This is a genomic window from Ideonella sp., from assembly GCF_044358605.1.
Classification (GTDB): Bacteria; Pseudomonadota; Gammaproteobacteria; order Burkholderiales; family Burkholderiaceae_C; genus Ideonella.
The window spans coordinates 1-56003 of record NZ_JBIKNQ010000004.1 but is presented as its reverse complement, the minus strand read 5'-3'; the positions used below and the strand labels follow the sequence as shown (position 1 = coordinate 56003).

Genomic DNA, 56003 nt, shown 5'->3' with positions numbered 1-56003 from the left:
GCTGGTACACTGCAGCCATCCGCGCGAGGTCCAGCCTTGACGACGCGGCCTGTCAGTCCTGACACCGGTGTCTGCCCCTAGCTTGCCTAGAGGCACACCGCCCTCCCCCTCCGGGCCTCCGGCTGGTGCTGCGCCAAGCGTGCAGGCAACGGTCCCGGCGAAGACTCCCAAATTCCTCGATGACATTCGATACCCTCGGCTTGGCTGAGCCCATCCTGCGCGCTGTGCTTGAGCAGGGCTACACCCAACCCACCCCGATCCAATCTCAGGCCATTCCAGCCGTGCTCAATGGCGGCGACCTGATGGCCGGCGCGCAAACCGGCACCGGCAAAACTGCAGGCTTCACCCTGCCCTTGCTGCACCGCCTAGCCGCCCAAGGCCAGCAGCGCGATGCCAAAGGCAAGGTCTGCATTCGGGCCCTGATCTTGACGCCGACTCGTGAACTGGCGGCCCAGGTCGAAGAGAGCGTGCGCACCTACGGCAAGTACCTGCCCCTGACCTCCATGGTCATGTTTGGCGGTGTGGGCATGCAGCCGCAGATCAACCAACTGCGCAAAGGCGTGGACATTCTGGTGGCCACCCCGGGTCGCCTCTTGGACCACCATGGCCAAGGCACGCTGGACTTGAGCCATGTGCAGATTTTTGTGCTGGACGAAGCCGACCGCATGTTGGACATGGGCTTTGTGCATGACATCAAGAAGGTACTGGCCGTCCTGCCCGCCCAAAAGCAAAGCCTGCTGTTCTCGGCCACCTTCAGCGACGACATCAAGGCCCTGGCCGACCGCCTGCTGAACCAGCCGCAGTTGATCGAAGTGGCGCGTCGCAATGCCACTGCCGACACCATTGCGCAAAAGATCCACCCGGTGGGTCGTGAGCGCAAGAAAGAGCTGCTGGCCCACCTGATCCGCTCGGGCGACTGGCACCAAGTGCTGGTCTTCACTCGCATGAAGCACGGTGCCAACCGCTTGGCCGAATTCCTGAACAAGGAAGAGCTGACGGCCATGGCCATCCATGGCAACAAGAGCCAGGGTGCCCGCACCAAGGCCTTGGCCGACTTCAAGAGCGGCGACCTGCGCGTGCTGGTAGCTACCGACATTGCAGCGCGTGGCATTGACATCGACCAGTTGCCCCACGTCGTCAACTTTGAGTTGCCCAATGTGCCGGAAGACTATGTCCACCGCATTGGCCGCACGGGCCGTGCCGGTGCTCAAGGTGAAGCCGTGTCGCTGGTCTGCGTGGACGAGAACCTCTTCCTGCGCGACATTGAAAAGCTGATCAAGCGCACCCTGCCGCGTGAACTGGTGCCAGGCTTTGAGCCGGACCCCAACGAAAAGGCCGAGCCCATTGTGCTGGGCCGCCGCATGACCATTGGCGTGGGTGCCGGTGGCGGCGGTGGTGGCGGCCAACGCCGCTCCAGCGGCGGCGGTGGCGGTGGCCGTGGTGGCTCCGGTGGTGGCCGTCCTCAAGGTGGCAGTGGCCGCACGGGCGCCCCGGCTGGGCGCGCACCGGCGGGCAGCGGCGCTCCGGCGGGTGCACGCGGCCCGGGTGGTGGTGGTGGTCAGCGCTCTGGCGCACCCCGCGGCGGCCAAGGCGGTGGCAACACGGGTGGCCGCAGCAGCAGCAACGGCGGCGGCTCGCGCCGTGGTGGTGGTGGCAGCAGCAGTGGCGGTGGCCAAAGCCGCTAAGCCTGAGCCGCCGCGAGGCGGCTGTGAACGGGCGAACGCCCATTCAATAGAAAAGGGGAGCTAAGGCTCCCCTTTGTCATTCATCTGGTGGCTTGATTCAGTCGTTAAACCTAGATTCGGCAGTTGGGCGTGGTCGAGGGGCTGCCGAAGCAGGGCTCTGGCTAGGCGTGAGCATCTGCTGGACTGTCCGTCCAGCAGATGTGAACAACGACGCCAGAGGTCTGAAGCGGCAGACCAGCGACCACGCAGCGGCATCACCCAAATGGTGAAAGGTGTCGTGAGCATAAGCTGTTGATCCATGGGCAATTTCAAGCGGAGCTCAGCGGTCAACTGCCGGATCTAGGTTAAAGCGTCAAACAAACACGCCCTCACGCAACCACTTGGTCGCTACCCATTTTTCGCCTTCCAATACCGGCGCGCCGCCATGCAAGGTGCGGGTAGCCGGGTCGGGCCGGTCATAGCTGAAGAACACCGCATTGCCGCGCACCGGTGCGACTTCTAGTCCGACATCAGGGAAGGTGGTGGCTCCGCCTTTGTCGGGCGAGTTGAGGTACATCACCAAGGTGCCCACGCGCTGGCCGCCGCGAGACAAGATGGTTTTGGCTCCCGGCTGAGCCGGGTCAAAGTAGTCGTAATGCGGCTTGTACTCGGCACCGGGCCGATAGCGCAGCACTTGCAGGCCTTCGCCATGCGAGACCGGCCAACGCAGCAAAGCCTCGATACGCTTCTCGATGCGGGCACAGACCTCGTGCTCGCCACGCTCAAAAAACATGCCTTCGCTGGTGCGGGCCTCGTTGACCTCGCTGCCGCCTGTCTCATTGACCACAGTCTCAGAGCGTGACAAGCGCAAATCGGCCAAGCGCTTCATCTCCTCGCACTCCTGCTCGGACAAGAAGTTGCCAAACACCACCACGCGCGGCAATTGCAGGGTCAGCAACACATCCACATGCCTATCGTGGGCCCAGATGCGGCTGGGCGAGCCCTCTAGCAGTGGCCCCGGCAGAGGCTTGTCCCCCACAGGCAACTGGCCTGGGGTCAAGCCCTGTACCGCCAAAGCAGCCTGCTGCTGCTTGAGATGTTCGGCCAGCGACTCTTCCATCGCCGCCACCGCCACATCCTCTTGCCAGCCCCGGTCCATCATGGCCTTGAGCACATCTTCCGGGCGGCACCCGGCCTGCGCTTGGGCAATGATCCAGGCCTTGAGTTCGGGCGAAGCCTGCTGCTTCATCACCACAGGCCGCTGCTGCTGTTGCTGCTGAGTTGCGCCCCCAAGGGCCGGGCCTTGCCCGTCCCGGCCCCCCAAGGGGGTGCCAGAAAACTTGGGGCGGCCCGGCGTTTTCTTGTGCGGAAGGTGTCGTTTGCTCATGGCGGAGATTCTCGCAGAGCCTCGATGCGGTCAAAAAGCCTCAAGCCCGTGCCGCGCGGCGGAACACCAGCCGATCCGGGCTGCTCTGTGCCGGGCTGTAGGCATAGCCTTCCACATCAAAGCCCAGCAAGTCTTCTGGGCGCTGCAAGCGGCGCTCAATCGCCCAGCGCGCCATCAGGCCCCGTGCCCGCTTGGCAAAGAAGCTAACGATCTTCCAGTCGCCTCCCTTGCCTTCCTCGAACACGCACTCCACCACGCGGGCCTTCAGGGCTTTGCGCTTCACGGCCTTGAAGTATTCCTGCGAGGCCAGGTTGATGATGACCGGCGCTTTGTCTTTGGCCTGACGTCGGTTCAGGTAGGGGCTCAGCGTGTCCGCCCAGTAGGCATACAGGTCACTGCCACGCTCGTTGGGCAGCCGCGTGCCCATCTCTAGGCGATAGGGTTGCAGCCTGTCCAGCGGCTTGAGTGCGCCGTACAAGCCCGAGAGGATGACCACATGCTGCTGCGCCCAGACCAGGTCTTGCAGCGACAAGCTCTGGGCCTGCAATCCCTCATAAACATCACCATTGAAGGCCAGGGCCGCAGGCTTGCTGTTGTGTGGCGTGAAGCGGGTGGACCAAGCGCCATAGCGGGCCACATTCAGCTGCGCCAGCGCGTCCGACAGGTCCATCAGCTTGGCAATCTGCAGCGGCGTTTGCGAGCGCAACAAATCGATGAGGGCTTTGGCTTCGGCCACAAACTCGGGGCGCGTGGCCAGGGCCTCAACCTCAGCAGACACGGGCGTTTCATAGTCCAGCGACTTGGCTGGTGAGAGCAAGAACAACATCGCAGCGTGCCTCAATCGTCAGTCTTCATCACCACCCACAACACGCGCCTGGTCTGGCGCCTGGCCCATCGCCGCCCGCCATGACCGGTGCGGAATGTGGTTGCGCAAGCGGAACACGGCCCGCAGCAGCAAGGCGCCGTTGATCTCGTGCCCGGCATCCTCGGCAATGTCGATGGTGGCGTCACCCTGTACATCGGCCAAGTGCTGCATGGCATCTCGGGCATGCTGCACGTCGATGACCGGGTCCAGCCCGCCATGGAAGAAATGCAGCGTGGTCTGCTTGGGCGCGGCCTCGGGCAAGGTGGCATAGCGCCCGGCAAAGGCCAGCACCCGGCCCACCAGGCCGTCATAGCGCTGTGCCAGCTCCAAGGCCAAGATGGCGCCTTGTGAGAAGCCCACCAAACAGGTGGCTTGCTGGCCCAAACCCACCGCCTGCTGTGCAGCCTGCACGGCCGCATGAAGCGTGGGCAGCACCGGCTCCAGGCGCGCCGCCCGCGTGGCGTCGGTTTGCCCCTGAATGGAGAACCATTGGCGGGCGCCACCCACCTGGGTCACCGGCAGGCCGTCAAAGGGCTCAAAGCCGTCAAAGGCCAGCACGGCCGCTTGAGGAAACTCGCGGCGTAAATGCTCGGCCAGCGGGCCCATATCCGCCGCATTGGCGCCTACGCCATGCAGCAGCACAAACAGTTGCTCAGGCTGGCCGCTCTCGGGCACCCAGCGCAGGGTTTGGATGGAAGTACTCATGGCGGCGCATTGTCGCCCTTGTCAGCACCGCCTGCTGCGCTCAGGGCTTGTGGGGCAGCCCAAAGAGACGCTGCGCATTGCGCCAAGCCACCTGCTCGGCCACCTCACGCGGCAAGCCCCCCAGCCAGACACGATAGGCCTGCATCAGCGCCTCGTAGTGCTGCCAGCGTTGCACCACCCAGGTGTCTGAGCCCACCAAAAAGCGGTCGGGGTATTTCAGCAGCAGCGCCGACCAAGCCGGGCAGAGCCGACCGTCATCGCACACCAAGCCGGGTCGGTAAGACAACTCGCCGCGCAGGCCGGGGTAGCGGTCCAGCAAGGCCGCCACATGTTCGGGCGGCGTGCCGCCAATGCCGGTGTGCGCCCAAATCAAGGACAGCTTTTGTCCTTTGCTGGGCGTGGCCGCCATCAGCAGGTCGATGGCCACATCGTCCACATGGGCCAGCACCGTGAGGCCTTTGTCCTCCGCCAGCGCCATCAAGGCGCGCGCGGTCGGCCCCCGAGCGTTCGCGCTGTCATAGAGATGGAACTCGCCAATGCCGCGGTACGGCCCCGCTGCGGTGCCTTGGGCCAACTCGGCCTGCACCATCTTGACGATGCTCTCGTCGTGGTGCCAGGTGTCGTAGTCCGCCCGGTTGCGGTAGAGCCGAATGAAGGGCACCACCTGAACTTGCGTCTGCTTGAGCAGCGGGCTGGCCGCCAACTCTTTGGTGCCGTCGTTGGGCCGCGAATTGGCCAGCGCTGCGCGCACCCCGCTGCGCTGCAAGCGCCCCAGCACATCGGCCGGTGGGTGAGGCCCACTGCGCCCGTCCCAGGCCTCTACGTTGTAGTGCAGGTGGGCATCAAACAAAGGGCCATCGTAGTCGGCGGCCAAGGCCGTGGCCCCGCACAGCGCCAGCAACAGCCCCAGACGCGTTGAAAGCAAGTACCTCATGCCCAAGTATGGCGCCACGGCTACTCAGGGCTCCAGCGTGGTTTTCCAGAAGCGCTTGAGCGCCTCGAAGGTCTGGACCTGGGCTTGTGCGGTGGCGGAAGGTGTGCCGCCGCTCTTCATAGGCCCATCGTTGTAATGCTGAGTCGACGAGGTGCCTGTGCCGCCCAAGAAGTGACCGGCTTGTGCAAACACCAGGCTCACGGTGGGCAGGCCCGCCTTCTGGCGCGTTTGCGCCAGCGCTTCAGTCATCGCACCCGAGGCCCAGATCTGGTCGTCCCCAGCCCCGGCCAAGAACACCGGTGCAGCGATCTTCTCGACCGGAATGCGCGCCGCCTCCACCCGCTCGGCGTGAGCCGCCCGGCCTTGGTCATGCGGGCGGCGAATGCGCACGGGTTGGCCCGTGGCAAAGCCCGCGAACTCCTGCTGAAAACCTTGGTAAGGCACAAAGGGCAAGCCCTGGCCCTGCCAAGCGAACGAGGCGCTGCGGCCCTCAGCCACACCGGGGCCCCAGCCCTCCCACACCACATCGGTGGGCACGATAGCGGCCACGGCCTTGATCCAAGGCATGCGCACCGCCGCCAGCAGCGCAAACTCCGCCCCCTTGGAGGTGCCCATCACGCCAATGCGCTGCCCGTCCACCTCGGGCTGCTGCACCAGCCAGTCGCGTGCGGCCTGCAGACGCTCCAACGGGATGTTGGCAAAGCTGGCGGGCAGGCTGGGCAGCTCCGCCGGCGTCGGGCCTTGCGGCCCCCAGCCCGCCGGTGAGTAGTAAGGCAGGCCCAACACCGCATAGCCCCGCGAGGCCCATACCGCCGCATCCCGGGTAACCAGCGAGCCGCCTTCTGAGCCCCCCAGCAAGATCAAAGCGGGCCGCCGCGTGCTGCCCGGCAATGCCGCCAGCTTGGCCCCTTCAAAGCCGGGCACTGCACGCTCCTGCACCTCAGGCAAGCTGCGCAGCAAATGCAGCACGCCGCTGGCCACCGCGCGGCCTTGGTGCAGCACGGTGTAGTCGGTCTGCGCGGGTGTGCGCCCGGCGTCCAGCGGCCCGGGCTGCAGCTTCATGGCCCACAGCAAGCCCCGGCCATCCACGCCTTCATAGCTGCCAGACAGCGGAGCCTGCTCAGCCAGCCGCACCTGCCCTTGCGGGTTGACCTTGAACACCGCCTGCGCTTGATAGGGCTTGATCTGGCCGGTGAAGTCCGGTGCCATGCGGCGCGCCTGCACCGTCACCTCGTCGCCCGGCGGCAAGCCCTCGACCACCACCGCAAACGGCTCCCCGGCCAGCACCTTGGCCGATGGCGTGAACTGAATGCTCTGAGCCCAGGCCGTTGAGGCCATTGCAGCCATCAATGCGAGTGCCATGCTCAGGGTCTTAGGCCCGTAGCCTTGTGCAGTCCGGTGGTGAGTGGTTTGCATGTGCGTCTCCGAGTCGTTGGGAAGGAATGGAGGGCATGCTAGGCAACGGTAGGCCCCACCCAAAGCCACTTGCGACCAATCGACAGCCGCACAGACGAACAGACAGCCGTGTGCAGCCAGCGGCACCAAGGCGCTAGTGCCGACTCTGTCGCGACCCCCTCAGCGCCCACCCCAACTTTTCTTGACCCACGTCCACGCCCGCATCCAAAACCTCGCTTCCATAGCGATCAGCTTTGCGGCCCAAGCGGGCATGTCTGCGCCGCCTTTGGCCGTGATTTCTTCGACAGTGTCGCCCTTGAAGGCGCTTCGGTAGATGGCGACCATGAGTTTGATCTCGATGAGCAGCAGCACGGCCAAGCCCAGATAGCGCAGGGGCGCCATGAGGCCGAGAAGATCCTGCTCAGGCTCTGGCACCAATTTCGTGGCCACCCAAATGCCCAGGCATGCCAAGGCCACCGCCTTGATGATGGCGGCACGCCCTTTGGCGCGATAGCACAGCCAGTACAGGCCGGGCACTACCAACATCAAGTCAAGGAGCAAGCCCGCTTCGAGCCAGCGGTTGAATTCGCCCTGCACGGTCAAGGCCAAATGCAGATCCGCCACCACAATGAGCGGGGCGACAAAGAAAAACCAATGGGCTCGCAAGGTCGGAGCGTTCATGGCGCTGATCTTAGCGATTCACGCGGCTGCGTTCCAGATCACTTGAAGTCTCTGCTGCGCTGCTGCAAACCTTGCAGCAAATGGCTGTGGTCCACCAAGCGACGGGCGATCAGGTGGGTGACCACGCCGTCGGTTTGCCAGATGCCGTAGACGGTGAGCAGCCGTGCGGTCAGCAAGATGCGGCGATGAGCCTCGGCCACTTGGGGCCAGACGATGACGTTGACGGTGCCGGTGTCGTCTTCCAGGGTGGCAAACACCACACCCTTGGCGGTGGCCGGGCGCTGGCGGTGGGTGACCAAGCCGCTGGCACGCACCAACTGGCCGGGGCGGCAGTCTCGCAAGGTGTCGGCGGGCAGCACCCGAAAGGCCTGCAATTGCGGGCGCAGCAGGGCCAGCGGGTGGCTGTCCAGCGACAAACCGGTGCGGCGGTAGTCGGCCAGCAGGGCTTCGCCAGCGGTCAGGGGCTGCAGCATGGCGGGGGGCTCCTCTGCGCGGCTCACTGGGGCGCTACTGCTGGCTTGCGCTTCGGCCAGCAAAGGCGGCAGCCGGGTGTCCAGCCCCGTCACGGCCCAGGCCGCTTGGCGGCGGTGGCCCGCCAAGGCTTGCAGGGCATTGGCCTCGGCCAGCATCTGCAGGCTGCGAGCGTCCAGCTCGGCCCGGTGGGCCATGTCGGCCACGTCCTTGAAGGGGCCTTGGGCTCGCCTCGCCGCCACCAGGCGCTGCACTGCTGCTTCGGGCAGGCCAGAGACCTGATGCAGGCCCAGCCGCACCGCGCGCAAGGCCTGGGATGAGCTGTCTGTCGGCCCTTCGACAGGCTCAGGGCGAACCGGGTGAGCCGCGGGCTGTTCGGGGCGCGGCTCCAGCATGGTCTCCCAGTCGCTCTGGCAGACATCCACCGGCCGCACTTCAACGCCATTGGCGCGGGCGTCTCGCACCAGTTGGGCGGGGGCATAAAAACCCATGGGCTGGCTGTTGAGTAAGGCCACCAAAAAAATGTCGGGGTGATGGTGCTTGAGCCAGGCGCTGACATAGACCAAGAGCGCAAAACTGGCCGCATGGCTCTCGGGGAAGCCGTACTCACCAAAGCCTTGGATCTGGCGGAAGATGGCCTCGGCGTACTCGCGCTCATAGCCCTTGGCCACCATGCGGCCCACCAGCTTCTCGTGAAAGGGCTCTAGCCCGCCTTTGCGCTTCCAGGCTGCCATGCCGCGCCGCAGGGCGTCGGCCTCGCCGGGGGTGAAGTCGGCCGCCAAAATGGCCAACTGCATCACCTGCTCTTGAAAGATGGGCACGCCCAGGGTGCGGTCGAGTGCCTGCTTGACCTCGTCGCTGGGGTAGCTCACCGGCTCTTCGCCACTGCGCCGCTTCAGATAGGGGTGGACCATGCCACCCTGGATGGGCCCGGGCCGCACGATGGCGACTTCAATCACCAAGTCGTAAAACTTGCGGGGCTTCAAGCGCGGCAGCATGCTCATCTGGGCTCGGCTCTCGACTTGAAACACCCCGGTGGATTCCCCCCGGCACAGCATGTCGTACACGGCCGGGTCATCCACAGGCAGTGCGCTCATGGGCAAGGCCAGCGGGATCTCCGGTGTGTCGGCCCGCTGGGGGGCGGCGCGCTGGCGCAGCGGGCCCCAACGCTCGGGCTGCTTGAGCACCAGCAGGTCCAGCCCACGGCGAATGGCGCTCAGCATGCCCAGGGCCAAGATGTCCACCTTGATCAAGCCCAGCGCATCCAGGTCGTCCTTGTCCCACTCGATCACGGTGCGCCCGGCCATGGCGGCGTTTTCCACCGGCACCAGGCGGGCAATGTCGTCCTGGGCAATCACAAAGCCGACGGGGTGCTGGCTCAAGTGGCGCGGAAAGCCTTTGAGCTGGTGCGTCAGCTCCACCCACAGATGTACCAGCGGCGCGTCCGCATCAAAGCCATGCTCGGCCAGCCGTTCGGGTGAAAACACCCCACTGACCATGCCATGCTGCTGACGCGACACCGCGTCGATACGGTCCAGGTCAAAGCCCAGCGCCCGCCCCACATCGCGCAGCGCCGAGCGGGTGCGGTAGGTGATGACCACGCCCGTCAGCGCGGCCCGATGGCGGCCGTATTTGCGATAGATGTACTGGATCACCTCTTCGCGGCGCTGGTGCTCAAAGTCCACATCAATGTCGGGCGGCTCATTGCGCTCGGCGCTGATGAAACGCTCGAACAGCAGGCTCATGCGGCCCGGGTCCACCTCGGTCACCCCTAAGCAAAAGCACACCGCTGAATTGGCCGCGCTGCCGCGCCCCTGGCACAAAATGCCCTGCGCGCGCGCCCAGTGCACGATGTCGGCCACGGTCAAAAAATAGGGCTCATAGCGCAACTGCGCAATCAGCGCCAGCTCGTGCTCGACCTGCGCCCGCACCTTGGGCGGCTCGCCCTGGCTGAAGCGGCGGCGCACGCCGTCTTCGGTCAAAGCGCGCAGCCAGGAGGTGGGTGTGTGGCCCTCGGGCACCAGCTCTTGCGGGTACTCATAGCGCAGCTCATCCTGCGAGAACGCACAGCGCCCCGCCCAGGCCACGGTGCGCGCCAAAGCATCAGGCGGCCACAGCTCGGCCAAGCGTTGGCGGCTGCGCAAATGCTGCTCGGCATTGGCCTGCAAGGCCCAGCCGGCGGCCGCCACCGTGGTGTTCAGGCGCGTGGCCGTCAGCACATCTTGAAGCGGCTTGCGGGCTCGGCTGTGCATCAGCACATCCCCACTGGGCAGCCAGGTCAGGCCGCTGTCTTGGCTCACTCTCAGCGTTAAATCCAGCAGCTCTTCATCCCACGGCCCCAAGCCCCGCGCCACCGTCAGCGCCGCCCGCTCGCCCAGCCAGGTTTTGAGCCACATCGCCCGGGCAAACACGGTCTCAAAACTGGGCAGGGCCACGGTGTCGCCCGGGTGGGGTTCGACCACCAACAAGGCCAAGCAGCCCGGCAGCCCCGCCAGTTGCGGCAAATGGGGCACCTTGCCTTCCAAGTCGCTGCCATAGGCCCAGTACTGGCCCTTGGGCGCACGGCGCCGCGCCACCGTGATCCACTGCGCCAAATTGCCATAGCCGCGCCGCTCTTGCACCAACACCACCAGCCGCGCCCAAGGCGGGTCGTCGGCCCCCTCCCCCACGGCCCCGCCTTTGGATGGCGCCGCCGCCTGCAAGCTCATGCGGGCCCCCACCACCAGGTGCAGCCCCTGCTGCTTGGCTTCTTCATGCGCCCGCACCACCCCGCCCAAACTGCCCTCATCCGTCAGCGCCAGCGCCGAGTAACCCCGCGCCTGCGCACGCGCCACCAACTCCTGCGGGTGCGAGGCACCGGTCAGGAAGCTGAAGTTGCTGCGGCAGTGAAGTTCGGCGTAGGGGGTGGGCATGAATACTGTATTTTCATACAGTATTCATGCCCGTGATTTGAACTTTGACGGGCATGGGAGATGCGCACAAAATATGCGCATTCATACACCCACATGTCTACATCATGCTGGCTACTGACCCACACCCCGCCAAGAAAACCAAAGCCCGGGCGGCCAAACCCGGCAAGCGCGCCACGAACTTGACGCTGAGCGTGGATGTTCTGGAAGCCGCCAAACAGTTGGACATCAACATCTCCCAAGCCTGTGACGCCCACTTGCGCACCCTGGTGCGTGAAACCCAAGCCCGCCGCTGGCGTGAAGAACATACCGAGTTCATCGCCGCCTACAACACCACAGTGGAGTCTGAAGGCCTGCCTTTGGATGAGTGGCGAGGCTTTTGAGCGATGGCCCGCTTTGATGTGTACGCCAACCCTGGCAGCCATGCCAAGACCACGCCCTTCTTGGTCGATGTTCAGAGCGACCTGCTCGACGGTCTGGACACCCGCATGGTGATCCCCTTGTGAAAGCAGGACCACTTCGCCACCGTCAAGCTGCCGACTCACCTCACGCCCGTGCTCCACATCCAGAGGCAGGCCTGTTTGCTGGAGACGCCCAAGATGGCGGCAGTTCCACAGCCATCCTGAAACAAGCGGTCGGCTCACTGCCGCAGCTCGCGCAAAAGTGACTGCCTGTACTCGCGATTCTTTTCGTGGATCTTCGCGAACTGGCGCTGACGGTCAAGGGTGAGGAATAGCTCAGCATAGCTATCGGTTGCGGGCTGCCCTAGAAAGAGCTTCAGGTTCAGCTGACTTTTCGTCGAACTCAGCGGGTGCCCGTTGAAGGACACCGCCTCGGCACTCACGATGGGCCTCAGCTTGCCCGCAGAATCAGCGAGCCCGAAGCGCTGCTCCAACACAGCCAGAAGAGCATCACTTTCCGGTCCGAGGCGATGAAGTTCGACCGTCCCCCAGAAGGACTCCACGGAAGGTAAGGGATCGTCAAGCTTGTCGAGTTGCCGACGCCATAGCGTTCCAAGTTGGATATCGACAGCGACTTGGAGGCCGTCCACTTCCCCTTGCAGACGCAAGAGCAACGGGGTCTTTGATTCTGCAGCGGTGGTGCTGGCAATCGGGATGATCACGGGTTCGATGAACGTCCGCTCATGCTGGGTGAATCTGTGCGCAACGAACATCCCGATCGCGGCCGCCATGAACAGAGCACCCATCAAAAGCGAAATGGTGAGTCGAGAAGTCATGGGGATGGTCTGTAACCTAGGTAGCCATCAGCCAATTGCTGCTCCAAGCACCCCCACCCAATCGACAGCAGAAAATGAAGCATCCAGCTCAACGTTGCAGGCCGATAGACGATTCAGATCACTTGAGGTAGCAGTTTGAAAAGGCTCGTTGGGGGATCTTGTCAACGCTTACTGCTTAGGCCCCAACCCCTGTGGATACTTTGATAAGCACTCGTCAATCGGTTCAACCTTTTTAATCTCAAGTGACCATGGCTCAACGGTCACCGATGACTCGTGTACCGCAACCACGTGGTATCGCATGCATCCCTTCGCGTTGAGAGGCAGCATCGCATCGGGGCTCGGTCGCCGTATTGCTCTCCTTGTCGTCTGAACAAGAAGCAAATTGCTCCCAGGATCTATCCTGACACTGGAGCTTCCAGATATGTCCAGCTTTCCGTTGACCCCAATGATTCGAACTGGCACCTCATTCGGATCAGATCCAATGAGGCGTTCCCCCGTCACTTCAGCATACGGGCCGGGTGTCGCGCAGCCACTGATCGCAAAGACCAGCGACAGTACTGAAAGATGCTTGAGGTTCATGCTCAACTCCGTGTAGTGCTGAAGTACACCGCAGGAAGCAACTCAAGGTCAAAGGTTTGGCCGGAAACCTGCAGGAGTGTGCGAAGGATATCCAGCGGACAACCAGTGCTTCAGTTTCGACTCAAGATGCAGTGAGTAGCTCCTGTGCGTGCATTTGATTATGACGAGTGTCATTCGTCGCCGGCTGAAAACTTACCCTGGATATGAGCCCAAACATCACCAGTTTTGGGGAAACGTCAGGTCGTGCGATCCCGCTCAGGTGCTGACAAGCTCATCCCCCTTGTCCTCACGTTTGCCGTCATTACCATCGTCGCCCGTCGCATCCTGCGCCAACAAAGCCTACCGCCCCGCTTCGTCCAGCACCGTCACACCCAGCTCGCGGGCTTTGTCGAGCTTGAAGCCCGCCTATTCGCCAGCCACCACATAGGTGGCTTTCTTGAAGACGGAACCGCTGACCTTGCCGTCGACGACTTGGATCAAGGCCTTGGACTTTTTGTTGCAGGGGTATTGAGCTTCGTCTACAGCTTTGGATCGACACACGACGTAGAACTGTTCAGTTCAGCTCCGACTTGTAACCATTCCTCAGTCCGTTGGTTAGCCGAACAACACGCGCTGGAGGCCCCAGAGAAAAGGGGCACAGCCAACAAGCAAAAGCCAAAGGGCTCGCGGCAGTGAAGGCTTGAATTCCGGCGTTGTCGACACACCACCGCGTATGAAGTACAAGAAGGTGATGAGGGGCCAAGCGAGACAGATCACGACGGCGCTCTCGCCCGTCTTTCCTATGATCGGGAAGGAGTTGGTGATGACAAAAGGCAGCACAGCCAAGTACACGACGCAGACGACGAGAACGGCCAAGCCCTGAGGGGTTTGGAGCAACGGCCCGCTCAGAATTGCAGTGACAGATCGATTTTCTTCGCTCATTTATGTCATTACCCCCATATAGGGCGCCGTTCCCGGTCATCTGCATTCTCGCGGCGGTCGGCGGTCACGTCCTCCCTCATTTTCACGACCCCGACACATTGCCGCACGCCCTTGTTGTCGTATTCACCGTCACACAGGCAGGACTGGCTACCCCACCGCCCATGCATACATCCGCGTATCCCGCAGCCGCCCCTGCACGTTGAAGCGCTCCTTGCGCAAGGTACCTTCCCAGGCAAAGCCCGCCCGCTCCGCCAAGCGCCAGCTTCGCTCGTTGGCGTCGTCCGCGGTCAGGAACACGCGGTTGGCTTTCAGCGTGTGTTGGGCGTATTCGGCCAAGGCGCGCACGCCTTCGGTCATCAGGCCTTGGCCGCCCCAGCCGCTGCGGCCCCAATAGCCCACTTCGAAGCAGCGGCGGTGCCAATCGGCGTTGTGCAGGCCGCTGCCGCCGACCAGGGTGCCCTTTTCTTTCAAGAAAAAGAAGGCCATCAGGTCTTCGTTCATCAGGAAGCGCGCATAGGCTTTGCGGCAGCTTTGCTCTGAAGCCTCTAGCGTAGGCGCGGGCGTGACCCAGCCCAGCCAGGGGCTGAGTTGCGGCAGCGAGTCGAGAATGGCTTGATTGAAGGCAGCACCGTCGTCCGGCTTCGCCACGCGAATGAGGAGGCGCGGGGTCTCGATTTGCTCGGGCAGGTGATCAGCCGCTGACAACAGCATCACCGCCGCTTTCACCGTCACCCTCACCACCTGCTGCGCCCTGCGCCAGCAAGACCTGCAGGCCGGCTTCGTCCAGAACGGCAATACCCAGCTCGCGGGCTTTGTCCAGCTTGGAGCCGGCTTCTTCACCGGCCACGACATAGGTGGTCTTTTTGGAGACCGAACCGCTGACTTTGCCGCCGGCCGCTTCGATCAAGGCCTTGGCCTCGTCGCGGCTCAGTGTAGGCAGTGTGCCGGTGAGCACCAGGGTCTTGCCCAGCAGGGGGCGGGGGGCATCGCTGGCTTGGGCCTCGATGGCGGGCCAGGTCACGCCGCAGGCCATGAGTTGCTCCACCACTTCACGGTGGTGCGGCTGGTCAAAAAACTGGCGCAGGCTGGCGGCCACCACGGGGCCGACGTCGGGCACTTCGAGCAGCTCTTCCACCCGGGCATCCATGATGCGGTTCATGTCGCCAAAGTGCTTGGCCGTGTCTTTGGCCGTGGTCTCGCCCACATGGCGAATGCCCAGCGAAAACAAGAAGCGCCCCAGCGTGGTGTGTTTGCTGGCCTCAATGGCGGCTACAAGATTGTTGGCGCTCTTGTCGCCCATGCGCTCCAGGGTGGCCAGGTGCACAAAGCCCAGTTTGTAGAGGTCGGGCAAGGTGCGCACCAGGCCCGCGTCTACCAACTGGTCCACCAGCTTGTCGCCCAGGCCTTCGATGTCCATGGCACGGCGGCCGGCAAAGTGCAGCAAGGCCTGCTTGCGCTGCGCCGGGCAGGTGATGCCGCCGGTGCAACGCCAATCCGCCTCGCCCTCTTCGCGGGCAATGGGGCTGGCGCAGACGGGGCATTGGCCGCTCAGGCGTTTGTAGAGGTCAAAGGCCTCGCCGACGTCGGCCGGGCGCTTCTCCAGCACCACGCCCACCACTTCGGGGATGACATCACCCGCGCGGCGCACGATCACCGTATCACCCACGCGCACATCTTTGCGGCGGGCTTCGTCTTCGTTGTGCAGGGTGGCATTGCTGACAGTGGTGCCACCCACAAACACCGGCTCCAGCTTGGCCACGGGTGTGAGCTTGCCGGTGCGGCCCACCTGGATGTCGATGTCCAGCAGGCGCGTCATTTGCTCTTGGGCTGGGTATTTGTGGGCCACGGCCCAGCGCGGCTCGCGGCTGACAAAGCCCAGGCGCTCTTGCAGCGCCCGCTCATTGACCTTGTAGACCACGCCGTCGATGTCAAAGGGCAGCGCATCGCGCTGTTGGCCCATGCGGGTGTGGAAGGCCACCAGCTCGTCGGCACTGGCCGCCACGGTGCGGTGCTCACACACGGGCAGGCCCAGCGCGGCCAGGGCGTCCAGCAGGCCGCTGTGGGTGGCAGGCACGGCCCAGCCCTGCACCTCGCCCAGCCCGTAGGCATAAAAGCTCAAGGGCCGCTTGGCGGCAATCGCGGGGTCGAGTTGGCGCACCGCGCCCGCGGCCGCATTGCGCGGGTTCACAAAGGTCTTTTCGTTTTTGGCGCCCGCGGCGATCAGGCCGCGTTGGCGCTCGTTCAGCGCGTCGAAATCGTCGCGCCGCATATAGACCTCGCCGCGCACTTCCAGCACGGGTGCCTCGCAGCCTTTGAGGCGAAGGGGGATCTGGCCAATGGTGCGAATGTTTTGGGTCACGTCCTCGCCGGTTTCGCCATCACCCCGCGTGGCGGCTTGCACCAGCACGCCGTGCTCGTAACGCAAATTAAGCGCCAGGCCGTCGAACTTCAGCTCGGCCGCATAGGCGGGGCTGGCCTCACCCTCAGCCAGCGCCAGCTCGCGGCGCACGCGGGCATCAAAGGCTTGGGCACCACCGGCGGTGGTGTCGGTCTCGGTGCGGATGCTGAGCATGGGCACGGCATGGCGCACGCTGGCAAAGCCGTCCAGCACCTTGCCGATGACGCGCTGGGTGGGCGAGTCTGGCGTCAACAGCTCGGGGTGCTGGGCTTCCAGGGCTTGCAGGGCTTGGAAGAGACGGTCGTACTCGGCGTCGGGGATGCTGGGCGCGTCCAGCACAAAGTACTGGTGGGCATGGTGCTGCAGTTGGGTGCGCAGCTCGGCAGCGCGCTGCTGGGCCTCTGGGGGCGCATGGGTGGAGAACAGGTCAGACATCCGCCCAGTGTAGAGGCGCTGAGCAGGCCCTATTCCGTTTCCAAATCATTCGTGTCTAGGCGCGAAGCCGAAGACAGTGCAATAGCACGGCGAGGCGAAGCAACAACAACACGGATGATTTGGAAACGGAATCAGAGGCTGCGGCCGCTGTAGATGCAAGCACCTTCGATGCGCTTGATGTGCTCGACCAGCGGCTGACGCGCCGGGCTCGCCCAATGCGGGTGGTCGAGGTCGGCCACCATCAGGCGCAGGGGCATGTCGATCTGCTCGTCCAGGGCTTGCCACCAGTGCTGTGGGTCGGGCTGCGGCACGCCGCGCTTGCGCTCCACCACCAAGAGGTAAAGCGACCAGCCTGCAGCTTGGCTGACCGTCCGCTTCAACAAGAACGCTCGGCCCACGGCGGGCTCGCGGCGCAGCACGTCCAAGATGGGGCGCAGCACGCGCGGGCTGAAGCTGGGCACGCTCAGCTCGACCCGGCCACCAAACTCATACAGAGCCTCCAAGGCCTGCTGATCCTGGGCTTCTAGGGCTTTGCGCACCGGGCGCAGGTCGGCCAGCGCGGCAAAGTCTTCGCCCGCTTCGTAGGCGTCTTCCAGACGGCGGGCGGCCGCCACAGCCCACTCCGACTGGCCTTGTTGCGCCAGGGCCTCAAGCCGGGCCAAGCCAGACTCGCGCATTGCGGTGCGGCTTTGGAGACTGGTGGGGTCGCTGGCTTCGTCCAGCTCCAGGCAGGCCATGAGGTAGAGGGGCTCGCCCGCGTGCGGGTGTTGGTCCAAGAGCAGTTGCAACTGCTGGCGCGCGGCCAAGCGGCCTTCCAGGCGCCAAGCGGTGCGCGCCCACAGCAGGCGGTCGGGCAGTGGCAAGCCTGGGCCTTGGGCCTCTTCTTGGGCCAGGTCCTGCAGCAAAGCCGCATCGCGGCGGGCCAGGCGGTAGCGCGTGGCCCAGGTGATCTCCACGTCCTTGCGCCATTGCTCATCGGCCCAGTGCAACCATTTGGGCAGGGACTTGGCGCACAGAGCGTCTGCGGCGCAGTGCAAGGGCCGCGCGGGCAATAAGGGCGCGGTTTCGGTGGCTTGGATACGCTCTCGCAAAGAGGGGTGGGTATCGTCGGCGGCAGGCACCCGGCGCAATGACTCGCGCAGCCAGTGCTCGGCCTTGGGGTGCACAAAGGCCTCGCGCATCTGCAGGCGCATGTCCCTGAAGGGGCGGCCGGTGGGCACGGGCTCGGTGTGCGCCGGGCGCAGCATGCGCGGCCAGAACACCTCGTCCAGATAGCGCTGCTGTACCGCCATGATCATCAGGCCCTCGGCCACCGGCTTGGCGCCCATGGCCAGGCGGGCCAGCACGTCCGCTTCGACCTCTTGCTGCCGCGAGAGCACAAAAGCGCGGGCGTTGAAGCGGGGGAAGAAATAGTCAAAGAAGAGTTGCAGCGCAGCGTCGCCCAGCCAGACACCGCCGCCGGCATCGGCCCGCGACTCGGCCAGCCGGAACCAGCTGCGCCGGGTGCGGTAGATCCACGCGCCCAGCTTGCCGTGGCTGCCGCGCAGGTGGCCGCATTCATGCGCCACCACAGCAGCCAGTTGCTTTACATCCAAGGCCATCAGCAGCGGCAGGCCCAAGACCAGCACATTGCGGTGCCAGCCCAGCAAGCCCAGGCGGGGCTGCTGCAAGATGGCGGCGTTCAGCTCGGTGTCCAGCACCACCAAGTCGGGGCTAGGCACGTGGCAGCGTTGGTGAACCTTGTCGATCAGCTCAAAGAGCTTGGGGGCGTCACTGCGCTTCAACACCCGGCCTGGCAAGGGCTGCTGGCGCAGCCACAGGGCCGCCAAGGTGGACCACAGCAAAGAGGCAAAGCCCAAAGCCCACAGCAGGGCACTGAACTGGAAGGGCTCATTGAGGAGGTGGCCGACCGCAAAGGCCAAACCGACCATGGCCAAGAGCAGCAAGGCCAAGATGGCGAACTGGCCCAGCACAGCCCACAGGGCCGTCACCGCCGTAAAACGACCCGGCGCATGGCGCGCACGGTGGTCGTACTCGGTGACCAATTGTTTGAACTTTGACTCTCGCATCCCAACGCCCCGCGCCACAAACCACGGCCCGCCCGGGCAGGTCGGCATCATTGCACCAGATGCAGGCTTTTTCGCTTGGGCCAAACGAGGAGGGACGAAGTGCGCGCGACTTCCATCACGTCAGATCAGGCCTTGCCGACCCACTCGGCGCCAAGGATCAGCTGAACAAGCGCCGCGCAGCCGTGCTGCCCGCCGCCAGGTCACGCGACTCCAGCGCGCGATAGAGGCGCTGCATCTCTTGGCCGATGGCGGCAAAGGCGTGCAGGGTGATGGGTTGGGCTTCGTCGTCCACCAAGGTGGCGTCCAAGTCGTCGGCCAAACGGCGGGCAGACTCATGCCAGGCCGCAAAGGGCTCGGCGCTTTCTGGCGTTTGGGGCACGTCCAAGCTCAGGGTCAACTCGCGCAGCGCGGCATGGCCGGGGTCGTCGGCCAAGGCCGCGTTGTGGTCAAAGCTCAGCACCAGCATGGGTGGCGCGCCCTCCTCGTTGGACGGCATCACCAAACGGCCAGGCACCGAGCCCGGTACAAAGCCGTGGCGACCTGCGCACTGCTGGATATATCCCACACTCCAAGCGACGGAGTTGGAGACCAATACCGCCCCGAGTTGGGCGTCGTGCTGGCTGGAGAAGGCGTCGAGCTCGCGGGCGCGGGCCACCACGTCCAGCATGTCGGGGAAGTCCACGCCGGCACCGATGGCGTCGGCAAAGGCTTGGATCTTCTGCACAAACTCGGAGTACTCGATCTCGTTGACGGCGCCTTGGCGGTTGGCCATTTGCAGGCCTGCCTGAAATTCTCCGTAGCGCTGGCCCGCGCGGGGGAACTCCCATTCGCCCGTCTCAGCGTTCAGGCCTTCGATGTGAAAGGGCTTGCCGCCGGCACGGCGCGTGGGCGGCATGTGGGCCAAGACCATGTCGCCACTGACAGGCTGCTCCGGGGTGAGGGTGGCAATGGCGTCAATCAGCGCATCAATGCGCGCGGCGCGGCGGGTCACGGCCAGGTGGCGCAGCGGCATGTCGGGCAAGGCGGTGGCCTGCTCCAAAGCAGCGTCGTCACCCAAGCCGGTGAGCGTGGGCTCCAGGCGGGGCGATTCGCCGGCCTGCGGTTGCGGCAGGCGCGGCCCGTTCTTGCGGGCTGCCCAGGCGCTGTGCACCACGACAGCCAAGAGAACCAAGCCAGCCAACATGGCCAGTGCGACGGTGAGGGTCATGCCAATCTCGTCAGTTTTTGTGTGTCTGGGTCAAGAGCCTACCTCAGCCCGCTTCCATCAAGCCCACAGCCGCATCCATGTCCACAGCCACAATGCGGGAGACGCCCTGCTCTTGCATGGTCACGCCGATGAGCTGCTCGGCCATTTCCATGGCGATCTTGTTGTGGGAGATGAACAGGAACTGCGTGCCAGCCGACATCTCGGCCACCAAGCGCGCGTAGCGCTCGGTGTTGGCGTCGTCCAGCGGCGCATCCACCTCGTCCAGCAAGCAAAACGGTGCAGGGTTGAGCAAGAAGATGGCAAACACCAGGGCGATGGCGGTCAGGGCCTTTTCGCCGCCCGACAGCAGGTGGATGGTGGAGTTCTTTTTGCCCGGGGGCTGTGCAATCACCTGCACCCCGGCGTCCAAGACTTCGTCGCCCGTCATCATCAGCTTGGCCTGCCCGCCGCCGAAGAGCTTGGGGAACATGGCGCCAAAGCCTTCGTTGACCTGGTTGAAGGTGTTCATCAGCAGGTCGCGGGTTTCCAGGTCGATCTTGTGGATCGCGTCTTCCAGCGTGTTGATGGCGTCGGTCAGGTCAGCGTTTTGCGAGTCGAGGAAGGTCTTGCGCTCACGGGCAGCGGTCAGCTCATCCAAAGCCGCCAGGTTGACCGCCCCCAGCGAGGCGATTTCGCGGTTGATGCGGTCGATCTCGCCTTGTAAGCCCCAGAGCTTGACGCTGCCGTCTTCGATGGACTTGGCCAGGGCTTCCAGGTCGACCTCAGCGGCCGTGAGTTGCTCCAGATACTGCGCACCACCCAGTTGCGCAGCCTGCTGCTCCAGTTGAAGCTTGGTGAGTTGCTCGCGCAGCGGCTCCAGGCTGCGCTCAAAGGCCAGGCGTTGCTCATCCGCCGCCTTGAGACGGGCCGACAAGTCGTCGTACTCGCTGCGCGTGGCGGCCAGGGCTTGTTCTTTCTCGACCTTCAGCGCCAGCGCGTCTTGCAGGCCGGCTTGAGCGGCTTGGTCGTTGAAGCTGCCCAGCTCCAACTGCAACTGCTCGCCCGACTGTTGGTTGGCGCGCATCTGCAGCTCGGCCGTCTCAATGGCGCGCTGCAACTCGGCCTGCCGTGCCACCAGGGCCCGGGCTTGGAACTGCGACTCTTGAGCCTGGCGCTCCAGGGCCCGCAATTGCTCGCGCGCTTCGGCCAGCTTGCGCTCGGCCTGGATGACGGCCTCGTCCAGGTCGGCATGGCGCTCTTGGGTGGTGGCCAGTTGCATGTCCAGCTCTTCAAAGCGGGCCTCGCCGGTCATGCGGCGCTCGGCCAACTCTTCCATCTGGGCATCGATCTCGAAGATCTCGTCATCAAGCTGGCCCCGGCGGCTGCTGGTGGCCTCGGCCTGCTGGCTGAGCTGCAACACCTGCACCTGCAACTGATGCGCGCGGGTTTGGGCCTCGGCGGCTTCTCGGCGGGCCGAGCCCAGGCGCTGCGAGGCCTCGGTGTAGGCGGCTTCAGCGCGCACCAGGGCCAAACGGCTGTCTTCGGCAATCAGGGCTTGGGCACGCACCTGCTTGTCGAGGTTCTCGATCTCTTGGGCGCGGCCCAGCATGCCGGCTTGTTCAGAGTCGGGCGCATAGAAGCTGACCGCAAACTGCGACACCGCATGGCCCTCGCGGGTCATGATGACCTCGCCGTGGGTCAGGCGGTTGCGCTGGGCCAGGGCTTCGTCCAAGTTGGTGGCGGTATAGACGCCCTCCAGCCAATCCGTCAGCAGTCCCTTCAGACCGACGTCATGCAAACGCAGCAGCTCTGAGAGGCGCGGCAGGGTTTGATGCGAGTCGGACACCGCCGCTTGCGGCAAAGAATAAAACGCCAGCTTGGCCGGAGGTGCGTCGGCCGCGAAGGCCCGCACGATGTCCAGCCGGCCCACCGCCAGCGCGTTCATGCGCTCGCGCAGGGCCGATTCCAGCGCCACTTCCCAGCCTTGCTCCATGTGAATCTGGGTCCACAGGCCCGGCAGGGTGTCTAGCCCGTGCTTGGCCAGCCAGGGCTTGAGCTTGCCTTCCGTCTGCACCTTTTCTTGCAACGCCCGCAGGGCTTCAAGGCGGGCGCTCAGGTCGGACTGCTTGGCCGACTCGCGGCTGACCGTGGCTTGCTGCTGGCGGCGTTGCTCGTCGAGCTGAGGCACTTCGTCGCTGAGTTGACCCAGGCGCGCCTCGGACTCCGCCAGCACCTCGTCGGCCATTTGGCTGTCAGCCCGCAAGGCGCCCAGGCGCTCGGTGTCGGGCGCGGCCAAGCCGCTGCGCTCGGCAGCCAAACGTTCACGCCGGGTACGCAGGCTGCGGCTTTGTTCTTCCACATTGCGGCTCTCTGCCGCCAGCACCTGGATCTGCTGCTGCACCACGGCCACTTGGGCGCGCTGCTCATTGGCGCGGCCTTGGGCGGCCCGCACCGCATCTTCTTGGTTGGGCAGCTGCATCCCCTGCTCTTCAGCCTGGGCTGCCAACAGCTCCGAGCGCTCTTCGGCCGTGGCCATTTGCTCGGCAATGGTTTCCAGCTCAGCCTGAGCTTGGGCGCTGCGGTCGGCCCATTGGTTGTTTTGCAATTGCAGCTCGGCCAATCGCGCCTCGGCGCGCTGGCGGCCCTCCACCACATAGCGGATGCGCTCTTCCAGGCGCGAGACCTCCAACTGCGCTTGGGCCAAGTCGCCTTGGCGCAGGTGCAGGGCGTCGGACGCTGCATAGTGGGCTTGGCGCACGGTCTCCAGCTCGGCTTCCACGTGACGCAACTCGGCCAAGCGGGCTTCCAGGGCGTTCGTGGCCTCCAAGTGGGCCAAGCGCACGCGCTCGCCTTCGCTGGTCGCATCCCGGTGCTTCAAGAACCACAACTGATGCAGCTTGAGCGTGCCTGCATCTTGCAAGCTGCGGTACTGGCTGGCCACCTCGGCCTGGCGCTCCAGCTTCTCAAGATTGGCGTTGAGCTCCCGCAGGATGTCTTCCACCCGCGTGAGGTTGTCGCGCGTGTCGCGCAGGCGGTTTTCAGTCTCGCGGCGGCGCTCTTTGTACTTGGAGACACCGGCGGCTTCTTCGAGGAACAAGCGCAGCTCTTCGGGCTTGGACTCGATGATGCGGCTGATGGTGCCCTGGCCGATGATGGCGTAGGCGCGTGGCCCTAAGCCCGTGCCCAGGAACACGTCCTGCACGTCACGGCGGCGCACAGGCTGGTTGTTGATGAAGTAGCTGCTCGTGCCGTCTCGGGTGAGTACCCGCTTAACGGCAATTTCAGCGTACTGGTTCCAACTGCCGCCAGCGCGGCCGTCTTCATTGCTGAACACCAGCTCCACGCTGGCGCGGCTGGCCGGCTTGCGGTTGCCCGAGCCATTGAAGATCACGTCTTGCATGGACTCGCCACGCAATTCGCTGGCCTTGGACTCGCCCAAGACCCAGCGCACGGCGTCCATGATGTTGGATTTGCCGCAACCATTGGGGCCAACCACCCCGACCCGCTGCCCGGGCAGTTGGAACGTGGTGGGATCGGCGAAGGACTTGAAGCCCGAAAGCTTGATTTGATTGAGCCGCATGAAAACCTGAGTGGCACGAGTCCAGCAAGGGCCGCCTCCCAAGGCAGGCCCGCCATCTCGGCTCTAAGTCATTGATTTGTATGCAGAAATCGCCACTCCGGCGACACACATGTCAGCCTAGGATGATACCATCGCGCCCACACAACATTCCCTATTGCATTCGCAAGCTCAAGCCATGGCCCGCGCCCCCAAGACCAAAACTGCCGCCGCCCCCAGCCAACGTGAGATGCCGGTGAACCCACCGAGCCGCCCCTCTAAAGAGCTGCATGTCTTCCCCAACCCGGCCCCCGAGCGGGATTACCTCATCCAGTTTCAGGTGCCCGAGTTCACCTGCCACTGCCCGCTGACCGGCCAGCCCGACTTTGCGCACTTCACCATTGACATGGTGGCCGACAAGCTCTGCGTCGAGCTCAAGAGCCTGAAGATGTACATGTGGAGCTTTCGCGACGAAGGTGCTTTTCACGAAAAGGTGACCAACGACATCTTGGCCAAGATCGTCGCCACCACCCAACCGCGCTATGCGCGCATCACCGCACGCTGGTATGTGCGCGGCGGCATCTTCACCAATGTGGTGGCCGAGCACCGCAAAAAGGGCTTCAAGGGCGACAGCGTGGTGCCCACGCCCAGCCTGCCCACCGCCACCGGCCTGCTTTGAACGGCTGAGGGCTCAGGATGGGCGCTCTGTTTGAGCTTCAGCCGTATCAAAAATACGGCGTCACGGTGCGGCGCAGCGCCATCGACGGCTTTGGCGTGTTTGCCACCGAGCCGGTGCCCAAGAACCGCAAAATCGGCGAGGTGCGCGGCGAGACCATCAGCGTGGCTGAAGGCCGCCGCCGCGCCGCGACGCTGGAGCGCATCATGATTGTCGAGGTCTCGCACAAGACCGCGGTTGATTTGGCCGCCTCCACCGACCCCATGCGCTTCACCAATCACTCGTGCCAGCCCAATGGGCGCCTGAGCATCCGCGATGGGCGGATTGAGTTTTGGGCCATCAAGCCGATTGCGCCCGAGGAAGAGATCACCGTCAACTACGGTGAGACCCACCATGAGGGGCGGCTGACTTGCCGCTGCGGCGCACCGGGCTGCGTGGGCAGCCTCTAAGACTTTTCTGGCCAGAGGGTAGAGAGGTCTTTGCCCCGGAGGCTGCCGCCTTGCTTGTAGAACAAGGCCCAGTCGTCGATGGCGGACCCGTCTGCAAACAGGCACAGGCCCATCTCACCGGCTGCCGCGCCCCGCGCGCCCCAATGAACAATGGTGGTGCTGGTGCCGCCAATCTGGTAGCAGTAGTGCGCGGCCGGGCTGCCCCCGCCTTTGGCGTCAAAGGCCACCGGTTTGAGCCACGCCTTGACCGCCTGCGGGGCTTGCGGCGCCGCCAAGGTACGCATGGACACCCCCAGCTTGGAGCCATCGGCCGCGCGCCACTCGCACGCCGGCAGGCGGCCGCGTTGGTCAAACTGAGCGCGGGCGGGCTCCTTGAGCGGGGTGCGCAGGGTCCAGATCACTTCACGGCCGCCGCTGGCCTCGCAGCGTTCAGGTCCGGTGGGCGCGGGGGCTGCCGGCTTGGGCTTGGCCGCTCGCGCAGAGGGCCAAGAGCCAAGCGCTGCGATCAGCAGCAAAGCGCACAGCACCTCCTGACGCGTAGGCCGGGACCGAGCAAGGATGCCGGGTCGCGGCCAGTGCGTGAAAAGGTTCATCTGCGCATCATGCCGCAATGCGAGGGGCGCCGTGGGCATTTCGTGCAGCCACAGGCCAGAGAAGCGGGATGGGTGTCGGATAATCCCGCCACCATGAATCCCCTGCTCGGCCGGCTGAACGCCTACCCCTTTGAGCGCCTGCGTGCGCTGACCCGCGACATCACCCCCAATCCGGCCTACAAGCCCATCAGTTTGGGCTTGGGCGAACCCCGCCACCCAGCGCCGGCCTTGGTGGAGCAGGCCCTGATCGCCGCCCTGCCCGGCTTGTCCAACTACCCCGCCACGGCTGGCGAGCCCGTATTGCGCGAGGCCTGTGCGGATTGGGTTCAAAGCCGGTACGGCGTGACGCTGGACGCCAAGACCCAAATCTTGCCAGTGCAGGGTTCGCGCGAAGCGCTGTTTTCATTGGCGCAAACGGTGATCGACGCCACCCAGCCCGGCGCCACCGTGCTCTGCCCCAACCCGTTTTACCAAATTTATGAGGGCGCGGCCCTGCTGGCCGGGGCGCAGGTGGCGTTTGCTAACTCAGACCCCCAGCGCAACTTTGCCTGCGACTGGGGTCAGGTCGATGACGCCACCTGGGCGCGTACCCAACTGGTTTATGCCTGCTCGCCCGGCAACCCTACGGGCGCGGTCATGCCGCTGTCGGAATGGAAAACGCTGTTTGAGCTGAGCGACCGCTATGGCTTTGTGATCGCGTCGGACGAGTGCTACTCGGAAGTCTATTTTGGTGACGAGCCGCCCCTGGGCGCGCTGGCCGCCGCCAAGGCCTTGGGCCGCCATGACTTCAAGCGCTTGGTGGTGCTGACCAGTTTGTCCAAGCGCAGCAATGTGCCGGGCCTGCGCTCAGGTTTTGTGGCGGGTGATGCCGATATCCTCAAGGCCTTTTTGCTCTACCGCACCTACCACGGCAGCGCCATGAGCAAGACGGTGCAAATGGCCAGCGTGGCCGCTTGGCGCGACGAGGCCCATGTGGTGGCCAACCGCGCCGCCTATGCCACCAAATTTGCCCAAGTCACCCCGCTGTTGGCACAGGTCTTGGACGTGGCCTTGCCGGACGCCGCCTTTTATCTCTGGGCCGGCGTGCCCGGCGGGGATGATGTGCGCTACAGCCTGGAGTTGCTGGCTCAATACAATGTCGCAGTGTTACCCGGCAGCCTGCTGGCCCGCGAGGCCCACGGCATCAACCCTGGTGCCGGGCGTATCCGCTTGGCTTTGGTGGCTGAGATCGATGAATGCCGCGAAGCCGCTGAACGCATGGTGCGCTTCACACAAGACTACGCGGCACGCTGCGCCGCTTGATGGCCGCACGGCGACAGTCCCCTCTTTTTCTGCTCTCCCCTTCCCACACGACCATGACCCATCCTCTGCAAGCCCTGATCGACACCGCCTGGGAGTCGCGCACCACCCTCAACGCCAGCACGCATGGTGAAGTGCGTGAGGCCGTGAACCAAGTCATCGCTGACCTGAACGCTGGCCGCCTGCGCGTGGCCACCCGCGAAGGCGTAGGCCAGTGGACGGTGCATCAGTGGCTCAAAAAGGCCGTGCTGCTGTCCTTCCGCCTGAACGACAACAAGGTCATGCGCTCGGGTGACCTGACCTACTTTGACAAGGTCGACACCAAGTTCTCGCACATGAAGGAATCCGACGTGGCCGCTGCTGGCGTGCGCGTGGTGCCCCCGGCCGTGGCCCGCCGCGGCAGCTACATCGCCAAGGGTGCGGTGCTCATGCCTTCTTACGTGAACATCGGCGCCTATGTCGATGAGGGCACCATGGTGGACACCTGGGCCACCGTCGGGTCTTGCGCTCAGATCGGCAAGAACGTGCACCTCTCGGGCGGCGTGGGCATTGGTGGCGTGCTGGAGCCGCTGCAAGCCAACCCCACCATCATCGAAGACAACTGCTTCATCGGCGCTCGCTCAGAAGTGGTTGAAGGCGTGATCGTCGAAGAGCACTCAGTGCTGGGCATGGGCGTCTACATCGGCCAATCCACCCCCATCTTCGACCGCGCCACCGGCGAGATCAGCTATGGCCGCGTGCCCAGTGGCTCGGTGGTGGTCAGCGGTAACTTGCCTAAGAAAGCGGCCAACGGTGCCGACTACAGCATGTACGCTGCGATCATCGTCAAGCGCGTGGATGCACAGACCCGCTCCAAGACCAGCATCAACGAGCTGCTGCGCGACTGAGCGCTAGCCGTCCAGCGCCTTTTTTTGCCCTCTCTTCACAAGCTCCGGAGAACACCGCCATGAACATGCAACGTGTGCTGCACCTGATGGCCGAAAAAGGCGCTTCGGACATGTATCTCTCGGCCAATGCGCCGGTGATGCTGAAGATCAACGGGCAACTGCTACCTGTGACCGACCATGTGCTGGCGCCGCAAGACCCGCGCACCATGCTGGCCGAGATCTTGACACCGCTGCAGCTTGAAGAGCTGGACCAAGAGGGCGAGCTGAACATGGGTTTCGGCATCCAGAAGGTCGGCAGCTTCCGGCTCTCGGCCTTCAAGCAGCGGGCCTCGGTGGCGGCGGTGATCCGCTGCATTCCGGTGCGCATCCCGTCCATCGACACCCTGCATCTGCCGTCGATTTTGTCCAGCCTAGCGCTGGAAAAGCGCGGCTTGGTGCTGATGGTCGGCGCCACGGGCACCGGCAAGAGCACCACCATGGCCTCGATGCTGGAGTGGCGCAATCAACACCTCTCCGGCCACATCCTGACGATTGAAGAGCCGATTGAGTTTTTGTTCTCGAACAAGCGCTCCATCGTTAACCAGCGCGAAGTGGGCCGCGACACCCAAAGCCTGCATGTGGCCCTGAAGAACGCGCTGCGCCAGGCGCCAGACTGCATCATGATTGGTGAGATCCGCGACCGCGAAACCATGACCCAGACCATCTCGTATGCGCTCTCGGGCCACTTGGTGCTGGCCACCCTGCACGCCAATAACAGCCACCATGCGCTGGGGCGTATCTTGTCCTTCTACACCCCAGAGGCCCGCCCAGCGCTGCTGGCCGACCTGGGCGCTGCCGTCAAAGCCATCGTCTCGCAGCGCTTGCTGCGCGCCACGGCCGGTGGCCGCGTACCTGCGGTGGAAGTGTTGCTCAACTCCAAGCTGGTGTCCGAGATGATTGAGGCGGGTGACTTTGGTGGCGTGCGCGACGCCATGGAGCGCTCGCTGGCCGAAGGCTCACAAACCTTTGAGGAAGACATCGCCCGGCTGATCCACGAAGATGTGGTCTCCCAAGAGGAAGGGCTGCAATACGCCGACTCCCCGACCAACCTCTTGTGGCGCTTGCAAAACGAAACCTTGCCGACCTCGCGGGTGGTGCCACCTAAGCCCGAGCCGGAGAGCCCGTCGTTCACCGAAATCGCGCTGGATGTGGTGCCTGAAACCGGCACCGTGCCTTACCGACGCTAAGCCTGCTGCATCCACCTCATGACCGCCACGCTGCGTCTGGTCGAAGACCTGCTCACCCGCCCTTCCGTCACGCCCGCTGACCACGGCTGCCAAGCCCTGATTGCCCATCGGCTTGCGCCCTTGGGCTTTGTCTGCGAGCACCTGCCCTTTGGGCCAGAGACCTTCAGGGTGGACAACCTTTGGGCCGTGCACGATGCAGGCGTGGCCGGGCCCACGGTCGTCTTTGCAGGCCACACCGATGTGGTGCCCACCGGCCCGCTGGCCCAGTGGCACAGCGAGCCTTTTGTACCCACCTACCGCGACGGCAAGCTTTATGGCCGGGGTGCGGCCGATATGAAGACCTCGGTCGCGGCCATGGTGGTGGCCGCTGAAGAGTTTGTGCGGGCCCAGCCCCAGCACACCGGCCGCATCGCCTTTTTGCTGACCAGCGACGAAGAAGGCCCTTCGGTGGATGGCACGGTCAAGGTGGTTCAACACCTGCAAGCCCGGGGCGAAAAGCTCGATGCCTGCATCGTGGGCGAGCCGACCTCGGTCAGTGCTTTGGGTGATGTCATCAAGAACGGGCGGCGCGGCTCGCTCTCGGGCAAGCTCACCGTCACCGGCGTGCAAGGCCATGTGGCCTACCCGCAGTTGGCCAAGAACCCGGTGCACCTGGCGGCCCCGGCCTTGGCCGAGTTGGCCGCCATCACCTGGGACGAGGGCAACGAGTACTTCCCGCCCACCACTTGGCAGATCTCCAACATCCACGCCGGCACCGGTGCCACCAATGTGATCCCGGGCGAGTTGGTGGTGGACTTCAACTTCCGCTTCTCCACCGCCTCCACCCCGCAAGGTCTGAAAGACCGCGTGGCCCGGGTGCTGGACCGCCACCAGTTGCAATGGCGCGTCGACTGGGTGCTGGGCGGCGAGCCCTTCCTCACCCCGGTGGGCAGCTTGGTCACCGCCTTGAGCGAGGCCATCCGCGCAGAGACAGGTTTGCAGACCGAACTCTCCACCACGGGCGGCACGTCTGACGGCCGCTTCATCGCCAAAGTCTGCCCGCAGGTGGTGGAGTTTGGCCCGGTGAACGCCACTATCCACAAGATCGACGAGCATGTGGCGGTGGACGCTATCGAGCCCCTCAAGAACATATACCGCCGCACCCTCGAAGCGCTGCTGAGTCCGCTTCAGCATCATCCGTGACGTCGTTGCTTCGCCTTGCCGTGCGACAGCACTGTCTGCGGCTTCGCGCCTAGCCACAGATGATGCTGAAACGGACTGAATCTCACGAGAAAGAACACCCATGACGGTGATCGAGCTGATCAACACCCAAGCCGCCCGCCTCACCGAGGCGGGCGTTTCGTTGGGCCACGGCACCACCAACGCTTTTGACGAGGCGGCTTGGCTGGTGCTGTGGGCGCTGAAACACCCGCTGGACAGCCTGGATGACGTCGCTGACACGGTCGTCAACGCGGACGATCTGAAGCGGGTGAACGACCTGGTGAGCCAGCGCATCAGCAGCCGCAAGCCCGCCGCCTATCTGACAGGCGAGGCCTGGCTGCAGGGCGTGCCCTTCACCGTGGACGAGCGGGTCATCGTGCCGCGCTCGCTGATTGCAGAGTGCCTGGCCGAGGGCAGCATCGATACCTTCTTGGGTGAGCACACGCAGCGGGTGTTAGACCTCTGCACCGGCAACGGTAGCCTGGCCGTGCTCTCGGCCATGGCTTGGCCCGAGGTCAGCGTGGTCGGTGCCGACCTGTCGACTGACGCCCTGGCCGTCGCCGCTCTCAATGTGCAACGCCACGGCCTGAGTGAGCGCATTCGCTTGGCACAAGGTGATGGCCTGGGCGCGGTGGGCGACGCGGTCTTCGACCTCATCCTCTGCAACCCACCCTATGTGAACAGCGCCTCCATGGCCGCCCTGCCCGCCGAATACCGCGCCGAGCCCGAGTTGGCCCTGGCGGGTGGCGATGACGGCATGGACTTCATCCGCACGCTGTTGGCGCAAGCGCCCCAGCACCTGAGCGAGCATGGCGTGCTGGTGCTGGAGATCGGCCATGAGCGCCCCTTCTTTGAAGCCGCTTTCCCCACCCTGGATGTGATCTGGCTGAGCACCAGCGCGGGGGATGACCAGGTGCTGTTGGTGGAGCGTGACGCGCTGTTGCGCGCCTAAGGCCCCACTCCCTTGCTGGATAATCTCATGGTGGGTACCATACCCACCATGAACAGCAAAGACCTGATCAAGCTGTTGGAAGCCGATGGTTGGCGCCTGCGCAGCAGCAAAGGCAGCCACCATGTCTTTACCCATCCCGCCAAAGGCGGCCACTTGAGCGTGCCCCATCCCAAAGAAGACTTGGGCACAGGCTTGGTTCACAAGCTGCTCAAGCAAGCCGGTCTGCGCTGAAGCAAGGAGTCCGTCGTGAAGTTCTTCATCGCCATCGAACCTGGGAGTGAGCACAGCGCCTGGGGTGTTGTCGTCCCCGACTTGCCGGGCTGTTTTTCTGCCGGTGACACCCTGGAAGAAGCCATGGACAACGCGCGCCAAGCCATCGACCAGCACGTCGAAGTGCTGATCGAAGATGGGCTGGACATTCCCGCCACCCGCCCCTTGAGCGTGTGGCAAGCTGACCCCGCCTATGCGGGTTGGGTGTGGGCGGTGGTGGATGTGCCCATCGAGAAGTACCTCGGCCCCGCTGAGAAAATCAACATCACTGTGCCGCGCCTCGTCTTGGCCCGCATTGACGACCATGCCAAGGCGCGTGGCCTGAGCCGCAGTGGCTTCTTGGTCGAAGCGGCGCGTGGTGCCATGCAGTCCTGAGTGCGCCCCTCTTCCAGGGCGACGACTCTCCATGATGCATAGGGCGGCACATCAGATTGCCGCTCGAGACTGATTGTCGAAGGCCTGATAGATGCGCTCGACGGTTTCGGCGCCTTGAACGTCCAGCACGGTGAGCCTATGCTCGACATCCCAGGTCGTGAAGGTCAGCGTGACCTCACGCCAGGTGTTCTCGATGCGAGGGTGGTGGCCCAAGACCTCCAAGGGCTGGACCAAGGTCTGTAGAAAAGCCATCGCATCAGGGAAGCTGCGTAAGCGCAACGATCGTTGCAGCGCTTGCTGCAGAGGCTCATCTTCTGGGCTACCGACTGGCGCCACCAGCCTCCAATCCGGCAGCGCTTTGAGCGCCTGCGCCACCTCCACAGCGCTCAGTGCTGACAGGCGCGGCGTTTCAGGCGGGGTCTCGGGCATGGCAAGGTCCTCGGCAATGCGTTGAATTTGCGGCGCCTGCATCACGCACAGGCCGCTCGCTCAAGCTGGGCGAGCCACGATAGCCGATAATCCAGCTCACCTTGCTCCAAGCCGCTTGTGCGCAAGCGCTGGTGCCACCGGCTTTGCAGCCCCCGCGCCCACCGCGCTGGATGCCTGCTGCCTCACCCTTGAAACCCCTTCCCTCCCCTCAGTGCCTCTGTGGCTCTGTGGCGGTATTCGCTCTTGAAACCCCGGCATGATCAGCCTTCGCAATTTGACCCTGCGCCGCGGCACCAAAGTGGTGTTGGACGGTGCCTCTGTCACCCTCAACCCTGGCGAAAAGGTGGGCCTGATTGGCCGCAATGGGGCCGGTAAGTCCAGCCTGTTTTCGCTCTTGGCCGGGCGGCTGCAGGCCGATGGTGGCGACTTTGAAATGCCGCCGAAGTGGCAGTTGACCGAAGTGGCGCAGGCCATGCCGGAGACCGAGGACTCGGCCACCGAGTTTGTGTTGCAAGGCGACATGCCGCTGATGCGCGCCCAAGCGGCCTTGGATGCCGCCTTGGCGGCGGACGACGGCAATGCCATGGCCGAAGCCTATGTGGCGCTGGAAGAGGCCGGCAGCTTTGACGCACGCGCCCGTGCGCAAGCGCTGCTGATGGGCCTGGGCTTCAAGAGCGAGCAGTTGGAAGCGCCGGTCAACAGCTTTTCAGGCGGTTGGCGCATGCGCTTGCAATTGGCCCGCGCACTGATGTGCCCGGCCGACCTGATGCTGCTGGACGAGCCCACCAACCACTTGGACTTGGACGCGCTGGTGTGGCTGGAAAACTGGCTCAGCCGCTATGTGGGCACGCTGCTGGTCATCAGCCACGACCGTGAGTTTTTGGACGCCATCACCAAGGTCACCTTGCACCTGGAAGACGCCAAGTTGACGCGCTACGGCGGCAACTACACCACCTTTGAAGAGCTGCGTGCCGAGCGCATGGAGCACCAAGCGGCGGCGTTTTCCAAACAGCAGGAGCGCATTGCCCACCTGCAGCACTTCATTGACCGCTTCAAGGCCAAGGCCTCCAAGGCCAAGCAGGCGCAGAGCCGCGTCAAGGCCCTGGCTCGCATGGAGAAGCTGGCCCCGGTGCTCACCGCCAGCGACTTCACCTTTGAGTTCCGCGAGCCGCAAAGCCTGCGCAACCCGATGTTGGCGATGAGCGACGTGATATCGGGCTATGCCGGCGCCAACCCAGACGGCAGCGACAAGCCGATTGTTCACGGCATCAACCGCACCGTGCTGGCGGGCCAGCGCATTGGCATTTTGGGTGCCAACGGCCAGGGCAAGTCCACCGTGGTCAAGATGATTGCGGGCATGAACCCCGCCCTGGCTGGCACCATGACCGAAGGCAAGGGCTTATCCATTGGTTATTTTGCGCAGCAGGAGATGGACCTGCTGCACGCCGACGACACGCCGCTGCAGCACATGACCCGCCTGAGCAAGACGCTGGGCATGGACGCGCGCGAGCAGGAGTTGCGCAACTTCCTGGGCCAGTTCCGCTTTGTGGACGCGATGGTGCACCAGGTCATCGGCACCTTGTCGGGCGGTGAAAAAGCGCGTCTGGTGCTGGGCAGCTTGGTGTGGCAACGCCCCAACCTGCTGCTGCTGGACGAGCCGACCAACCACCTGGACCTGACCACGCGCGAGGCGCTGTCCATGGCGCTCAATGAGTTTGAAGGCACGGTGATGCTGGTCAGCCACGACCGGGCCTTGCTGCGCGAAACCTGCGACGAGTTTTGGCTGGTGGCCGATGGCGCCCTCAAGCCCTTTGATGGCGACCTGGACGACTACCAGAAGTGGCTGGTGGAGCGCAGCCGCGAGGCCCAGCGTGCGCTGAACGAGGCCAATGGCAAGGGCGCCAAAAAGGCAGCCGCCGCCAACCCGCCCCCGGCGGCCGCTCCGGTAGCCGCTGCAGCGCCCACCGCCCAGGCAACAACAGCCCCCGCGCCGCGCAACGCCGACCGCAAGGCCTCGGCCGCCGCACGCCAACAACTGGCGGCCAAAACCCGGCCGCTGCGCAATGAGCTGAGCACCGCCGAGCAACGCATCGAGAAGCTGGGCAAGGAGCGCGACAGCATCGAAGCCCAGATCGTGGCCGGGGCCTTGAGTGGCCCCGACATGGCCGAAGCCGGCCGCCGCCTCAACCACATCGCCGCCGAGGTGGCGATGTTGGAAGAGCGCTGGCTGGAGCTAACCGGCGAGATTGAGGCGATCGAGGCCGCCGGCTGATCAAAGCTTGGGCGCAGGCATGCGCCCCAACACCGCCTCCAGCGCCAGGCCCAGGCTCAGCAAACGCTGGTCTGAGCCCAGTGGGCCGTCCAGTTCCATCCCCACGGGCAGCCCGGCCGCGTTCAAACCCGCAGGGACCGACAGGCCCGGAATGCCGGCGTTAGAGCCTGGGTCGGTGTTGCGGATGTAGGTGCCAAAGGTATCCACCGGCGGGCCGCCATTGACGCTGACGGTGCCGGAGCCCTTCACCAAGTCCATGGGGGTGGCGGCCAACAAGGTGGTGGGGAACAACAAGGCCTCGACCTTGTGCGTTGCAAAAGCATCGGCATAGAGCTTTTGCAGCGCAGGGCGATGGATGTTGATAGCGTCCGGATAAGCCGCGCCAAAGACATCGGCTTGAATGGCCCCGAAGGCGCCTTGCACGTCCGGGCTGGCAATGGCCGCAGCGATGCTGGCAATGCTCTGGCCGGTCAAGCCACTGGCCGCCAAGTAGGCGGGAATGTCGGCAATGGGCTCGTGCAGGGCGACCTGGAAGGAAATCAGGTCATTGGTGCTGAACAGGCCTGGGATGTCCATGTCCACCAGCACCGCGCCTGCCGCCGCCAGCTTGGCCTTGGCCGCCTGCGCTGTGGGGGCCACCGAGGCATCCAAACCCGCCCAGAAGGCTGCTGGCACACCCAGGCGAACCCCTTGAAGTGAGGCCGGCTGAGCCCGGGCGGTTTGGGTGATGAAAGAGTCGAGCAAGGCGACATCGGCCACCGTGCGCCCCAAAGGCCCCACCGTGTCTCGGGTGTGGCTGATGGGCATGACGGCGTTGGTGTCGGTGTAGCGGCGCTGCGCACCGCCATTGCCCACCGAGGGGCGCAGGCCCACCACGCCACACAAGGCCGCCGGCACGCGGGTGGAGCCGCCCGTGTCTGTGCCCAAGCCACAGGGCACGATGCCCGCCGCAATGGCGGCCGCCGTGCCGCCCGACGAGCCACCGGGAATGCGGGTCTTGTCGTAGGGGTTCTTCACGGGCTTGGCAAAACTCAGGTTGGTGCTGGTGATGCCAAAGGCCAACTCGTGCAGATTGGACTTGGCCAGCACGATGGCACCTGCGTCCGTCAGCCGCTTGAGCGACGGCGCGGTGGTGGTGGGCCGAGCGTTTTGCAGGCTGGGTGTGCCCGAGGTGGTGGGCATGTCGGCCGTATTGATGTTGTCCTTGACGACGATGAACAGGCCCGCCAAGGGCTTCAGCGACTTGCCAGCCTGGCGGTCTTGATCAATCTGCCGTGCAGCCGCCAGCGCCGCAGCTTCATTCAAAAAGATCAGGCTGTTGAGGTCAGCCTGCTGTTTTGCCCGGGCGATCAAGGCATTGGCGCAAGCTTCAGCGCTGAGCGTGCCGCGCTGCACCGCATCCAGCACTTCGGACGACGAGGCGGTTAAGGGGTCCGGAGCGGCGGGGTCTGAGCCTCCACAGGCCGAGAGGCTGGTGCCTACCAGGCCAGAGAGTCCCACCATGCTGCTGGCACGCAGAAAGCGACGACGAGAAGGAGAACGGGCGGGGGTGCGTGGGGAGGTCGACATGAGGGTCCTGAAGGTGAAGGCCAACCGCACTGAGGCGGCAAGGCTTCATCCTAGGAAGACCTCTCGCGCAGCACTATCCTCGAGGCTCAGGACACTGGGACAGCGCGTGTGCCAGGCCCGCGCGGTTGTGCACACCGAGTTTGCGGAACGAGCGCTCCAGGTGGGTTCTGACCGTGGTGATGCTGACCCCCAGGGCGCGGGCGATCTCTTTGTCGGCCAGACCTTGCGCCACCATGCGCGCGGCTTGCCACTCACGCGGGCTGAGCGCAGTGGCCAGCGCCGCAGAGGCAGACGGCACCGCCACCGCGCCCTGCCCTTGTCGCGCGCGGGCCAGGGCCGCCACATAGGCTGGGCCGATGAGGTCTAGCAGTTGCAATTCATCAGCGCTGAAGTTCTCGCGGCGCTTGTCGCGCCAAATGCGCATGTCGCCAATGTTTTGGCCGCCCTGCCAGGCGTAGAGATTGACGCCCCAATGCAGGCCGTCTCGGGCCAAGAAATCGTTGAAAAACTCGGTGCGCATCAGCGCGGGCTGCGCCATCACATCAGTGGCACGAATGGCCACCCGGTAGCGCTGCATCACTGGCGTGATGGGGTCGTGATATTGGTAGTGCGCCAGGTAGCGGTCCAAATTGCCTGGGTCCATATTGATGATCACCGGCCGCTCAAAGGCCTGGCTGCCGGGCTGCCAGACAAAGCTGGCGTAGAACTGTGCTTGCAGCAGGTCCAAGACCCAACTTCCGATCTGCTCCCGCAGGGCCATTTCCTCATGCGGCTCTGCCAAAGCCTGCATGATTTGGCTGAGCAAACTCAGCTGTCGCGTGTTCAAGAACATGGCCAAACTCCCATCCAGTCAGGGCTTCACGACGCTTGTCGTGGCGGCGGCAAACAGCTTGATGACCCTCGCATTGGATTGTGCGGCCGCATCTCCCAGCGGACAGCCAGCGTCCTGACAAATCAGGACAGGACATTCCCGGACTCTCTAGGTCGACGGTGCCCTTGTCGGTGGCAGGGTCAATTTTTTATCTTGTACACAATTTAATCGCTCACATCACAATTCAGCTCATGCCCCGCCGATCACCGTCACCTCCGGCCTCCTGGCTCGCCCTGGACCACCAGCTCTGCTTTGCGCTGTATTCGTCCTCGCTGGCCATGACCAAGCTGTACAAGCCGCTGCTAGAGCCGCTGGGGCTGACCTACCCGCAGTACTTGGTGATGCTGGTGCTGTGGGAGCAAGACGGGCTGGCCGTGTCGCAAGTCGGCGAACGCCTGTTCTTGGACAGCGGCACGCTCACCCCTTTGCTCAAGCGCCTGCAAACCGCAGGGCTGATCGAGCGGCAGCGCGATGACGCCGACGAGCGGCGGGTGTTGGTGCACTTGACGCCTGCCGGTCGCACCTTGCGCCAACGCGCTCAAGCCATCCCCGAGCACATCACTTGTGCCGTGGCTTGTGACCTGGCCGAGATTTCCAGGCTCACGCAGGAGTTGAAGGCCCTGCGTGAGCGCCTCACGGCGGCTTCTGCCGCCTAGGGCCTGTTAACACTACGGCAAGGGGACGCGTTGCCGTAGTGTTAACAGGCCCTACACCCTTCACCCGTCCCTCACCCTACAAGGAAACATCATGGCACTCGACAAAGTTCTCTACACCGCCCACGCCACCTCCACCGGTGGCCGCACTGGCACCGCCAAGTCGGACGACGGCGCGCTGTCGGTCACCCTCTCCACACCGCGTGAACTGGGTGGTGCGGGTGGTGCAGGCACCAACCCCGAGCAGTTGTTTGCGGCGGGTTACTCCGCCTGCTTCATTGGTGCCATGAAGGCCGTGGCGGCAGGCCAGAAGATCAAGCTGCCGGACGACGTGTCCATCAGCGCCAGCGTGGGCATCGGCCCCATCACCGGCGGCTTCGGCATTCAGGTCGCGATGACCATCACCGTGCCCGGCATGGAGCGTGCTGCCACTGAGGCCCTGGTGGCTGCAGCCCACCAAGTCTGCCCCTACTCCAACGCCACGCGCGGCAACATCGACGTGACCTTGACGGTCGCCTGATTAAGCGGGAGCAGCGAGGAGCTGCAGCAGCAGCTCCACGCGGGCTTTGGCGGGGGTCAGCAGGCCTGCAGAGGGCAGCGCCCGGGGCACCTCGCCCACCACACCGCCTGCTGTGCAGCGCGAAGCCCGCATGAGGCGCAAGCCCTGCGCTTGAGCTTGGGCCAAGGAAGCCTCCAAAGCCTGGTGAAGGGTGCCATTGCCCGTGCCCTCCACCACCAGGCCGTCCAGACCAGCGGCCAGCGCCGCCTCCACCGCCCAGGGCTCCACGCCCGCGTGGCTGCACACCACCCCCACCCGGGGCCAGTGCGCGGTGTCGCGCATCAGGCAGGCCAAGCCCAAGGCTTGTGCCTGCGGCCAGAGCCGCAAGGGCAGCACCAGCCCCTCTTCCACCCGCGCCACTGGCCCGGCATCACCCGCTGCAAAAGCGTCGATGCGGTAGCCGTGCACCTTGCGCACATCGGCCGCCGCCAGCACCTGGCCTGCCGCCACGCACAGCACACCGGCGGCCTGCGGGCTTTGCGCCACGGTCACAGCATCCAGCAGGTTTTGCGGGCCATCCGGCTGCAAAGAGCTGGCCGGGCGCATGGCGCAGGTCAGCACCACGGGCTTGGTCGGCACCAACACGCGGTGCAAGAACCAAGCCGTTTCCTCCAAGGTGTCAGTGCCGTGGGTGATGACGATGCCCGCCACGTCCGCTCGCGCCAAGTGGTGAGCCACCCGCTGCGCCAAGGCCTGCCACACCGCATGGCTCATGTCTTTGCTGTCGAGCTGCGCCACTTGTTCGGCCTCTAGCGGCACGCCGCCCAAGGCAGGCACGGCCGAGATCAGATGCCCCACGCTGAGCTGGCCTGCGGTGTAGCCCACGTTGTCGCCCGCCTGGGCGGAGGTGCCTGCAATGGTGCCACCGGTGCCCAAGAGCACGATCTTTTCAGCTTTGTTTTGCATTTCGATGAAGTCTGGATAAAAATACAGATACTGGATACAACCTCAGCCTTTATCAGGCTCGCCCATCATGACCGACAGCCCCAAACTCACCGCGCGCCAACAACAGGTGCTGGACTTGGTGACACGCACCATGGAGCTGACGGGGGCGCCGCCCACGCGGGCTGAGATCGCCGCCGAGCTGGGCTTCAAGTCGCCCAATGCGGCCGAAGAGCACCTGCAAGCGCTGGCGCGCAAAGGCGCCATTGAGTTGCTGGGCGGCACCTCGCGCGGCATCCGCTTACAGGGCCGCACTTTACGCGCCATGAACCAAGCTCGCAGCGAGCAGATGATGCTGCCCATCCCTGGTTTGGCTCAACTCACCCTGCCCCTGGTGGGCCGTGTGGCTGCAGGCCAGCCCATTCTGGCGCAGGAGCACATCGAGCAAAACTATGTGCTTGAAGCCAGCCTGTTCCGCACCAAGCCCGATTACCTGCTGAAGGTCAAGGGCCTGAGCATGCGCGATGTCGGCATCATGGACGGCGACTTGTTGGCCGTGCAACGCGCGGCCGATGCGCGTAACGGCCAAATTGTGGTGGCGCGTTTGGGCGACGAAGTCACCGTCAAGCGCCTGCATCGCAGCCGCAACCAGATCGAGCTGCTGCCCGAAAACCCCGACTTCGCCCCCATCGTCGTCACGCCTGAGCGCGAAGATTTTTTCATTGAAGGCATTGCCGTGGGCTTGGTGCGCCAGAACATGGTGTTTTGAAGCTGCTTCGAGGGGAGGAAGGCGCGTCGCGCCTCAGCGTGCGCGCTTGCCACCGGTCTAGCCTGCTGGCTTGCCGCTGTAGAGCTGATCTCGCTGCGCAAGGGCCGGAAACAGCCGCATCCACGTGGCCACCACCAGCAAAGTCCCCGCACCACCGGCCACTACAGCGCCCACGGGGCCCCACCATGAGGCGGTGACGCCCGACTCAAATTCCCCGAGTTGGTTGCTGGCTCCAATGAACACCGAACTCACGGCGGCCACCCGGCCCCGCATCTCGTCCGGGGTCTCCAGTTGCACTAGCGACTGACGCAGCACCACGCTGACCATGTCTGAGGCCCCCGAGATGGCCAAGGCCACCAGGGACAGGCCAAAGTGGGTGGACAGGCCAAACACGATGGTGGAGGCGCCAAACACCGCCACGGCGCCCAATAGCCAAGCTCCGGCTCGCCGCTCTATAGGGCGCCGGGCCAACCACAGGCCGACCACCAACGCGCCGCACGCAGGCGCGGCCCGCAGCACGCCCAAGCCGTCAGGCCCGGTGTGCAAGATGTCTTTGGCATAGATGGGCAGCAGCGCGACCGCACCTCCCAAGAGCACGGCAAACAAGTCCAACGAGATGGCGCCCAGCAGCACGGGCCGCTGCCAGATGAAGCGCACCCCTGCGGTCAGGGTTTCGAAGCTGGCCGCACGGCGCTCTGCCGCTTGAGCCCGTGTGCGAATGGCCGCCACGCCCAGCACCGCCAGCGCCAGCAAGCACAAACTCATGCCGTAAACCGAGGCCGGGCCACCGCCCTGCTGAACCAGACCGTGGGCATGCAGCCACCGAGGCCCCCATGCATAGAGCGCACCGCCCAAGGCTGGGCCAGCCACGACAGCGGCCTGCATGGCAGTGCTGCTGACCGCCACGGCCCGGGGCAGCAGCGCTGCGGGCACCAAAGAGGGTGTGAGGGCCGACAAGCTGGGCATTTGCAAGGCCCGGGCTGCGCCCAACATGACGGAGGTGGCCAACACGGTGTCGCGGTCCACCCACAGGCCCAAGCTGCCCGACAACAACACGGTGGCCACGCAGGCTTGAATCAGCAGGCTGATGGCCAGCAAGAGGCGGCGGTCGTACCGGTCCGCCAGGTGCCCTGCAGGTAGGGTCAAGGCCAAGGCGGGCACAAATTGGTAGAGCCCCACCAAGCCCAAATCCCAGGCACTGCCCGTCAGGTCGTACATCTGCCAGCCCAGTGCCACCATCAGCATTTGGTTGGCGGTGGTGCCGCTGATGCGGGCCAGCATCAGCCGAAGGTAGTCTGGGAAATCGCGCAGGCGCAAGGGCGCTGCGGCGTCTAGGGTACTCGCCTCACTCATGACCCGAGGTTAACGGAAAGCGCTGTCAGGCCGCTGTCTTGAAGGCCATCAAGGCTTGGTTGCGCCAGGTGCGCACCAGTCCCAGTTCGCGGTCACTCAAGGTCAGGGCTTCTTCACCGTCATAGGCCACGTAGATCAAGGCAAAGGGCACGCCCTGTCGCAGCAGAGGCAGCAGCAAGAAGCTGCGCGGCGTGTGTTCGCGCAGCCAAGCGGGCAAGCGCGGCGCCAAGGTCGAGGCCTGTGCGTCGCTGATCAAGGTGTCTTTGCCCTTGATGCAGACGGCAGCCAGTAAGTCGGCGGCCAAACCACTGCGCAGCTCCACGCGGCACTGCGCCCGCAGATGATCGGCTTCTTCGCCCACCGCCAAACGGCCCAGCAAGCTGCCGGTGGCCGGGTCTCTGAGCGCCAGCACCACGGTGCGGGCATCCAATGCCTGCTGCAAGCCCTGCAAGACCATCAACAGCACGTCATTGAGCCTGAAACTGTCTGCCGCCAAAGAGTCCGTCACCTGCTCGATGCTGTGCTCCAACTGCTGTTGGGCCAACTCCGGGTCATGCGGCGCGGGGCGCTTTGGGGAAGCCAAGCCGCTCAGGCGTCGGTCCAGCGGCCCTTGGCCCAGAGGCAGATGCAAGCTGGCGGCCAGCGACACGAGTTGCGCTCGGGCCACCTGCACCGCCGCTTGAATCTGGTCGGCCGACAAGCCCAGCGCCCGCGCATAGCTGTGCGCCAAGCGTGCGATCTCATTGGCTGCGGCTTCGGGCTCCTGGCTCAACAGGGTGTCCACCATGTCATGAGCCAGGCGCGTGCGCCAGCGCAAGCGCTCAGGCGTGGTTTGCAAGGCGCGTTTGGGCACTTCGCCGTGGGGCAAGCTCATGGCCTCCAGCAGGCTGGGTGGCAACTGCCATGCTTGGGCCACGCCGTGAGCCAACTCGTGCAGGCTGAGGCCCAGCACTGCACGAGCAGCGCTGTCCACCGAGGCCGACGCAGACTGGCCCGAAGCCTGCACGCGCGCGTCGATCTGCCTCGCTTCTTCGGGCAAGTAGTACTGCACCAGCAAGCGGCCCAGGTGGCTGAGCAGGCCAGCCAAAAAGGATTCCTCGCGCTCGGGGCCAATGGGGGTCAGCTCATCACACAGCGCGGCGGTCAGCAAAGCCCGCAAGAACAAGCTGCGCATGCGCTCGGCCTGAGCCTTGTCTTGCATGTGCTCCAGCAGCATCACTGACAAAGCCATGTTGCGAATGGCGGCAAAGCCCACCAAGGCAGCCGCCCGGGCGACCGAGGTCACCTCGGCTGCATTGGCCCGACGGAACTGCACCGTGTTGACCAAGCGCAAGAGCTTATGAGTCAGCGCCACGTCTTTCATGATCTCGTCGGACAAGGCCCCCAAGCTACCGGCATCGGAGCCGACGATGCGCTGGATGCGCATCACCGAGTCGCTCAGCGCGGGGAAGTCACCGTGCAGACGCATGCGGCGCAAAAGGAAGTTCAGCGTGCTGTGCTGGGCGTCTTGCACCGGTGCCGGGTCGGGTTCCAGCCAACGCGTGAGAGCAGCGGCCAATGCGGCTGCATCGGCAAATCGCACGCTGGGGTCTCGGGCTACAGCCCGCAACACCAGCGAGCGCAAGCCGTCGTCCACAGCCTGGGCGGCTGCACACTGGTCAGCGCTGGGCCAATGAATGTCATCGCTGATAGCACTTTGAATGGCGCGCCATGGGTCACGCTCTTGGCGCAAGGGCTGGCCACACAGCAAGTGGCCCAAGACCATGCCAGCCGAGTACACGTCCATGGCCGGTGTGGGAGCCAAGCCCTGCGCGGCCTCGGGTGAGATGGTGGACGGCGTGCCAACGATGCTGCCATCGTGATCTTGCGCCATGCGCCCGGAAATGCCGAAGTCCATCACGCGGGGGCGGCCGTCGTCACCCAAGAGCACATTCGAAAGTTTGAGGTCGCGATGAACAATGCCGTGCCGGTGGGCAAAAGCCAGTGCCTCCAGCACCGGCAGCATCAAGGCCACCGCTTCACGCGGGGCCAGCGCACCGTGTTCTTGCAGATGCTCTGTCAGGCTACGGCCTTTCACGCGCTCCAGCACCACAAAGGGCTGGGCGCCATCTCGGCCCACGTCGTGCACCGCCACGATACCGGGGGGGTTGAGCCGCGCCATGAGGCGCGCCTCACGCAGCCAAGCATCGACCTCTGCGGCAGGCAGATCACTGCGAAAAAGTTTGAGTGCAACTTCGCGCTGCAGGTTGGGGTCAAACGCGCACCACACCACCGCCTGCGCGCCCTGGCCCAAGCGCTCTAGCAGCTTGAAACGGCCAATCTGCGCGGTCATGGCCGTGGGCATCAGGCGGAGGCCAGGCCTTGCTCAGCCGTGGCACTGCCTGCAGGCGCCGAATCCGCTTGGATCGCGTCTTGAATGTCTTTGGGCGTGATGTGAAGCGCCCGGCCGTAGCGGCTAGCAACGGCACTCAGAGCTTGGCCGACCCGTTTGGGTGGCAGAGACAGTGCGTCCATCAGCTCATTGGCACAGCTGGCAGTGGCACGCAAGAGGTCGTTGTCACCTTCCAGCATCTTCAGGCCCGTGTTGGTGGGCAAGCGGCGGATCATGGTCAGCACCGCTTCATCAAAGCCCCATTGCCGCACCACCGCCACGCCCAAAGACTCCAAGTCGGTACCCAGCACGGCAAAGGAGGCGGCCTCAGCGGTCATGCCTTGTTCGGCAGAGGTGCCTGCCGCAGCTTCAGACGGATGCATCAGGCGGCGGATCTGCAGGGACTCTTCCGGGAAGTGGTACTGCACCATCATGCGACCCAAGTTCTGCAAGGTGGTGATCAGCGCAATGACCTCAGCGTCGTAGCCCGCTGGGGCCAAACGGGTGGCAATGCGGGCGGCGCGCTTAACGCGTTGAATCAGCCGCTCCATTTCTTCAGCGGCCTTTTCGTTCATGGGGCCGGGCCAGGCCCGCAGGCTCAGTGCAGCGCGGCGCACCCCTTCTAGACCGACCATGGAGATGGCGCGGCGCAGCATCAGCACGGGGCCGTCTCCCGAGACTTGCCCGCCACGCACTTGGGCGGTATTGACCACGCGCAGGAGCTCGTAAGTCAGGGCCAAGTCTTCGAGCACGATCTCAGCCAATTCGGCTGTGCGCCCCTTTTCCAGCAAGATCAGGTGCGCCACGCGGTCGGCGCCACCAGGCATGGCGGGCAAGACCCCGACGCTGCGCAGGCGGTCCATCAAAATGGCCAGCGGGCCGCCGTTTTGGTCTGAGGTGGTGCTCAGCCAACCCTCGAGCGCACGCAGGAAGGAACGGGCGGTGAGATAGCGCTGCTTTTCTTGGCGATCTGTGGCGCGGTTAACGATGGCTCGCAAAGGGTCTGGCACGGGTCTGGGCAGTGCCCAGGGCAGGCGCACAAACTCTGAGCCACGCGGCGCCATGCGCCCCATGACCAAGCTGACGTCGGCCTCTTCCAGGGCTGGCTGCCCAGCCAAGGCGTGATGCAAGATCAGGCCCAAGGCGAGCACATCGTCCTCAGCGGCATTGCGGTTTGCGCGCAGCGACTCCAGCCCGCCTGAGCCGTCGGCAGTTTGCGCCCTTGAGGCCACTTCCAGCCCCATGACGCAAACATTTTGGTCGTCATCGATCAGCAAATGAAAGGGCTGCAGGTCTTGGTGGCTGATACCTGCCTCATGCGCAAAAGCCAGGCCACGGGCGATCTGGCCCGTCCACTTGGCCACCTCGGCCGGCGGCAGACCTTTGGTTGAGATTTTCTCGGCCCAAGACACCCATTGGCCGCGCTCATACACTGCATAAGGCCAGCGATCGTGCTCTCCAACCTCCAGAGGCTGAGCCAGTTGGGGATGGTTCAAGCGCGCGCCTCGCTTGACGGCCTCTAACCAGGCTGTCAAGGCCCCGCCCGCCGGCTTATCACGCGGGATGTCCAGCATGCACTCCATCTGGCTGCGGCTGTCTATGCAGTGCCAGACCATGGTTCTGGCGCTTTTTCCCAACAGCCTCAGCAATTGAAAGCGCCCGAACATGCGTACGGCCTTGCCCGCAGAAGCGGCATTGGAAGGTGACGATGCGGACGTGGAATTCATGACAGAGGTAGGGCGAATTGCCATAGGATTGAAACGCCCCGTCGCAGTTTGTAGCGGCCAGAGTAAGCGGCGTTTCCGTGATCTTTTCCCAGCCTCGCGGGCGGTCCCCGCAGCCTCCAACGGGGTGTAGGACACGCTTCAACAATCTGCGCCCCTTTGTGTCAGAATCAACGCGACCCGGTTGGGGTGCGCCGCAGAGGCTGTTAGTCGACAGTCAGCGCCACCCTCCAAAACGCCGCGGACTCCCCCACAGGAATTTCCCATGAGCGAATTGATCAAGCACATTTCCGACGCTTCGTTTGAAGCCGATGTCCTGCAATCTGACAAGCTGGTGCTGGTCGATTACTGGGCCGAATGGTGCGGCCCTTGTAAGGCCATTGCCCCGGTTTTGGAAGAGTTGGCCAAGGAATATGGCGCCACTGTCCAAATCACCAAAATGAATGTCGATGAAAACCGTGCCATCCCGGCCAAGTTCGGTATTCGTGGCATCCCCACCCTGATGCTGTTCAAGAACGGCCAGTTTGCCGACACCTTGGTGGGCAACCACCCCAAGGCCAAGATCAAGGCCTTCGTCGACGCTCAACTATAATCACGCCTGTGCTGAGGTTGGGGAGGCGCTTTGCGCCGCCTCTGCCTCGGACACACCGCAGGCTCCAGGGCTGCCGGGGTACGGGTTTGAGATGCTCGCGCCACCATGCACATTCTTGCTGTGCAGCCCACAGATCCCCCCGACAAGATTTTTCCGCACCGCACCCGAGTGGATTGCACCACCTGGACTGCCCAGGCTCAGGATCATCTGAGCCCGCTGCACAAGCCTCAGGTTTGTTGTCGCGACGGGCATGGCGGCACACCCAGAGGGTGATTTCCGATGCATTTATCTGAACTCAAGGCGCTTCACGTCTCGGCACTGATCGAGATGGGCGAGGCGCTCGAGATCGACAACGTCGCCCGCCTGCGCAAGCAGGAGCTGATGTTCGCGATCATGAAGAAGCGCGCCAAAGCGGGCGAGCAGGTCTTCGGCGACGGGGTGCTCGAAGTGCTGCCCGACGGCTTCGGCTTTCTGCGCTCGCTGGACAGCAGCTTCATGGCGTCCACCGACGACATCTACCTCAGCCCCAGCCAGGTGCGGCGCTTCAACCTGCACACCGGCGACATGGTCGAGGGTGAAGTGCGGGTTCCCAAGGACGGCGAGCGCTACTTTGCGCTGGTCAAGGTCGACCGTGTCAACGGCCTGACCCCCGAGGAGAACAAGCACAAGATCATGTTCGAAAACCTGACCCCGCTCTTCCCCAAGGAAGCGTTCAGGTTGGAACGTGAGGGCATGAAGAAGGCCGAAGACAACATCACCGGCCGCATCGTTGACCTGATCGCCCCCATCGGCAAGGGCCAGCGTGCCTTGATCGTCGCCCAGCCCAAGACGGGCAAGACGATCATGATGCAGAACTTGGCCCACGCCCTGGTGGCCAATCACCCCGACGTGCACCTGATCGTGCTGCTGGTCGATGAGCGCCCTGAAGAAGTGACCGAAATGCTGCGCACGGTGCGCGGCGAGGTCATTTCCTCCACCTTCGACGAGCCTGCAGCCCGCCACGTGCAAGTGGCCGAAATGGTGATCGAGCGCGCCAAGCGCTTGGTCGAGCTGAAGAAGGACGTGGTGATCCTGCTGGACTCCATCACCCGCTTGGCTCGCGCCTATAACAACGTGCTGCCGTCGTCCGGCAAGGTGTTGAGCGGTGGTGTTGATGCCAACGCCCTGCAGCGCCCCAAGCGCTTCTTCGGTGCGGCGCGCAATGTCGAAGAAGGCGGCTCGCTGACCATCATCGGCACCGCCCTGATCGACACCGGCTCCAAGATGGACGAGGTGATCTACGAAGAGTTCAAAGGCACCGGCAACTGCGAAATCCACCTGGACCGCCGCATGGCCGAAAAGCGCGTTTACCCGTCCATCCAGATCAACCGCTCAGGCACTCGCCGTGAAGAGCTGCTGCTGAAGCCTGAGATCCTGCAAAAGACCTGGATCTTGCGCAAGCTGCTCTACAACATGGACGAGATCGAGGCGATGGAGTTCATCCTCGACAAGATGAAGTCCAGCAAAACCAATCTGGACTTCTTCGAGATGATGCGGCGCGGCGGCTGATAGCCTGTTCGCGGTTCTATAGGCTACAATCCAAGGTTTTACCGCTGTCGGAAAGTGCGCCCACATGGGGTGGCGCGTGGCTCCCGGCTCAACAGCGAGTAAACAGCAAAAGCAGCACAGCAGTTCTGCGCTGCGCGACAAGGGGGCGCTTGACCGCGCCAATGAAGACATGAAAGACGGCATTCACCCGAACTACCGCGACGTTTGCTTCGTGGACCAGTCCAACGGCTTCAAGTTCGTGACGCGCTCTTGCGCTCCGAGCAAGGAAAAGATCACCCTGGAAGACGGCCGCGAAATGCCGCTGTTCAAGCTCGAAACTTCCAGCGAATCGCACCCCTTCTACACCGGCACCCAAAAGAGCGTGGACTCCCTGGGCGGTCGCGTCGAGAAGTTCCGCAACAAGTTTGCGCGCGTCGGCATCAAGAAGTCTGCTTGAGTCTTTGCGCTCTCGCGGTAAAAAGGCAGCTCAGGCTGCCTTTTTTCTTGTCAGCTTCGCCGCTCATGATTCTCTGCCCTGAACCTCTGCTGTGAGCCTCGCCACTCCCGCCCTTGTCACTCAGCGTGCCGCCCAGCGCCTGCCTCGTCTGGCGCTGCTGCTGTTTTGCGCTGCCTATTTGCTGCCGGGGCTGGTGGGGCGAGATCCGTGGCGCAATGCCGACCTCACCACCTACGCCACCATGCTGGCCATGGCCGAGGGCCGCACCTCTTGGCTGAACCCCAGCTTAGGCGGCCTCGCGGCCGATGTGGCTGTACTGCCCCACGCCTTGGGTGCGTGGGCCATTCAAGCTCTGGGCCCGCTGCTGGATCCGGCTCTAGCGGCCCGCCTGCCCTTTGCATTGCTGTTGGCAGGCACCTTGGCCTTGATCTGGTACGCCACTTTTCATTTGGCACGCACCGAGGCCGCCCAGCCGCTTGCCTTTGCCTTCGGGGGCGAAGCCGCCCCGCTGGACTATGCCCGAGCCTTGGCCGATGGCGCCTTGCTGGCCACCATTGCCAGTTTGGGCTTGCTGCAGCTGGGGCACGAAACCACGCCTGAGCTGGCGCAGTTGTGCGGCGTTGCCCTTTGGCTCTGGGCGTTGGCCGCCGCTCCGTACCGAGAAGTCGGAAGCCGCGCCGCCGCCCTGCTCTCTTTGCCAGCCTTGGCAAGCAGTGGAGCACCGGCTGTGGCCGTCGCCTTGGGCATCGTGGCCGTGCTGATCTGCGCCCGATCTGCCTATCCGCAAGTCCACCGGCTGACGCTGTGGTGGCTAGGCTCCAGCGTCTTGGCCGCACTGGCCGCTTGGGGCTTTGGTGCCTGGCATTGGCGGGTCAGTGCGCCAGACAGCGGGAATGAGGTCTTGGACGTCCTCAAGCTCTTGCTATGGTTCACCTGGCCCCTGTGGCCCATGGCCTGCTGGACCCTGTGGCAATGGCGGCGCCAATGGCTGAGACGCCATATCTCGATTCCTTTGGGCGCCTTGGCTGTCGGCCTGGGTGCTAGCTTGGTGATGGGCGGCTCTGACCGTGCTTTGATGTTGGCCTTGCCGGGCCTGGCGGTGTTGGCCGCTTTTGCCCTGCCCACCCTGCGCCGCAGCGCCGGGGCACTGATCGACTGGTTCTCGGTGTTCTTTTTCAGCATCGCCGCGCTGTCGGTATGGGTGATTTACTCGTCCATGCACCTGGGCGTACCCGCCAAGCCCCTGGCCAACATCCTGCGGCTCGCGCCCGGCTTTGTGCCCAGCTTCTCGGCACTGGCTTTGGGGGCCGCTCTATTGGGCACCGTGGCCTGGATCTGGCTGGTGCGCTGGCGCACCTCTCGCAATCGTCACCCCTTATGGAAGAGCCTGGTACTGCCCGCCAGCGGCGTTGCCCTGACTTGGCTCTTGACCATGACGCTTTGGCTGCCCGTGCTGGACTACGCTCGCAGCCCCAAACCGTGGGTGCAAGCGATCGCCAAAACGGTGCCCGCAGGCCAGTGCGTGCGTGCTGCGGGTCTTTCGCGTCCTCAGGTCGCCGCCTTGGAGGCGATGGGGGCGTACAAAGTGATCTCTGCAGCCGATGCCCAAAGCAACTTATCGCAGCCTTGCCCGTGGTGGCTGCTCAACTTAAGGGCCGATCAGACCGCACCGCAAACACCCGGCTGGCAGTTGCTTGGCGAGGCCCGACGGCCCACGGATCGGCAAGAAAAGCTCTTGATTTATCGGCAAGAAGGGCTCTGAGCACCGAGGCTGCGACAGCTTGGCACGCACTCTTCGAGCCCGGCACACATGCCCAGCCCGCCCAAGCCGCAAGTCTTCAGTGGATCTGAGCCTGCAGTTCGCACTGCCTGACCCGAATAGCTGGCAGGCTGATGGTGAAGTTTGAGCCCTGTCCCACTTCACTGCTGATGCGCAATTCGCCGCCGTGGCGTTGCGCCACATGCTTGACGATAGAGAGCCCCAAACCCGTGCCGCCGGTGTCGCGTGAGCGGCTGCTATCGACCCGATAAAAGCGCTCCGTCAGACGGGGAACATGCTCCGCAGCGATGCCCGGGCCTGTGTCCAACACGGCGATGTCCAGGCCACCATCTTCTCTCTGCTGGGTCGAGACAGTCACCCGGCCTTGCTCAGGGGTGTAGCGCACCGCGTTATTGACCAAGTTGGCGACGGCGCTGAGCAGTTCGCCTTCATTCCCAGCCACCTCCAAGTCAACGCCCCAATCAAAGCTCAATTGATGTCGCCCACCCGACAAAGCCCGGGCATCGGACTCGACCTGTCGACCCACACGGTCAAGGCGCCACCAGCTCTCCACCGCAGGCTTGGGGCTGCCTTCGAGGCGCGCCAGGGTCAGCAAGTCGCCCACCAGCGCTTGCATGCGTTGGGTCTGCTGACCCATCAGTGTCAGCACGCGGCGGCGCTCTTCGTCGCTCAAAGGTAGACCCGCCATGGTCTCAACAAAGCCTGCGAGCACCGTCAATGGGGTGCGAATCTCATGGGACACGTTGGCGACGAAGTCACGCCGCATGGCGTCAGCGCGCTCGCGTTCAGTCACATCTTGAGTCAGCATGAGGCGCTGCCCCTCGCCATAGGGCCGAAGCAACACAGAGATCAAGCCCCGACCACCGAGGCCAGGAATTTGAACGGGTGTCATCGAGGCTTCGCGCTCATGCAAAGCGGCCACAAAGGCAGGCGCACGCACGAGGTTGGTGACCCGCTGCTGCAAGTCACGCTGTGGATGCAAGCCCAGCTGGTCTGCCGCCACGCGGTTGGTCCAGAGGATCTGGTCGTTGACATCCAAAAGCAGCACGCCATTGGGCGAGGCCTCGATGGCACTGAGAAACTGAGTCAGCCGCTCTTGCTCACGTTGGATCTCGCGCTCACGGCTGCGCAGGGCGCGCTCCATGCGCAGCCCCGCTTCGCCCCAGAGCCCCACCAAGGCCGGCGACGCCGTCGACAGGGAACTGCTGAGCCATTGCATCAGGCGGCCGGCGCGAAGGGTGTCTACCAGTGTCCAGGCCGCAGAGCCCGCCATGCCGCCCAGCACTGAACCCACCACGGGCCATCCCCACACACGGCCCAGCCAAGCGCCCAGCAGGGCACCCAAGCCGACCAGCAGCATAGGCACCAAGGCGCGAGGAACTAACCAAAACATAAGCGTCAGTCTACTCGCACACCTGCCTGCGCAGTCAGGCGGTAACCGGCACCACGCACAGTTTCAACCATCTGGGAACACTGGCCCACCGCCAGCGCCTCTCGCAGGCGCTTGATGTGCACATCCACGGTGCGCTCTTCGATGAACACATGGTCCCCCCAGACGCGGTCCAGCAACTGTGCGCGACTGTGCACACGCTCCGCATGGCTCATCAGAAAGTGCAACAGCCGGAACTCCGTCGGGCCCAGCTTCAGCTCCTGCCCTTCATAGCTCACCCGATGGGTGCCTGGGTCTAAGATGAGGCCAGCCACACTCACAGCCGCATCCAGGGCCTCGGGCTGTCGACGCCGCAGGACGGCTCGAATGCGTGCCAACAGCTCATTGGGCGAGAAAGGTTTGGTCAGATAGTCGTCGGCGCCTGCATCCAGGCCGGCAATCTTGTCTGCTTCATCAGCCCGAGCAGTGAGCATGATCACGGGCAGTGCACGCGTGCGCGCATCCGCCCGCCAGCGCCGCGCCAGCGAGACACCGGACTGACCGGGCAGCATCCAGTCCAGCAGCACCAACTCCGGCAACACGCCATCGACGGCGGATTGGGCGGCCTCTGCTGTCTCAGCTAAGACGACCTTGAAGCCCGCGTGACGGAGATTGATGGCAATTAGCTCGCCGATCGCGGGCTCGTCTTCAACGACCAGAATCGTAGTCATCGTGATGTCTGGCTCCGCTTGAAGATCAACGGTTCAAGGCCACGGACTCCACCGACTCCATGGAGTGGTGGCGCACGTCGGTGCCCTTCACGATGTAGATGATCTGCTCGGCCAAGTTCTTGGCATGGTCACCCACCCGCTCAATCGCCTTGGCCACAAAGACCAAGTCGATACTGGCGGAGATGGTGCGCGGGTCTTCCATCATGTAGGTGATGAGCTTGCGCATCAGGCCGTCAAATTCTTGGTCGATCTGGTTGTCGCCCTTGATCACCTCCAGGGCTTGCACAGCGTCCAAGCGAGCAAACGCGTCCAGCGCCTTGCGCAGCGAGGCAATGGCCAGGTCCGATTCAAACGACACATCACCGGTAGGCAGGCGCAAGCGGCTGAACACCCCGGTGTTGATGAGGCGTTGCACGGTGCGCGCGATGCGAGCAGCTTCGTCGCCGACGCGCTCGAGGTTGCCGATCGTCTTGGAGACGGCAATCAACAAGCGCAGATCACGCGCCGTGGGCTGGCGCCGCGCAATGATGGCGGAGAGATCGGCGTCGATCTCGACTTCCATCGTGTTAACGCGCTCTTCAGTGGCCAAAACCTGGCTGGCGGTTTCAGCGCTGAAGTGGTTCAGCGCATACATGGCCTGGGCCACTTGGGACTCGACCAAGCCGCCCATCTCGAGCACGCGGGTAGAGATGCTGGACAGTTCGCTGTCGAATTGCGTAGAGAGGTGTTTATCGCTCATATTCTTTCCCTGAATCAACCAAATCGACCGGTGATGTAGTCCTCAGTGTCCTTCTTCTTGGGCTTCATGAAGAGGTCTCGCGTCGGGCCGAATTCCACCAGATCGCCGAGGTACATATAGGCGGTGTAGTCAGAGACCCGTGCCGCCTGTTGCATGTTATGGGTCACGATGACCACGGTGTAGTCCTCGCGCAACTCGTGAATCAGCTCTTCGACCTTGCCGGTCGAGATAGGGTCCAGCGCCGAGCAGGGTTCGTCCAGCAAGAGCACTTCCGGCTTGATGGCAATGCCTCGCGCAATGCACAAGCGCTGCTGCTGGCCGCCAGACAGGCCTGAGCCACTTTGGCCCAGTTTGTCCTTGACCTCATTCCAAAGGGCCGCCTTCTTCAGCGCCCATTCCACCCGCTCATCCATCTCCACGCGGGAGAGTTTCTCGAACAGACGCACGCCAAAGGCGATGTTGTCGTAGATGGACATGGGGAAAGGCGTGGGCTTCTGAAAAACCATGCCCACTTTGGCGCGGATCAGCGAAACATCCAGCTTACGGTCCAACACATTCTGGCCATCAACCAAGATGTCGCCTTCAGCCCGCTGTTCGGGGTAGAGCTCGAACATGCGGTTGAAGGTGCGCAGCAGGGTCGACTTGCCGCAGCCCGATGGGCCGATGAAAGCCGTGACTTTCTTTTCGGGGATATCGAGATTGATGTGCTTCAGCGCGTGAAAGCTACCGTAGTAAAAGTTCAGATCACGTACCGCAATCTTGGCCTTCTCGGCCACCGGCCATTCAACTTTGGCGTCCATGGTGTTCACCTTAATGTCAGTGTTTGTTGCGGAGGAAAACCCGCGCAATGATGTTCAGCGCCAGCACGCCCATGGTGATCAAGAAGACACCCGCCCAAGCGAGCTTCTGCCAGTTCTCATAGGGGCTCATGGCGAACTTGAAGATGGTCACCGGCAAGCTGGCCATGGGCTCGCCCAGGCTGCTGGTCCAGAATTGGTTGGACAGGGCCGTGAACAACAGCGGTGCAGTCTCACCGGCAATGCGGGCCACAGCCAATAGCACACCCGTCACCACCCCTGCGCGTGCCGCCTTCAGCGTGATGCTGAGAATCACCTTCCACTTGGGCGTGCCCAGCGCATACGCAGCCTCACGCATGGCATTGGGGATCAGGCTGAGCATATTCTCGGTGGTGCGGATCACCACCGGAATCACAATCAAGGCCAGGGCCAAAATGCCCGCAAAGCCCGAGAAGCTCTTCATCTTGGCCACGACGACGGCGTAGATGAAAAGACCAATCACGATGGAAGGTGCCGACAGCAGAATGTCGTTGATGAACTGCGTGGTTCGACCCAGCCAGGTGCGCTGCCCGTATTCAGCCAAGTACACGCCTGCCATCACGCCAATGGGTGTACCCAGGAGCGTGGCCAAGGACACCATTAGCAAAGAGCCGTAAATGGCGTTCGCAAGCCCGCCCACAGCTTCCTGAGGCGGCGGCGTCATCTCGGTAAAAACCTGCCAACTCAGGCCACCCAGGCCCAAGCGGAAGGTCTCGAACAGAATCCAAAGGAGCCAAAACACACCAAAGGACATGGCGGCCAAAGACAGCGTCAACGCCACCGCATTGACGCGCTTACGGCCTTTGTGGCGCGCCAAACGCGCGGGGTCGAGTTGGGTCAAGGTGCTCATGAACGGCTCCCTTCGCTCTTCTTGAGTTGGGACAACATCAGCTTGGACAGCGCCAGCACCACAAAGGTAATGAAGAACAGCACCAAACCAAGGTAGATCAGCGACGCTTGGTGCAGACCATCACCGGCCTCCGCGAACTCATTGGCCAAGGTCGAGGCGATGCTGGTGCCAGCCTCAAACAGAGACAGCGAGTTCAGCTGGCTCATATTGCCGATCACGAAGGTGACGGCCATGGTCTCGCCCAAAGCTCGCCCCAGGCCCAGCATGATGCCGCCCACCACACCCGTCTTGGTGTACGGCAGAACCACATTGCGCACCACCTCCCAGGTGGAGCAACCCAAGCCGTAGGCCGACTCCTTGAGCATGGGCGGCGTCACCTCAAACACATCCCGCATCACCGAGGCGATGTAGGGAATGATCATGATGGACAAAATGATGCCGGCCGACAGCAGGCCAATGCCCACTGGGGGGCCAGAGAACAGCGCACCCAGAAAAGGAACGCCATCAAAAGTCTTTTGCAGCGGACCCTGCACATAGGTGGCCAGCAAGGGGCTGAACACCATCAGGCCCCACATGCCGTACACGATGGACGGAACGGCGGCCAGCAACTCCACGGCGGTGCCCAAAGGGCGCTTGAGCCAGTTAGGGGACAGCTCAGTCAGAAAGATGGCGATGCCGAAGCTGACAGGCACCGCAATGATCAAGGCGATGAGCGAGGACACCAAGGTGCCGTAAATCATCACCAGGCCGCCAAACTTCTCTTGAACGGGGTCCCAGTCGGTGGACCACAGGAAAGCGATGCCGTACTCTTGAATGGCTGGCCACGCACCCACCACCAGGGAGCCAATGATGGCGACCAGCAGCAGCAAGGTGAGCCAGGCGGCGCCATGGGCGACGGCCGAAAACGCCTTGTCGGCCCAGGGCAGGCGCCGCACGCGCGAGGGCGGCTCACCGCTGGGCGACACCTGCGCGTCTGAATGCATAGAGGGGAGTGGAGAGGCTGACACAGTCGTACTCATGAGGGGACTCCTGATTTCGTGACAAAGCGGGTGGCGCTAGCGCACCACCCGCTTTGGGCTCGGAGTCAATTACTTGAAGGCGACAGCCTTGCCAGAGGAGTCCTTGATTTGCGACCACTGGCGCTGGGCCACCAAGGCCTTCACTGAGTCCGGCAGCGGCACGTAGTCCAGGTCATCAGAGGCCTTGTCACCGTTGACAAAAGCCCAGTTGAAGAACTTCAGCACTTGGGACGCCACCTCGGGCTTGTCCTGTGTCTTGTGCATCAGGATGTAGGTGGGGTTGGTGATGGGCCAAGAATCCTTGCCAGGTTGCTCGGTGGTGATCTGGTAGAAAGTCTTGCTCCAGTCAGCACCCGCAGCGGCAGCCTTGAAGGCCGTGTCGCTAGGGGGCACGAAGTTGCCGTCCTTGTTCTTCAACAAGGTGAAAGTCATCTTGTTTTGCTTGACGTAGGCGTACTCAAGATAGCCAATGGAGTTAGGCAGACGCGACACAAAAGCTGCCACCCCTTCATTGCCCTTACCACCCGCGCCCGAGGGCCAGTTCACCGCCGTGCCTTCACCGACCTTGGTCTTCCACTCAGGGTTCACCTTGGAGAGGTAGTTGGTGAAAATGAAGGTGGTGCCAGAACCATCAGCACGCCGCACCAAAGCGATGTCGGCATCGGGCAGTGGCACGCCAGGGTTCAGCGCAGTCAAAGCGGGGTCATTCCACTTCTTGATCTTGCCTAGATAAATGTCGCCCAGCAGTTGACCAGTCAACTTGACTTGGCCCGGGGCAATGCCCTTGATGTTGACCACGGGCACCACGCCGCCAATGGTGGCGGGGAACTGCACCAAGCCATCTTTGGCCAGGACTTCATCCGTCAGTGGCATGTCGGCGGCACCGAAGTCAACGGTTTTGGCGTTGATTTGCTTGATGCCAGCACCCGAGCCCACGGACTGATAGTTGACCCGCACGCCAGTGGCCTTGTTGTAGTCAGCAGCCCACTTGGCATACAGAGGTGCAGGGAAAGAGGCGCCAGCGCCGGTCACTTCCTGCGCCAAAACGGTAGACCCACTGACCAGCACCATGCTGGCGACAGTGAACTTTGCAAGGGTATTGAACATGTGTCAGACCTTTCTTCAGTGAATGCCACCGAGCAGAAGTGCTCGTGATGGGGTGAACTGTAGGGCTGCTGTGTGACAGCGATATGACAAGTCCTGCACCCACAAGCTCATCAGACACTGGCCAGAAAAGCCCATCGAATCACCTGCAAGTATTTGATTTATAATACTTTCAGGCCAAACAAGCAAGCACATCCAGAACCGATATGCGCCTTGCGCACTGTCCGC

51 protein-coding genes are annotated in these 56003 nt (G+C 63.8%); 20 read left to right on the top strand and 31 right to left on the bottom strand.

Annotated elements, in window-relative coordinates:
• Positions 1-179: 179 nt before the first annotated feature.
• Positions 180-1685, top strand: coding sequence for a DEAD/DEAH box helicase (locus tag ACIQ3Q_RS02520; RefSeq protein WP_396267394.1), 1506 nt, complete (start codon positions 180-182; stop codon positions 1683-1685).
• 352 nt (positions 1686-2037) lie between these two features.
• Here ACIQ3Q_RS02520 and ACIQ3Q_RS02515 read toward each other — a convergent pair whose 3' ends face one another.
• The 7 genes from ACIQ3Q_RS02515 to ACIQ3Q_RS02485 all read right to left on the bottom strand — a co-directional run bounded on the left by ACIQ3Q_RS02515 (position 2038) and on the right by ACIQ3Q_RS02485 (position 11014).
• Complete coding sequence (locus tag ACIQ3Q_RS02515) at positions 2038-2913, bottom strand: 2OG-Fe(II) oxygenase (RefSeq protein WP_396267450.1); 876 nt, start codon at positions 2911-2913, stop codon at positions 2038-2040.
• A gap of 178 nt (positions 2914-3091) precedes the next feature.
• The gene (gene yaaA, locus ACIQ3Q_RS02510) at positions 3092-3877 is read right to left on the bottom strand and encodes a peroxide stress protein YaaA (protein ID WP_396267393.1); all 786 of its coding nucleotides are present in this window, start codon (positions 3875-3877) and stop codon (positions 3092-3094) included.
• Positions 3878-3895: 18 nt separating this feature from the next.
• Positions 3896-4621, bottom strand: coding sequence for an esterase (gene ypfH, locus ACIQ3Q_RS02505; RefSeq protein ID WP_396267392.1), 726 nt, complete (start codon positions 4619-4621; stop codon positions 3896-3898).
• A 40-nt stretch (positions 4622-4661) separates the two neighbouring features.
• The gene (locus ACIQ3Q_RS02500; RefSeq protein WP_396267391.1) at positions 4662-5555 is read right to left on the bottom strand and encodes an amidohydrolase family protein; all 894 of its coding nucleotides are present in this window, start codon (positions 5553-5555) and stop codon (positions 4662-4664) included.
• A 24-nt stretch (positions 5556-5579) separates the two neighbouring features.
• Entirely contained in the window at positions 5580-6971 is a 1392-nt protein-coding gene (locus tag ACIQ3Q_RS02495; protein WP_396267390.1) for an acyl-CoA thioester hydrolase/BAAT C-terminal domain-containing protein, read from the bottom strand.
• Positions 6972-7130: 159 nt separating this feature from the next.
• Positions 7131-7631, bottom strand: coding sequence for a hypothetical protein (locus ACIQ3Q_RS02490; protein ID WP_396267389.1), 501 nt, complete (start codon positions 7629-7631; stop codon positions 7131-7133).
• Positions 7632-7669: 38 nt separating this feature from the next.
• Positions 7670-11014 (bottom strand): error-prone DNA polymerase, encoded by a 3345-nt coding sequence (locus tag ACIQ3Q_RS02485; RefSeq protein WP_396267388.1) that lies wholly within the window; start codon positions 11012-11014, stop codon positions 7670-7672.
• 104 nt (positions 11015-11118) lie between these two features.
• Here ACIQ3Q_RS02485 and ACIQ3Q_RS02480 point away from each other — a divergent pair, with 104 nt between their 5' ends.
• On the top strand, positions 11119-11394 hold the full coding sequence (locus ACIQ3Q_RS02480) for a type II toxin-antitoxin system CcdA family antitoxin (protein WP_396267387.1): 276 nt from the start codon (positions 11119-11121) through the stop codon (positions 11392-11394).
• A gap of 3 nt (positions 11395-11397) precedes the next feature.
• Positions 11398-11517, top strand: a complete 120-nt coding sequence (locus ACIQ3Q_RS02475) for a CcdB family protein (protein WP_396267386.1) — start codon at positions 11398-11400, stop codon at positions 11515-11517.
• A 134-nt stretch (positions 11518-11651) separates the two neighbouring features.
• Here ACIQ3Q_RS02475 and ACIQ3Q_RS02470 read toward each other — a convergent pair whose 3' ends face one another.
• The 8 genes from ACIQ3Q_RS02470 to smc all read right to left on the bottom strand — a co-directional run bounded on the left by ACIQ3Q_RS02470 (position 11652) and on the right by smc (position 23416).
• Entirely contained in the window at positions 11652-12248 is a 597-nt protein-coding gene (locus tag ACIQ3Q_RS02470) for a hypothetical protein (RefSeq protein WP_396267385.1), read from the bottom strand.
• 168 nt (positions 12249-12416) lie between these two features.
• Positions 12417-12827, bottom strand: coding sequence for a hypothetical protein (locus ACIQ3Q_RS02465; RefSeq protein ID WP_396267384.1), 411 nt, complete (start codon positions 12825-12827; stop codon positions 12417-12419).
• 405 nt (positions 12828-13232) lie between these two features.
• A complete protein-coding gene (locus ACIQ3Q_RS02460; protein WP_396267383.1) occupies positions 13233-13367 on the bottom strand; it encodes a hypothetical protein in 135 nt (44 codons plus the stop codon).
• A 528-nt stretch (positions 13368-13895) separates the two neighbouring features.
• A complete protein-coding gene (locus tag ACIQ3Q_RS02455) occupies positions 13896-14459 on the bottom strand; it encodes a GNAT family N-acetyltransferase (protein ID WP_396267382.1) in 564 nt (187 codons plus the stop codon).
• Entirely contained in the window at positions 14440-16581 is a 2142-nt protein-coding gene (ligA, locus tag ACIQ3Q_RS02450; RefSeq protein ID WP_396267381.1) for an NAD-dependent DNA ligase LigA, read from the bottom strand. Before ligA ends, ACIQ3Q_RS02455 begins: the two co-directional genes overlap by 20 nt.
• Positions 16582-16712: 131 nt before the next feature.
• Positions 16713-18650, bottom strand: a complete 1938-nt coding sequence (locus ACIQ3Q_RS02445; protein ID WP_396267380.1) for a M48 family metalloprotease — start codon at positions 18648-18650, stop codon at positions 16713-16715.
• Positions 18651-18807: 157 nt separating this feature from the next.
• On the bottom strand, positions 18808-19857 hold the full coding sequence (locus ACIQ3Q_RS02440) for a cell division protein ZipA C-terminal FtsZ-binding domain-containing protein (protein WP_396267379.1): 1050 nt from the start codon (positions 19855-19857) through the stop codon (positions 18808-18810).
• Positions 19858-19900: 43 nt separating this feature from the next.
• Positions 19901-23416 (bottom strand): chromosome segregation protein SMC, encoded by a 3516-nt coding sequence (smc, locus tag ACIQ3Q_RS02435; protein WP_396267378.1) that lies wholly within the window; start codon positions 23414-23416, stop codon positions 19901-19903.
• Positions 23417-23591: 175 nt separating this feature from the next.
• Here smc and queF point away from each other — a divergent pair, with 175 nt between their 5' ends.
• Positions 23592-24071 (top strand): preQ(1) synthase, encoded by a 480-nt coding sequence (gene queF, locus ACIQ3Q_RS02430; RefSeq protein ID WP_396267377.1) that lies wholly within the window; start codon positions 23592-23594, stop codon positions 24069-24071.
• Positions 24072-24088: 17 nt separating this feature from the next.
• Positions 24089-24517, top strand: coding sequence for an SET domain-containing protein (locus tag ACIQ3Q_RS02425; RefSeq protein ID WP_396267376.1), 429 nt, complete (start codon positions 24089-24091; stop codon positions 24515-24517).
• Here ACIQ3Q_RS02425 and ACIQ3Q_RS02420 read toward each other — a convergent pair.
• On the bottom strand, positions 24514-25110 hold the full coding sequence (locus ACIQ3Q_RS02420; RefSeq protein ID WP_396267375.1) for a DUF333 domain-containing protein: 597 nt from the start codon (positions 25108-25110) through the stop codon (positions 24514-24516). The two genes, ACIQ3Q_RS02425 and ACIQ3Q_RS02420, sit on opposite strands and share 4 nt — an antisense overlap.
• Before the next feature lie 93 nt (positions 25111-25203).
• Between ACIQ3Q_RS02420 and dapC the strand changes: the two genes are divergently transcribed.
• The 7 genes from dapC to ACIQ3Q_RS02385 all read left to right on the top strand — a co-directional run bounded on the left by dapC (position 25204) and on the right by ACIQ3Q_RS02385 (position 31319).
• On the top strand, positions 25204-26412 hold the full coding sequence (gene dapC, locus ACIQ3Q_RS02415; RefSeq protein ID WP_396267374.1) for a succinyldiaminopimelate transaminase: 1209 nt from the start codon (positions 25204-25206) through the stop codon (positions 26410-26412).
• 53 nt (positions 26413-26465) lie between these two features.
• The gene (dapD, locus tag ACIQ3Q_RS02410; protein ID WP_396267373.1) at positions 26466-27296 is read left to right on the top strand and encodes a 2,3,4,5-tetrahydropyridine-2,6-dicarboxylate N-succinyltransferase; all 831 of its coding nucleotides are present in this window, start codon (positions 26466-26468) and stop codon (positions 27294-27296) included.
• Positions 27297-27355: 59 nt separating this feature from the next.
• Entirely contained in the window at positions 27356-28522 is a 1167-nt protein-coding gene (locus tag ACIQ3Q_RS02405; protein WP_396267372.1) for a PilT/PilU family type 4a pilus ATPase, read from the top strand.
• Positions 28523-28540: 18 nt separating this feature from the next.
• On the top strand, positions 28541-29704 hold the full coding sequence (dapE, locus tag ACIQ3Q_RS02400; RefSeq protein ID WP_396267371.1) for a succinyl-diaminopimelate desuccinylase: 1164 nt from the start codon (positions 28541-28543) through the stop codon (positions 29702-29704).
• A gap of 100 nt (positions 29705-29804) precedes the next feature.
• Positions 29805-30674, top strand: coding sequence for a 50S ribosomal protein L3 N(5)-glutamine methyltransferase (gene prmB / locus ACIQ3Q_RS02395; protein WP_396267370.1), 870 nt, complete (start codon positions 29805-29807; stop codon positions 30672-30674).
• A gap of 48 nt (positions 30675-30722) precedes the next feature.
• Entirely contained in the window at positions 30723-30905 is a 183-nt protein-coding gene (locus ACIQ3Q_RS02390; RefSeq protein ID WP_396267369.1) for a type II toxin-antitoxin system HicA family toxin, read from the top strand.
• 15 nt (positions 30906-30920) lie between these two features.
• Positions 30921-31319: a type II toxin-antitoxin system HicB family antitoxin gene (locus ACIQ3Q_RS02385; RefSeq protein WP_396267368.1), complete on the top strand. Its 399-nt coding sequence runs from the start codon at positions 30921-30923 to the stop codon at positions 31317-31319.
• A 51-nt stretch (positions 31320-31370) separates the two neighbouring features.
• Here the strand turns inward: ACIQ3Q_RS02385 and ACIQ3Q_RS02380 are convergent, their stop codons facing one another.
• Positions 31371-31748, bottom strand: a complete 378-nt coding sequence (locus ACIQ3Q_RS02380; RefSeq protein WP_396267367.1) for a 4a-hydroxytetrahydrobiopterin dehydratase — start codon at positions 31746-31748, stop codon at positions 31371-31373.
• A gap of 256 nt (positions 31749-32004) precedes the next feature.
• On the opposite strand from ACIQ3Q_RS02380, the gene ACIQ3Q_RS02375 reads away from it, so the two are divergent.
• Positions 32005-34020: an ABC-F family ATP-binding cassette domain-containing protein gene (locus ACIQ3Q_RS02375; protein WP_396267366.1), complete on the top strand. Its 2016-nt coding sequence runs from the start codon at positions 32005-32007 to the stop codon at positions 34018-34020.
• Here the strand turns inward: ACIQ3Q_RS02375 and iaaH are convergent, their stop codons facing one another.
• Both iaaH and ACIQ3Q_RS02365 read right to left on the bottom strand, forming a co-directional pair.
• The gene (iaaH, locus tag ACIQ3Q_RS02370; RefSeq protein WP_396267365.1) at positions 34021-35589 is read right to left on the bottom strand and encodes an indoleacetamide hydrolase; all 1569 of its coding nucleotides are present in this window, start codon (positions 35587-35589) and stop codon (positions 34021-34023) included.
• 73 nt (positions 35590-35662) lie between these two features.
• Positions 35663-36421 carry a response regulator transcription factor gene (locus ACIQ3Q_RS02365; protein ID WP_396267364.1) on the bottom strand — a complete coding sequence of 253 codons (759 nt, stop codon included), beginning with the start codon at positions 36419-36421 and terminating at the stop codon, positions 35663-35665.
• A gap of 230 nt (positions 36422-36651) precedes the next feature.
• Here ACIQ3Q_RS02365 and ACIQ3Q_RS02360 point away from each other — a divergent pair, with 230 nt between their 5' ends.
• Together ACIQ3Q_RS02360 and ACIQ3Q_RS02355 are read left to right on the top strand one after the other, a co-directional pair.
• Positions 36652-37116, top strand: coding sequence for a MarR family winged helix-turn-helix transcriptional regulator (locus ACIQ3Q_RS02360; RefSeq protein ID WP_396267363.1), 465 nt, complete (start codon positions 36652-36654; stop codon positions 37114-37116).
• 91 nt (positions 37117-37207) lie between these two features.
• Positions 37208-37633: an organic hydroperoxide resistance protein gene (locus tag ACIQ3Q_RS02355; RefSeq protein WP_396267361.1), complete on the top strand. Its 426-nt coding sequence runs from the start codon at positions 37208-37210 to the stop codon at positions 37631-37633.
• On the opposite strand, the gene ACIQ3Q_RS02350 is transcribed toward ACIQ3Q_RS02355, so the two are convergent.
• Positions 37634-38578, bottom strand: coding sequence for an asparaginase (locus ACIQ3Q_RS02350; RefSeq protein WP_396267360.1), 945 nt, complete (start codon positions 38576-38578; stop codon positions 37634-37636). It abuts the gene before it with no gap.
• Positions 38579-38645: 67 nt separating this feature from the next.
• Between ACIQ3Q_RS02350 and lexA the strand changes: the two genes are divergently transcribed.
• Positions 38646-39323 (top strand): transcriptional repressor LexA, encoded by a 678-nt coding sequence (gene lexA, locus ACIQ3Q_RS02345; RefSeq protein ID WP_396267358.1) that lies wholly within the window; start codon positions 38646-38648, stop codon positions 39321-39323.
• 57 nt (positions 39324-39380) lie between these two features.
• On the opposite strand, the gene ACIQ3Q_RS02340 is transcribed toward lexA, so the two are convergent.
• The 3 genes from ACIQ3Q_RS02340 to ACIQ3Q_RS02330 are packed head-to-tail and all read right to left on the bottom strand — an operon-like array spanning position 39381 to position 44774.
• Entirely contained in the window at positions 39381-40676 is a 1296-nt protein-coding gene (locus tag ACIQ3Q_RS02340; RefSeq protein WP_396267357.1) for an MFS transporter, read from the bottom strand.
• A 25-nt stretch (positions 40677-40701) separates the two neighbouring features.
• A complete protein-coding gene (locus tag ACIQ3Q_RS02335) occupies positions 40702-43020 on the bottom strand; it encodes an HDOD domain-containing protein (protein WP_396267356.1) in 2319 nt (772 codons plus the stop codon).
• On the bottom strand, positions 43020-44774 hold the full coding sequence (locus tag ACIQ3Q_RS02330) for a serine/threonine protein kinase (RefSeq protein ID WP_396267355.1): 1755 nt from the start codon (positions 44772-44774) through the stop codon (positions 43020-43022). The genes ACIQ3Q_RS02335 and ACIQ3Q_RS02330 overlap by 1 nt, the downstream gene beginning before the upstream one ends.
• Before the next feature lie 262 nt (positions 44775-45036).
• Between ACIQ3Q_RS02330 and trxA the strand changes: the two genes are divergently transcribed.
• The 4 genes from trxA to ACIQ3Q_RS02310 all read left to right on the top strand — a co-directional run bounded on the left by trxA (position 45037) and on the right by ACIQ3Q_RS02310 (position 49109).
• The gene (gene trxA / locus ACIQ3Q_RS02325) at positions 45037-45363 is read left to right on the top strand and encodes a thioredoxin (RefSeq protein ID WP_396267354.1); all 327 of its coding nucleotides are present in this window, start codon (positions 45037-45039) and stop codon (positions 45361-45363) included.
• A gap of 279 nt (positions 45364-45642) precedes the next feature.
• Positions 45643-46911, top strand: a complete 1269-nt coding sequence (gene rho, locus ACIQ3Q_RS02320) for a transcription termination factor Rho (protein ID WP_396267353.1) — start codon at positions 45643-45645, stop codon at positions 46909-46911.
• 169 nt (positions 46912-47080) lie between these two features.
• Complete coding sequence (locus ACIQ3Q_RS02315; protein WP_396267449.1) at positions 47081-47347, top strand: type B 50S ribosomal protein L31; 267 nt, start codon at positions 47081-47083, stop codon at positions 47345-47347.
• Positions 47348-47438: 91 nt separating this feature from the next.
• Complete coding sequence (locus tag ACIQ3Q_RS02310; protein ID WP_396267352.1) at positions 47439-49109, top strand: hypothetical protein; 1671 nt, start codon at positions 47439-47441, stop codon at positions 49107-49109.
• A 76-nt stretch (positions 49110-49185) separates the two neighbouring features.
• Here the strand turns inward: ACIQ3Q_RS02310 and phoR are convergent, their stop codons facing one another.
• The 8 genes from phoR to ACIQ3Q_RS02270 all read right to left on the bottom strand — a co-directional run.
• On the bottom strand, positions 49186-50520 hold the full coding sequence (phoR, locus tag ACIQ3Q_RS02305; RefSeq protein ID WP_396267351.1) for a phosphate regulon sensor histidine kinase PhoR: 1335 nt from the start codon (positions 50518-50520) through the stop codon (positions 49186-49188).
• A gap of 5 nt (positions 50521-50525) precedes the next feature.
• Positions 50526-51227, bottom strand: a complete 702-nt coding sequence (gene phoB, locus ACIQ3Q_RS02300) for a phosphate regulon transcriptional regulator PhoB (protein WP_396267350.1) — start codon at positions 51225-51227, stop codon at positions 50526-50528.
• Positions 51228-51252: 25 nt separating this feature from the next.
• Positions 51253-51966, bottom strand: coding sequence for a phosphate signaling complex protein PhoU (gene phoU, locus ACIQ3Q_RS02295; RefSeq protein ID WP_396267349.1), 714 nt, complete (start codon positions 51964-51966; stop codon positions 51253-51255).
• Positions 51967-51980: 14 nt separating this feature from the next.
• Positions 51981-52766 carry a phosphate ABC transporter ATP-binding protein PstB gene (gene pstB / locus ACIQ3Q_RS02290; RefSeq protein ID WP_396267348.1) on the bottom strand — a complete coding sequence of 262 codons (786 nt, stop codon included), beginning with the start codon at positions 52764-52766 and terminating at the stop codon, positions 51981-51983.
• Positions 52767-52782: 16 nt separating this feature from the next.
• Positions 52783-53652 (bottom strand): phosphate ABC transporter permease PstA, encoded by an 870-nt coding sequence (gene pstA, locus ACIQ3Q_RS02285; RefSeq protein WP_396267347.1) that lies wholly within the window; start codon positions 53650-53652, stop codon positions 52783-52785.
• On the bottom strand, positions 53649-54635 hold the full coding sequence (pstC, locus tag ACIQ3Q_RS02280; protein WP_396267448.1) for a phosphate ABC transporter permease subunit PstC: 987 nt from the start codon (positions 54633-54635) through the stop codon (positions 53649-53651). Before pstC ends, pstA begins: the two co-directional genes overlap by 4 nt.
• 105 nt (positions 54636-54740) lie before the next feature.
• On the bottom strand, positions 54741-55778 hold the full coding sequence (gene pstS / locus ACIQ3Q_RS02275; protein WP_396267346.1) for a phosphate ABC transporter substrate-binding protein PstS: 1038 nt from the start codon (positions 55776-55778) through the stop codon (positions 54741-54743).
• 15 nt (positions 55779-55793) lie between these two features.
• Positions 55794-56003, bottom strand: a 210-nt coding sequence (locus ACIQ3Q_RS02270) for a hypothetical protein (protein WP_396267345.1), incomplete at its 5' end; no start/stop codon positions are given.

Excerpts from the sequence above, each read along its gene's own strand:
- ACIQ3Q_RS02520 (WP_396267394.1), top strand. The coding sequence starts at position 180 with ATGACATTCGATACCCTCGGCTTGGCTGAGCCCATCCTGCGCGCTGTG.
- ACIQ3Q_RS02515 (WP_396267450.1), bottom strand. The coding sequence starts at position 2,913 with ATGAAGCAGCAGGCTTCGCCCGAACTCAAGGCCTGGATCATTGCCCAA.
- yaaA (WP_396267393.1), bottom strand. The coding sequence starts at position 3,877 with ATGTTGTTCTTGCTCTCACCAGCCAAGTCGCTGGACTATGAAACGCCC.
- ypfH (WP_396267392.1), bottom strand. The coding sequence starts at position 4,621 with ATGAGTACTTCCATCCAAACCCTGCGCTGGGTGCCCGAGAGCGGCCAG.
- ACIQ3Q_RS02500 (WP_396267391.1), bottom strand. The coding sequence starts at position 5,555 with ATGAGGTACTTGCTTTCAACGCGTCTGGGGCTGTTGCTGGCGCTGTGC.
- ACIQ3Q_RS02495 (WP_396267390.1), bottom strand. The coding sequence starts at position 6,971 with ATGCAAACCACTCACCACCGGACTGCACAAGGCTACGGGCCTAAGACC.
- ACIQ3Q_RS02490 (WP_396267389.1), bottom strand. The coding sequence starts at position 7,631 with ATGAACGCTCCGACCTTGCGAGCCCATTGGTTTTTCTTTGTCGCCCCG.
- ACIQ3Q_RS02485 (WP_396267388.1), bottom strand. The coding sequence starts at position 11,014 with ATGCCCACCCCCTACGCCGAACTTCACTGCCGCAGCAACTTCAGCTTC.
- ACIQ3Q_RS02480 (WP_396267387.1), top strand. The coding sequence starts at position 11,119 with ATGCTGGCTACTGACCCACACCCCGCCAAGAAAACCAAAGCCCGGGCG.
- ACIQ3Q_RS02475 (WP_396267386.1), top strand. The coding sequence starts at position 11,398 with ATGGCCCGCTTTGATGTGTACGCCAACCCTGGCAGCCATGCCAAGACC.
- ACIQ3Q_RS02470 (WP_396267385.1), bottom strand. The coding sequence starts at position 12,248 with ATGACTTCTCGACTCACCATTTCGCTTTTGATGGGTGCTCTGTTCATG.
- ACIQ3Q_RS02465 (WP_396267384.1), bottom strand. The coding sequence starts at position 12,827 with ATGAACCTCAAGCATCTTTCAGTACTGTCGCTGGTCTTTGCGATCAGT.
- ACIQ3Q_RS02455 (WP_396267382.1), bottom strand. The coding sequence starts at position 14,459 with ATGCTGTTGTCAGCGGCTGATCACCTGCCCGAGCAAATCGAGACCCCG.
- ligA (WP_396267381.1), bottom strand. The coding sequence starts at position 16,581 with ATGTCTGACCTGTTCTCCACCCATGCGCCCCCAGAGGCCCAGCAGCGC.
- ACIQ3Q_RS02445 (WP_396267380.1), bottom strand. The coding sequence starts at position 18,650 with ATGCGAGAGTCAAAGTTCAAACAATTGGTCACCGAGTACGACCACCGT.
- ACIQ3Q_RS02440 (WP_396267379.1), bottom strand. The coding sequence starts at position 19,857 with ATGACCCTCACCGTCGCACTGGCCATGTTGGCTGGCTTGGTTCTCTTG.
- smc (WP_396267378.1), bottom strand. The coding sequence starts at position 23,416 with ATGCGGCTCAATCAAATCAAGCTTTCGGGCTTCAAGTCCTTCGCCGAT.
- queF (WP_396267377.1), top strand. The coding sequence starts at position 23,592 with ATGGCCCGCGCCCCCAAGACCAAAACTGCCGCCGCCCCCAGCCAACGT.
- ACIQ3Q_RS02425 (WP_396267376.1), top strand. The coding sequence starts at position 24,089 with ATGGGCGCTCTGTTTGAGCTTCAGCCGTATCAAAAATACGGCGTCACG.
- ACIQ3Q_RS02420 (WP_396267375.1), bottom strand. The coding sequence starts at position 25,110 with ATGAACCTTTTCACGCACTGGCCGCGACCCGGCATCCTTGCTCGGTCC.
- dapC (WP_396267374.1), top strand. The coding sequence starts at position 25,204 with ATGAATCCCCTGCTCGGCCGGCTGAACGCCTACCCCTTTGAGCGCCTG.
- dapD (WP_396267373.1), top strand. The coding sequence starts at position 26,466 with ATGACCCATCCTCTGCAAGCCCTGATCGACACCGCCTGGGAGTCGCGC.
- ACIQ3Q_RS02405 (WP_396267372.1), top strand. The coding sequence starts at position 27,356 with ATGAACATGCAACGTGTGCTGCACCTGATGGCCGAAAAAGGCGCTTCG.
- dapE (WP_396267371.1), top strand. The coding sequence starts at position 28,541 with ATGACCGCCACGCTGCGTCTGGTCGAAGACCTGCTCACCCGCCCTTCC.
- prmB (WP_396267370.1), top strand. The coding sequence starts at position 29,805 with ATGACGGTGATCGAGCTGATCAACACCCAAGCCGCCCGCCTCACCGAG.
- ACIQ3Q_RS02390 (WP_396267369.1), top strand. The coding sequence starts at position 30,723 with ATGAACAGCAAAGACCTGATCAAGCTGTTGGAAGCCGATGGTTGGCGC.
- ACIQ3Q_RS02380 (WP_396267367.1), bottom strand. The coding sequence starts at position 31,748 with ATGCCCGAGACCCCGCCTGAAACGCCGCGCCTGTCAGCACTGAGCGCT.
- ACIQ3Q_RS02375 (WP_396267366.1), top strand. The coding sequence starts at position 32,005 with ATGATCAGCCTTCGCAATTTGACCCTGCGCCGCGGCACCAAAGTGGTG.
- iaaH (WP_396267365.1), bottom strand. The coding sequence starts at position 35,589 with ATGTCGACCTCCCCACGCACCCCCGCCCGTTCTCCTTCTCGTCGTCGC.
- ACIQ3Q_RS02365 (WP_396267364.1), bottom strand. The coding sequence starts at position 36,421 with ATGTTCTTGAACACGCGACAGCTGAGTTTGCTCAGCCAAATCATGCAG.
- ACIQ3Q_RS02360 (WP_396267363.1), top strand. The coding sequence starts at position 36,652 with ATGCCCCGCCGATCACCGTCACCTCCGGCCTCCTGGCTCGCCCTGGAC.
- ACIQ3Q_RS02355 (WP_396267361.1), top strand. The coding sequence starts at position 37,208 with ATGGCACTCGACAAAGTTCTCTACACCGCCCACGCCACCTCCACCGGT.
- ACIQ3Q_RS02350 (WP_396267360.1), bottom strand. The coding sequence starts at position 38,578 with ATGCAAAACAAAGCTGAAAAGATCGTGCTCTTGGGCACCGGTGGCACC.
- lexA (WP_396267358.1), top strand. The coding sequence starts at position 38,646 with ATGACCGACAGCCCCAAACTCACCGCGCGCCAACAACAGGTGCTGGAC.
- ACIQ3Q_RS02340 (WP_396267357.1), bottom strand. The coding sequence starts at position 40,676 with ATGAGTGAGGCGAGTACCCTAGACGCCGCAGCGCCCTTGCGCCTGCGC.
- ACIQ3Q_RS02335 (WP_396267356.1), bottom strand. The coding sequence starts at position 43,020 with ATGCCCACGGCCATGACCGCGCAGATTGGCCGTTTCAAGCTGCTAGAG.
- ACIQ3Q_RS02330 (WP_396267355.1), bottom strand. The coding sequence starts at position 44,774 with ATGAATTCCACGTCCGCATCGTCACCTTCCAATGCCGCTTCTGCGGGC.
- trxA (WP_396267354.1), top strand. The coding sequence starts at position 45,037 with ATGAGCGAATTGATCAAGCACATTTCCGACGCTTCGTTTGAAGCCGAT.
- rho (WP_396267353.1), top strand. The coding sequence starts at position 45,643 with ATGCATTTATCTGAACTCAAGGCGCTTCACGTCTCGGCACTGATCGAG.
- ACIQ3Q_RS02315 (WP_396267449.1), top strand. The coding sequence starts at position 47,081 with ATGAAAGACGGCATTCACCCGAACTACCGCGACGTTTGCTTCGTGGAC.
- phoR (WP_396267351.1), bottom strand. The coding sequence starts at position 50,520 with ATGTTTTGGTTAGTTCCTCGCGCCTTGGTGCCTATGCTGCTGGTCGGC.
- phoB (WP_396267350.1), bottom strand. The coding sequence starts at position 51,227 with ATGACTACGATTCTGGTCGTTGAAGACGAGCCCGCGATCGGCGAGCTA.
- phoU (WP_396267349.1), bottom strand. The coding sequence starts at position 51,966 with ATGAGCGATAAACACCTCTCTACGCAATTCGACAGCGAACTGTCCAGC.
- pstB (WP_396267348.1), bottom strand. The coding sequence starts at position 52,766 with ATGGACGCCAAAGTTGAATGGCCGGTGGCCGAGAAGGCCAAGATTGCG.
- pstA (WP_396267347.1), bottom strand. The coding sequence starts at position 53,652 with ATGAGCACCTTGACCCAACTCGACCCCGCGCGTTTGGCGCGCCACAAA.
- pstC (WP_396267448.1), bottom strand. The coding sequence starts at position 54,635 with ATGCATTCAGACGCGCAGGTGTCGCCCAGCGGTGAGCCGCCCTCGCGC.
- pstS (WP_396267346.1), bottom strand. The coding sequence starts at position 55,778 with ATGTTCAATACCCTTGCAAAGTTCACTGTCGCCAGCATGGTGCTGGTC.